General features: G+C 60.6%; 52 protein-coding genes, 1 tRNA gene and 1 pseudogene (2 of these 54 running past the window's edge). 33 read left to right on the forward strand and 21 right to left on the reverse strand.

Annotated features, from left to right (window positions below; genetic code table 11):
* On the forward strand, positions 1-114 hold the final stretch of the coding sequence (locus GGU46_RS01280; protein ID WP_183401785.1) for a DUF4386 domain-containing protein. Its footprint begins 618 nt before the window's first position; only the last 114 of its 732 coding nucleotides appear in the window; the start codon falls outside the window, past its left edge; its stop codon occupies positions 112-114.
* A gap of 120 nt (positions 115-234) precedes the next feature.
* On the opposite strand, the gene GGU46_RS01285 is transcribed toward GGU46_RS01280, so the two are convergent.
* From GGU46_RS01285 to folP, 3 genes are all read right to left on the reverse strand, one after another.
* Positions 235-633 (reverse strand): hypothetical protein, encoded by a 399-nt coding sequence (locus GGU46_RS01285; RefSeq protein WP_183401786.1) that lies wholly within the window; start codon positions 631-633, stop codon positions 235-237.
* A gap of 253 nt (positions 634-886) precedes the next feature.
* Positions 887-1,726 (reverse strand): diadenylate cyclase CdaA, encoded by an 840-nt coding sequence (gene cdaA / locus GGU46_RS01290; protein ID WP_110976369.1) that lies wholly within the window; start codon positions 1,724-1,726, stop codon positions 887-889.
* Complete coding sequence (gene folP, locus GGU46_RS01295) at positions 1,723-2,610, reverse strand: dihydropteroate synthase (protein ID WP_183401787.1); 888 nt, start codon at positions 2,608-2,610, stop codon at positions 1,723-1,725. The genes cdaA and folP overlap by 4 nt, the downstream gene beginning before the upstream one ends.
* 155 nt (positions 2,611-2,765) lie before the next feature.
* Here folP and GGU46_RS01300 point away from each other — a divergent pair, with 155 nt between their 5' ends.
* The 6 genes from GGU46_RS01300 (at position 2,766) to GGU46_RS01325 (ending at position 9,728) form a co-directional block, all read left to right on the forward strand.
* Positions 2,766-3,329, forward strand: coding sequence for a DUF1599 domain-containing protein (locus tag GGU46_RS01300; protein WP_183401788.1), 564 nt, complete (start codon positions 2,766-2,768; stop codon positions 3,327-3,329).
* Between the two features lie 136 nt (positions 3,330-3,465).
* Entirely contained in the window at positions 3,466-4,572 is a 1,107-nt protein-coding gene (locus GGU46_RS01305; RefSeq protein ID WP_183401789.1) for a BT_3928 family protein, read from the forward strand.
* 87 nt (positions 4,573-4,659) lie between these two features.
* On the forward strand, positions 4,660-5,718 hold the full coding sequence (locus GGU46_RS01310) for an ABC transporter permease (protein WP_183401790.1): 1,059 nt from the start codon (positions 4,660-4,662) through the stop codon (positions 5,716-5,718).
* 98 nt (positions 5,719-5,816) lie between these two features.
* Positions 5,817-6,338 carry a shikimate kinase gene (locus tag GGU46_RS01315; protein WP_183401791.1) on the forward strand — a complete coding sequence of 174 codons (522 nt, stop codon included), beginning with the start codon at positions 5,817-5,819 and terminating at the stop codon, positions 6,336-6,338.
* Positions 6,339-6,406: 68 nt separating this feature from the next.
* Positions 6,407-7,081, forward strand: coding sequence for a sterol desaturase family protein (locus GGU46_RS01320; protein ID WP_215906238.1), 675 nt, complete (start codon positions 6,407-6,409; stop codon positions 7,079-7,081).
* Positions 7,082-7,295: 214 nt separating this feature from the next.
* The gene (locus tag GGU46_RS01325) at positions 7,296-9,728 is read left to right on the forward strand and encodes a T9SS type A sorting domain-containing protein (protein WP_183401792.1); all 2,433 of its coding nucleotides are present in this window, start codon (positions 7,296-7,298) and stop codon (positions 9,726-9,728) included.
* A gap of 79 nt (positions 9,729-9,807) precedes the next feature.
* Here GGU46_RS01325 and GGU46_RS01330 read toward each other — a convergent pair whose 3' ends face one another.
* The 4 genes from GGU46_RS01330 to pheS all read right to left on the reverse strand — a co-directional run bounded on the left by GGU46_RS01330 (position 9,808) and on the right by pheS (position 12,166).
* Complete coding sequence (locus GGU46_RS01330; RefSeq protein ID WP_183401793.1) at positions 9,808-9,984, reverse strand: hypothetical protein; 177 nt, start codon at positions 9,982-9,984, stop codon at positions 9,808-9,810.
* Positions 9,985-10,328: 344 nt separating this feature from the next.
* Positions 10,329-10,405 (reverse strand) — tRNA-Asn (locus GGU46_RS01335).
* Between the two features lie 97 nt (positions 10,406-10,502).
* The gene (locus GGU46_RS01340) at positions 10,503-10,916 is read right to left on the reverse strand and encodes a Rieske (2Fe-2S) protein (protein WP_183401794.1); all 414 of its coding nucleotides are present in this window, start codon (positions 10,914-10,916) and stop codon (positions 10,503-10,505) included.
* A gap of 212 nt (positions 10,917-11,128) precedes the next feature.
* Positions 11,129-12,166 carry a phenylalanine--tRNA ligase subunit alpha gene (gene pheS, locus GGU46_RS01345; RefSeq protein ID WP_183402549.1) on the reverse strand — a complete coding sequence of 346 codons (1,038 nt, stop codon included), beginning with the start codon at positions 12,164-12,166 and terminating at the stop codon, positions 11,129-11,131.
* Positions 12,167-12,442: 276 nt separating this feature from the next.
* Here pheS and GGU46_RS01350 point away from each other — a divergent pair, with 276 nt between their 5' ends.
* The 3 genes from GGU46_RS01350 to GGU46_RS01360 all read left to right on the forward strand — a co-directional run bounded on the left by GGU46_RS01350 (position 12,443) and on the right by GGU46_RS01360 (position 14,280).
* Entirely contained in the window at positions 12,443-12,970 is a 528-nt protein-coding gene (locus GGU46_RS01350) for a hypothetical protein (RefSeq protein ID WP_183401795.1), read from the forward strand.
* Positions 12,971-13,088: 118 nt separating this feature from the next.
* Complete coding sequence (locus tag GGU46_RS01355; protein WP_183401796.1) at positions 13,089-13,436, forward strand: hypothetical protein; 348 nt, start codon at positions 13,089-13,091, stop codon at positions 13,434-13,436.
* Positions 13,437-13,626: 190 nt separating this feature from the next.
* Positions 13,627-14,280: a hypothetical protein gene (locus GGU46_RS01360; protein ID WP_183401797.1), complete on the forward strand. Its 654-nt coding sequence runs from the start codon at positions 13,627-13,629 to the stop codon at positions 14,278-14,280.
* Positions 14,281-14,369: 89 nt separating this feature from the next.
* On the opposite strand, the gene GGU46_RS01365 is transcribed toward GGU46_RS01360, so the two are convergent.
* Entirely contained in the window at positions 14,370-15,650 is a 1,281-nt protein-coding gene (locus GGU46_RS01365; protein ID WP_183401798.1) for a M16 family metallopeptidase, read from the reverse strand.
* Between the two features lie 124 nt (positions 15,651-15,774).
* The gene (locus GGU46_RS01370) at positions 15,775-18,279 is read right to left on the reverse strand and encodes a SusC/RagA family TonB-linked outer membrane protein (protein ID WP_183401799.1); all 2,505 of its coding nucleotides are present in this window, start codon (positions 18,277-18,279) and stop codon (positions 15,775-15,777) included.
* A 270-nt stretch (positions 18,280-18,549) separates the two neighbouring features.
* On the opposite strand from GGU46_RS01370, the gene GGU46_RS01375 reads away from it, so the two are divergent.
* The 4 genes from GGU46_RS01375 to ytxJ all read left to right on the forward strand — a co-directional run bounded on the left by GGU46_RS01375 (position 18,550) and on the right by ytxJ (position 21,762).
* The gene (locus GGU46_RS01375) at positions 18,550-20,538 is read left to right on the forward strand and encodes an alpha-ketoacid dehydrogenase subunit alpha/beta (protein WP_183401800.1); all 1,989 of its coding nucleotides are present in this window, start codon (positions 18,550-18,552) and stop codon (positions 20,536-20,538) included.
* A gap of 62 nt (positions 20,539-20,600) precedes the next feature.
* Positions 20,601-20,918, forward strand: coding sequence for a hypothetical protein (locus GGU46_RS01380; RefSeq protein WP_139925365.1), 318 nt, complete (start codon positions 20,601-20,603; stop codon positions 20,916-20,918).
* A gap of 151 nt (positions 20,919-21,069) precedes the next feature.
* Positions 21,070-21,408: a hypothetical protein gene (locus GGU46_RS01385; RefSeq protein WP_183401801.1), complete on the forward strand. Its 339-nt coding sequence runs from the start codon at positions 21,070-21,072 to the stop codon at positions 21,406-21,408.
* Between the two features lie 12 nt (positions 21,409-21,420).
* Complete coding sequence (gene ytxJ, locus GGU46_RS01390; RefSeq protein WP_183401802.1) at positions 21,421-21,762, forward strand: bacillithiol system redox-active protein YtxJ; 342 nt, start codon at positions 21,421-21,423, stop codon at positions 21,760-21,762.
* Between the two features lie 258 nt (positions 21,763-22,020).
* On the opposite strand, the gene GGU46_RS01395 is transcribed toward ytxJ, so the two are convergent.
* Positions 22,021-22,425: an OsmC family protein gene (locus GGU46_RS01395; RefSeq protein WP_183401803.1), complete on the reverse strand. Its 405-nt coding sequence runs from the start codon at positions 22,423-22,425 to the stop codon at positions 22,021-22,023.
* A 132-nt stretch (positions 22,426-22,557) separates the two neighbouring features.
* Here GGU46_RS01395 and GGU46_RS01400 point away from each other — a divergent pair, with 132 nt between their 5' ends.
* Entirely contained in the window at positions 22,558-23,328 is a 771-nt protein-coding gene (locus tag GGU46_RS01400; RefSeq protein ID WP_183401804.1) for a hypothetical protein, read from the forward strand.
* Positions 23,329-23,473: 145 nt separating this feature from the next.
* Positions 23,474-24,376: a lipoyl synthase gene (gene lipA, locus GGU46_RS01405; protein ID WP_183402550.1), complete on the forward strand. Its 903-nt coding sequence runs from the start codon at positions 23,474-23,476 to the stop codon at positions 24,374-24,376.
* A 130-nt stretch (positions 24,377-24,506) separates the two neighbouring features.
* Here the strand turns inward: lipA and GGU46_RS01410 are convergent, their stop codons facing one another.
* Complete coding sequence (locus tag GGU46_RS01410) at positions 24,507-25,112, reverse strand: DUF4136 domain-containing protein (RefSeq protein WP_183401805.1); 606 nt, start codon at positions 25,110-25,112, stop codon at positions 24,507-24,509.
* A gap of 210 nt (positions 25,113-25,322) precedes the next feature.
* Here GGU46_RS01410 and GGU46_RS01415 point away from each other — a divergent pair, with 210 nt between their 5' ends.
* The gene (locus GGU46_RS01415) at positions 25,323-25,619 is read left to right on the forward strand and encodes a putative periplasmic lipoprotein (RefSeq protein WP_183401806.1); all 297 of its coding nucleotides are present in this window, start codon (positions 25,323-25,325) and stop codon (positions 25,617-25,619) included.
* 93 nt (positions 25,620-25,712) lie between these two features.
* On the opposite strand, the gene gcvP is transcribed toward GGU46_RS01415, so the two are convergent.
* Positions 25,713-28,628: an aminomethyl-transferring glycine dehydrogenase gene (gene gcvP, locus GGU46_RS01420; protein WP_183401807.1), complete on the reverse strand. Its 2,916-nt coding sequence runs from the start codon at positions 28,626-28,628 to the stop codon at positions 25,713-25,715.
* 421 nt (positions 28,629-29,049) lie between these two features.
* Between gcvP and GGU46_RS01425 the strand changes: the two genes are divergently transcribed.
* Complete coding sequence (locus GGU46_RS01425) at positions 29,050-30,264, forward strand: NAD(P)-dependent oxidoreductase (protein WP_183401808.1); 1,215 nt, start codon at positions 29,050-29,052, stop codon at positions 30,262-30,264.
* A 161-nt stretch (positions 30,265-30,425) separates the two neighbouring features.
* Here GGU46_RS01425 and GGU46_RS01430 read toward each other — a convergent pair whose 3' ends face one another.
* Together GGU46_RS01430 and GGU46_RS01435 are read right to left on the reverse strand one after the other, a co-directional pair.
* Entirely contained in the window at positions 30,426-31,253 is an 828-nt protein-coding gene (locus GGU46_RS01430; protein ID WP_183401809.1) for a DUF1206 domain-containing protein, read from the reverse strand.
* A gap of 47 nt (positions 31,254-31,300) precedes the next feature.
* Positions 31,301-31,885 carry a DNA-binding protein gene (locus tag GGU46_RS01435; protein ID WP_183401810.1) on the reverse strand — a complete coding sequence of 195 codons (585 nt, stop codon included), beginning with the start codon at positions 31,883-31,885 and terminating at the stop codon, positions 31,301-31,303.
* A 507-nt stretch (positions 31,886-32,392) separates the two neighbouring features.
* Between GGU46_RS01435 and GGU46_RS01440 the strand changes: the two genes are divergently transcribed.
* Both GGU46_RS01440 and GGU46_RS22540 read left to right on the forward strand, forming a co-directional pair.
* Positions 32,393-33,928: a hypothetical protein gene (locus GGU46_RS01440; protein ID WP_183401811.1), complete on the forward strand. Its 1,536-nt coding sequence runs from the start codon at positions 32,393-32,395 to the stop codon at positions 33,926-33,928.
* 186 nt (positions 33,929-34,114) lie between these two features.
* Positions 34,115-34,174 (forward strand): annotated as a pseudogene (locus GGU46_RS22540) (keywimysin-related RiPP); the annotation flags it as partial.
* Here the strand turns inward: GGU46_RS22540 and GGU46_RS01445 are convergent.
* Positions 34,171-34,500, reverse strand: coding sequence for a hypothetical protein (locus GGU46_RS01445; protein ID WP_183401812.1), 330 nt, complete (start codon positions 34,498-34,500; stop codon positions 34,171-34,173). The pseudogene GGU46_RS22540 and the gene GGU46_RS01445 sit on opposite strands and share 4 nt — an antisense overlap.
* Before the next feature lie 188 nt (positions 34,501-34,688).
* On the opposite strand from GGU46_RS01445, the gene GGU46_RS01450 reads away from it, so the two are divergent.
* Positions 34,689-35,132 (forward strand): DUF6799 domain-containing protein, encoded by a 444-nt coding sequence (locus GGU46_RS01450; RefSeq protein WP_183401813.1) that lies wholly within the window; start codon positions 34,689-34,691, stop codon positions 35,130-35,132.
* 15 nt (positions 35,133-35,147) lie between these two features.
* On the opposite strand, the gene GGU46_RS01455 is transcribed toward GGU46_RS01450, so the two are convergent.
* Positions 35,148-37,214: a WG repeat-containing protein gene (locus GGU46_RS01455; protein WP_183401814.1), complete on the reverse strand. Its 2,067-nt coding sequence runs from the start codon at positions 37,212-37,214 to the stop codon at positions 35,148-35,150.
* Positions 37,215-37,360: 146 nt separating this feature from the next.
* On the opposite strand from GGU46_RS01455, the gene GGU46_RS01460 reads away from it, so the two are divergent.
* Both GGU46_RS01460 and GGU46_RS01465 read left to right on the forward strand, forming a co-directional pair.
* Complete coding sequence (locus GGU46_RS01460; RefSeq protein WP_183401815.1) at positions 37,361-37,762, forward strand: hypothetical protein; 402 nt, start codon at positions 37,361-37,363, stop codon at positions 37,760-37,762.
* Positions 37,763-37,909: 147 nt separating this feature from the next.
* The gene (locus tag GGU46_RS01465) at positions 37,910-38,929 is read left to right on the forward strand and encodes a hypothetical protein (protein ID WP_246398699.1); all 1,020 of its coding nucleotides are present in this window, start codon (positions 37,910-37,912) and stop codon (positions 38,927-38,929) included.
* Positions 38,930-38,944: 15 nt separating this feature from the next.
* Here the strand turns inward: GGU46_RS01465 and GGU46_RS01470 are convergent, their stop codons facing one another.
* On the reverse strand, positions 38,945-39,472 hold the full coding sequence (locus GGU46_RS01470) for an RlpA-like double-psi beta-barrel domain-containing protein (protein ID WP_183401816.1): 528 nt from the start codon (positions 39,470-39,472) through the stop codon (positions 38,945-38,947).
* Between the two features lie 447 nt (positions 39,473-39,919).
* On the opposite strand from GGU46_RS01470, the gene GGU46_RS01475 reads away from it, so the two are divergent.
* The 3 genes from GGU46_RS01475 (at position 39,920) to odhB (ending at position 45,964) form a co-directional block, all read left to right on the forward strand.
* Positions 39,920-41,119 carry an SMP-30/gluconolactonase/LRE family protein gene (locus tag GGU46_RS01475; protein ID WP_183401817.1) on the forward strand — a complete coding sequence of 400 codons (1,200 nt, stop codon included), beginning with the start codon at positions 39,920-39,922 and terminating at the stop codon, positions 41,117-41,119.
* Between the two features lie 206 nt (positions 41,120-41,325).
* Entirely contained in the window at positions 41,326-44,172 is a 2,847-nt protein-coding gene (locus GGU46_RS01480) for a 2-oxoglutarate dehydrogenase E1 component (RefSeq protein WP_183401818.1), read from the forward strand.
* A 115-nt stretch (positions 44,173-44,287) separates the two neighbouring features.
* Positions 44,288-45,964: a 2-oxoglutarate dehydrogenase complex dihydrolipoyllysine-residue succinyltransferase gene (gene odhB, locus GGU46_RS01485; RefSeq protein WP_183401819.1), complete on the forward strand. Its 1,677-nt coding sequence runs from the start codon at positions 44,288-44,290 to the stop codon at positions 45,962-45,964.
* Between the two features lie 231 nt (positions 45,965-46,195).
* On the opposite strand, the gene GGU46_RS01490 is transcribed toward odhB, so the two are convergent.
* From GGU46_RS01490 to yedA, 3 genes are all read right to left on the reverse strand, one after another.
* Positions 46,196-46,564, reverse strand: a complete 369-nt coding sequence (locus GGU46_RS01490; RefSeq protein WP_183401820.1) for a group III truncated hemoglobin — start codon at positions 46,562-46,564, stop codon at positions 46,196-46,198.
* Positions 46,565-46,714: 150 nt separating this feature from the next.
* A complete protein-coding gene (locus GGU46_RS01495; protein WP_183401821.1) occupies positions 46,715-47,107 on the reverse strand; it encodes a group III truncated hemoglobin in 393 nt (130 codons plus the stop codon).
* A gap of 98 nt (positions 47,108-47,205) precedes the next feature.
* Positions 47,206-48,129: a drug/metabolite exporter YedA gene (gene yedA / locus GGU46_RS01500; RefSeq protein ID WP_183401822.1), complete on the reverse strand. Its 924-nt coding sequence runs from the start codon at positions 48,127-48,129 to the stop codon at positions 47,206-47,208.
* 196 nt (positions 48,130-48,325) lie between these two features.
* Here yedA and GGU46_RS01505 point away from each other — a divergent pair, with 196 nt between their 5' ends.
* The 6 genes from GGU46_RS01505 (at position 48,326) to GGU46_RS01530 (ending at position 53,788) form a co-directional block, all read left to right on the forward strand.
* Positions 48,326-49,990 carry a M1 family metallopeptidase gene (locus GGU46_RS01505; protein ID WP_317171830.1) on the forward strand — a complete coding sequence of 555 codons (1,665 nt, stop codon included), beginning with the start codon at positions 48,326-48,328 and terminating at the stop codon, positions 49,988-49,990.
* 435 nt (positions 49,991-50,425) lie between these two features.
* A complete protein-coding gene (locus tag GGU46_RS01510) occupies positions 50,426-51,097 on the forward strand; it encodes a Crp/Fnr family transcriptional regulator (RefSeq protein WP_183401823.1) in 672 nt (223 codons plus the stop codon).
* Positions 51,098-51,544: 447 nt separating this feature from the next.
* Positions 51,545-51,922, forward strand: a complete 378-nt coding sequence (locus GGU46_RS01515; RefSeq protein WP_183401824.1) for a hypothetical protein — start codon at positions 51,545-51,547, stop codon at positions 51,920-51,922.
* A gap of 172 nt (positions 51,923-52,094) precedes the next feature.
* The gene (locus GGU46_RS01520) at positions 52,095-52,541 is read left to right on the forward strand and encodes a hypothetical protein (protein WP_183401825.1); all 447 of its coding nucleotides are present in this window, start codon (positions 52,095-52,097) and stop codon (positions 52,539-52,541) included.
* 70 nt (positions 52,542-52,611) lie between these two features.
* On the forward strand, positions 52,612-53,304 hold the full coding sequence (locus tag GGU46_RS01525) for a carboxypeptidase-like regulatory domain-containing protein (RefSeq protein ID WP_183401826.1): 693 nt from the start codon (positions 52,612-52,614) through the stop codon (positions 53,302-53,304).
* 37 nt (positions 53,305-53,341) lie between these two features.
* Positions 53,342-53,788, forward strand: coding sequence for a hypothetical protein (locus GGU46_RS01530; protein WP_317171831.1), 447 nt, complete (start codon positions 53,342-53,344; stop codon positions 53,786-53,788).
* Positions 53,789-53,941: 153 nt separating this feature from the next.
* On the opposite strand, the gene GGU46_RS01535 is transcribed toward GGU46_RS01530, so the two are convergent.
* Positions 53,942-54,487, reverse strand: coding sequence for a hypothetical protein (locus GGU46_RS01535; protein ID WP_183401827.1), 546 nt, complete (start codon positions 54,485-54,487; stop codon positions 53,942-53,944).
* 147 nt (positions 54,488-54,634) lie between these two features.
* On the opposite strand from GGU46_RS01535, the gene lpdA reads away from it, so the two are divergent.
* Positions 54,635-55,530 carry the 5' portion of a dihydrolipoyl dehydrogenase gene (lpdA, locus tag GGU46_RS01540; RefSeq protein WP_183401828.1) on the forward strand. Its footprint extends 511 nt past the window's final position, so only the first 896 of its 1,407 coding nucleotides appear in the window; it begins with the start codon at positions 54,635-54,637; its stop codon lies off the right edge, out of view.

The raw sequence follows: 55,530 nt of genomic DNA on the forward strand, positions 1-55,530 counted from the left end.
TTCATTCTGCTACCCCCGTTCGTCGCCGAAACCGCGCTGGCCGGCTGGCTTGTCGTGAAAGGCGCGACAGATCCAGCGCGGCAACCACACCGCCCGGAGCTGGCATCGGCTTAATCTCGCAGAGGCTGATCCGCTATAACTGAAGTGCAGCTAGGTGTTGCCAAACGCGCTGTAGCCAAGAGCCATATTCTAAACAAAAAGGCCCGACAGGTTTCTGCCGGGCCTTTTTGTGAGCTAATAGATATCAGGTAAGGGCACCTTTGGATAGCGCAGAAAATAGAGTTGCAGTGGCGTGAGTTGGACAGTAAAGACAGGTGACTTTGCCACATGTTGCCCAATTCGGGCAACCAGCATGCATTCCACTGGGATGGTGCCGGCGTAGAGGTTGTCTCCGTCCAGGTTGATAGCAAAAGAGGAGTTGGAAGCCAGCGTGTCCTGCCAGAAACCGTTGCCGCAGCTGAATCCACTGGGGTAGGTAGGAAGCACCCACTGATTATCCAACCGGAGCACTACCTCAATACCGGGCACTGTTGCATCAGCGCGCTCAACTGGTACTGCCTGGGCCGTTGGGTTGAGTAAGTACACACGAATGTGCTGCTTACGACTGGGCTGGGTGCAGCAATCGGGAAGCATAACCAGCGCCAAGCTATCGGGTAACGGACGTGGTGCGGCGGCCCGCAATTCAGCTGTGAGCGGAGCTTTGCCCTCAAACCATGCCCGAGAAGGCTGCAACCCAAAATAAGTATTCAGCCACCTGACTTCTCCTTTTTTTGGCCGTGACCCAGATAGCCCCTGACCGCACGAGGGTTTGCTAAGCGCAAGAGATAATGCTCCTGCTACCCAACAGCAGACTATACGCATGATTAAATAGTCTAAGTGTTAACCTTTACGCTGCTACCTCGGCCTTTGACCCAGCCGAGGGGGTAGGGCGGGGAGCGGCATCAAACAGGAACTCGTTGAGGCGGGCGCGGAGGTCGGCGGGAGCCAGGTTCCGGAATACTTCTCCGCCGCGCACTAAGGAAATTTGGCTGGTTTCCTCGCTAACTACCAATACAATAGCGTCGGTAACTTCAGTGAGGCCGATGGCGGCCCGGTGGCGCAACCCCATGGAAGCCGGTACATCGGGGTTTTCGCTGACGGGCAGGATGCAGCGGGCGGCCTTAATGCGGCCGTTGCTGATGATAACCGCCCCATCGTGCAGGGGGCTGGTTTTGTTGAAGATGCTCATGAGCAGGCGCTTGCTCACGGTGGCGTCGATCAGGTCGCCGGAGTCGGCGAAGAACTTCAGGTCGGAGGCCATGCTGAAGGCAATGAGGGCCCCGGTCTGCTTACCAGCCAGACTTTTGGCCGCCTCAATAAATGGCGTGACGTTCATGCGCTCCTGGGTCTGCTCGCGCCGCCACGGAAACACGCGCAGCCGGTTGCCAAAGGAGGTTGCCTTACCCACATTCAACAGAAACCGCCTGATTTCCTGCTGAAACAGAATAATGCCCGCCAGCACGCCCACGCTCATAAACTGCCCCAAAATACTGGTCAGCAGCTCCATGCCCAAAGCCTTCACTACCAGATAAAACAGGTAGAGCGACATAAAGCCCAGGAACACCTTCAGGGCCACGCTACCCGTCAGCAGCTTGTAGAGTTGGTAAAACAAGGCCGTGACCAGTAGCACGTCCACGACGTCTATCCAGCCAATGCGCAGGAAGCCGATGGTGAAAGCGCCAATCACGAAGCAGGGGGTAGGGAAAAGGTGTTCGAAACGAGTTGAATAGTCTGGACTGCTTCCGCCACATCATGTACGCGCAGCAGCCGGGCCCCGTTGAGCACAGCCAGGGTATTCACGGCAATGGTGCCGGTGAGGGCGGCATCGGGCGTCAGGCCCAGGGGCTTATACACTAGGCTTTTTCGCGAGAGGCCCGCCAGAATGGGCAGGCCCAGCACCTGCAGCTCCGGCAGCCGCCGCAGCAGCTCGTGGCTTTGGGCCGGCGTTTTGGCAAACCCGAAGCCGGGGTCCAGCACCACATCCACTACCCCGTGCTGGCGCAGCAAGGTCAGCTTATCGCGGAAGTAGCGCACCAGCTCCAGCACCATGTCGCCCTCGTAGTGGGTGTGCTGGGTCATGGTCTGGGGCGTGCCGCGCATGTGCATCAGGATGTAGGGCACCCCCAGGCGGCCGGCAGTGGGTAGCATTTCCTCATCCAGAGTGCCCCCGCTGATGTCGTTGAGAATGTCGGCGCCGGCGGCTACGGCCTCAGCAGCTACGTCGGCCCGGAAGGTGTCCACGGAGAGAAAGGCTTCCGGAAACTCCCGGCGCACGGCTTCTAGGGCGGGCAGCAGGCGACGCTTTTCCTCGTCTATAGAAATATGCTCGGCACCGGGGCGGGAAGAGTAGCCGCCCAAATCCAGCACGGCGGCCCCGGCCTGCAGCATCTGCCCGGCCCGGCGCAGTAGCTCGTCCTCGCTACCCATGCGGTTGCCCGCAAAAAACGAATCAGGCGTTAGGTTCAGGATGCCCATCACCTGGGGCTGGCGCAAATCCAGCACCCGCCCACCGGGGCAGCGCAGGGTTAGCCTCGGGGAAAAGCACGTATCTTGCGGGGCCTGGAGAAGCATGGTGGGAGCGGAAAGAGGGCGTCATGCTGACGGTAGTATCTGCGCGGCCGAGGCATTGCGCGGGCTGCCGGGGCAAGGCGCCGAACACCTTCCCGCGAGCGGCTTTCTCTGTCAGCATGACAATGGGCGGATTGCAACAAAATAGGCTGAAAAACTTGGAGAATCAAACCCAGCACGAATACGACCGGGTCATTGCGCGGTGCCGCCAGCTGTTTCTGGCTAAAACTCACGACTATGGCACGGCCTGGCGCATTCTGCGCCTACCCTCCGTTACCGACCAAATCTATATTAAGGCTCAGCGCATTCGCAGCATTCAGGAGAAAGGCACGCAGCTGGTGGCCGATGGGGTAGAAGAGGAGTTCGTGGCCATCATCAACTACTGCATCATTGCCCTAATGCAACTCGGGCTGCCCGCCGAGGCTCCGCTGGAACTGGAGCCCACCGCTGTGGCCTTGGCCTACGACGAGCAGGTAGCAGAAAACCGCCGCTTGCTCTTCGCCAAAAACCACGACTACGGCGAAGCTTGGCGGCAGATGCGCATTGAAAGCATCACCGATATTATTCTGATGAAGCTGCACCGCACCAAGCAGATTGAGGACCTGGGCGGCCTGACGCGCGTGTCGGAAGGGGTAGAAGCCAACTACCGCGACATGCTGAACTACGCCGTGTTTGTGCTGATTAAGATGGGGTTCGAAGAGAGTAACGGAGCAAGTGAGTAGCTGAGTAATTGGTTGACGAACCTACATTTGCGTATCAGCCTCAGCCGCTTGTGGCTAAACCTTGCTTGCAAGGCAACTGCATGAGCGGTAGTGCGGTTACTCAGCTACTCACTTACTCAGTTACTCTCTGGAGTTCATGAAACAACTTACCCGTATTTGCTGGCTGCTGCTGGGCGTCGTGTTTATCTTCTCGGGGCTGGTCAAGCTGAACGACCCCGTGGGCACGGCCCTGAAGCTGGAAGAATATTTTGAGGTTTTCTCGAAGGATTTCGGCTCTTTCTTTGAAGCCTTTATCCCGTATTCCCGCACCCTAAGCATCTTTTTGAGCTCTCTGGAAGTAGTGCTGGGGGTAGCCGTGCTGCTACGCTGGATGCTGCGCCAAACCCTGTGGGTGCTGCTGGCCCTGCTGGTGTTCTTCGGGTTCCTGACTTTCTACTCGGCGGCCTTCAATAAGGTAACTGACTGCGGCTGCTTCGGCGACTTTATCAAGCTTACGCCCTGGACCTCTTTCTTTAAGGACTTGTTCCTGCTGGTGCTCTGGGCCGTGGTGTTCTTCAACCAGCGCTACCTGCGCCGGGTGTTTGCCAAAGGCACGCTGGGCGTGATGTACATTACGCTGGCTTCGGCCGTGGCCATTGGCATTGGCGTGCGCGCTTTGGGGCACTTGCCTTACTTCGACTTCCTACCCTACAAGGAGGGCAACGACATTGCCAAGCTGATGAAGCCCCAGGAGCAGGCTAAGTACCAGTACGTGATGGAGCGCAACGGCGAAACCAAGACCTTCACGGAGTACCCCACCGACTCGACCTGGAAATACAAGAGCATGGAGGTGCTGAACCCCCTGACTTCCAAGCCTGTCATTACGGACTTCTCCATTTTCGATGCGGAAGGCAAGGACCACACCCAGGAGGTGCTGACGGGCAACAAGCTGCTGCTGATTGTACAGGATGTTGCCTCCGCCGACCGGGACCGGTTCAAGGACATCACGCAGCTGATGGAAGACGCGGCTAAGTCGCGCAAACAGATCCGGCCGCTCATCATCACCAGCAGCAGCCCCCAGGATTTCGACGCTTTCCGCCACGATGTAAACCTGCCCGGCACCTACTACTTTGCCGATGCTACCGTGCTGAAGTCGATGATTCGCTCGAACCCCGGCTTTATTGTGCTGCAGAACGGGGTAGTAAAAGGCAAATTCCACTACCACGACATCCCCGACGCCAGCAAGCTCGAAACGCTGCTGTAAATCAGTTGCCGGTTGCCAGTTGTCAGTTTTCAGGAATTTCCTGTTAATAACTGACAACCGGCAACCGGCAACTGGCAACTGAACAAGATGCTAGGTTTTATTCTGAGCCGTTTGTGGCAGGGTGTGCTGGTGCTGGTGGGGGTAGCCCTCACGGTGTTCTTCCTGTTTCAGGTGCTGCCCGGCGACCCGGTGGCCCTGCTAGCCGGCCAACGCTCCGACGCCGCCACCCGCGCCGCCATTGCCGCCGACCTGGGCCTCGACCAGCCCCTGCCAGGCCAGCTGCTGGGCTACCTCAACGATGTGTCGCCGGTGGGCGTGCACCCGCGCGACTCCGCGGGGGTAGCGAAGTACGGCGGGGTGCAGGTCCTACCCCTCGGCGCGGAGCAAGGCCTGGTGCTGAAAACGCCTTACCTGCGCCGCTCCTTCCAGAGCAACAAAGAAGTGCTCAGCATCCTGCTCGACCACTTTACGGGCACGCTGTGGCTGGCCCTGGCTGCTATGCTGCTGGCGGCAGTGTTCGGCATTGGGCTGGGGGTAGTGGCCGCCCTCAAGCCCCACTCCTGGCTTGACCGGGCATTGGTATCTACTTCGGTACTAGGTATTTCGGTGCCTTCCTTCGTGGCCGCCATTCTGATTGCCATGACCTTCGGGTTTTACTGGAGCTCCTGGACGGGCCTCAACCTGACCGGGCAGCTTTATGAAACCGACCCTTTCTCGGGTCGGCACCTGGTGCTAAAGAACCTGCTGCTGCCAGCCTTTGCCCTGGGTATCCGGCCGTTGGCGGTTATTGTGCAGCTGACCCGCTCCTCCATGCTCGAGGTCATGAGCCAGGACTATATCCGCACGGCCCGCGCCAAGGGGCTTTCCGGCTACCGCACGGTGGTAGGGCACGCCCTCAAAAATGCGCTGAACCCGGTTATTACGGCCGTGTCGGGCTGGCTGGCCTCCCTGATGGCCGGGGCGTTTTTCATCGAGTACATTTTCAACTGGAAGGGCCTGGGCACCGTCACGCTGCGGGCCGTTGAAAACCTCGACTTTCCGGTGGTTATGGGTGCTACCATCTTTATAGCCGCCCTGTTCGTGCTCGTGAATATTGTGGTGGATGTGCTTTATGCCGTGTTGGATCCACGCGTGAAGCTGGGGTAGCGAAGGGCCGCGGCCTGCTGCTCTTGCTCATGTGGTACTACCGCAACATGTTGCACCTTTGCCCCGGTGGCATCCACAACATGCCTCTAACTACTCGTATGCGTCTTTACCTCATCGGCATGCCAGGAGCGGGCAAAACTACCCTGGGCCGGGGGCTGGCTACGGCCTATCAGCTGCCCTTCCTGGACCTGGACGAAGAAATTGTGCGCCGGGAGCAGCGGAGCGTATCCGAGATATTCGCCCAGGACGGCGAGGAGTACTTCCGGCAGCGGGAGGCCGATGTGCTGCGCGAGGTAGTAGCCGCCTACCCCTCGCTGGTGCTGGCCACTGGGGGCGGTACGCCCTGCTTTCACCACAACCTGGAGGTGCTGCTCGAAACCGGCCTGACCCTGTACCTGGCCGTGCCCGTGCCGGAGCTGGTGCGGCGCCTGCAGGCCGTAGCGGCGTCTCGGCCCCTACTGGCGGCTCATCAGAGTGCCCATGCCCTCGAAACTCGCCTGCGCGAAACCTTAGCCGCCCGTCAGCGGTTTTACGAGCGCGCGCCGCTGTGCTGCACGGCCCCTACCTGTTCCCTGGAAACCGTGCAGCAGCTGATAGCCCGCTACAACGCGCTGGCGTAAGCGCCGACGCTGGTCCGGCATTTGCGCTGGCATGCGTATTTTTGCGTCTTCATCATTCCTGTATTGGCATGAATACTACCTCCGAACCTCTGGAAACCGACGTTAAGGTAACGGCGGTCAAAACGCCCGATGCCATCAAGCCCAAGCACAAGGGCTCGGCCCGTTTGTTTGAAAATCCGGTGCTGGAGCGCCTCACGCATACGCACATTGCGGCGCCGCTTTCCATTTTCTTTGCCGTAGCCGGTGTTAGTCTCTACTATGGGCTGAGCCGGGGTCTGCTGACGGGACTTTCCGCGTTTGGCTTGTTTCTGGCCGGGTGGCTGCTCTTTACCCTGGCCGAGTACCTGATGCACCGCTTCGTGTATCACATGAACACTGATACGCCCCGGAAGGCCAAGTTTCAGTACACCATGCACGGGGTGCACCACGAGTTTCCGAAGGACGAAACCCGCCTGGCCATGCCCCCCATTCTGACGGTGTTTGTCACGTCGCTGCTGTTTTTCATCTTCCGCTTCACCTTCGGTAACGCGGGCTTCGGCATTCTGGCCGGCTTTGTGTTTGGGTATGCGCTGTATTTGTTTGTGCATTACGCCATTCACGTATATGCTCCCCCGAAGAACTTCCTGAAGTTCTGGTGGCACCACCATGCCCAGCATCATTACCGCCAGGATGAAATTGCGTTTGGGGTAAGTACCACCATCTGGGACCACATCATTGGTACTATGCCGGAGAAAAAACGGTAATGCTTTTCTAAAAAAGCAAACATTACATTTGATAAACACAAAAGACCGGTATATTTATGCCGGTCTTTTGTGTTTATTCTAGATGTTATGTATTTCCTCCTGTATTGTACTAGTGCGCGTGAGAAGGAAGCAAGTGGGGCCGGACTATACCTGTATATGCCCGTTATGAGTGCCTTTTGCTTGCCCATACCTGCCTTCCTCATACGCTCACCTTATGCTGAAAAACTACCTGCGCAAGGGCCTGCTGGTGGCCCTGTTAACCAGCTCCGTAGCTGCCCACGCCCAGTACTTGTTTAAAAGTGCTACCGTAAACGGACTAGGCCCCTACGTCCAGAACTTCGACGATCTGGCCGGAACCAGTGCCCCTTTTGTCAGCAACACCACCCTGGTGGGAGTGTACGCCAAGCAAACCTTCGATAACCCCTTATTCGGGGGCGAGTACGAATCGGGGCAGCGCATGGCCGGCATCGTGCCCCTAACCGGCGACGATGGCTCGAAAGGTGAGTCGCGGGATGTATACAACGAGCCCAACGGGGCCGCGTGGTACCATTTTGGGGCGCCAGGCTCCTCCGACCGGGCGCTGGGCGGCATTGCGGCCACCAATACCTCTTCGGGTATCGGCTACGTGGGCATCCGGCTTAAGAATACATCGGGGGTAACAATTAAGAATCTGGAAGTGCAATACGCCATGGAGCAATGGTATAACTCCAGCCAGACCCTGGCCGCCCAGGTAAACGTAGATTACCGGCGAAGCACGGCGGACATTACCAGCCTCAAGGCCGGCACCTGGACTTCGGTGCCCGATCTGGGGGTAGCGGCACCCTCCACCTCCACGGCCATTGCGGCCCGCGATGGTAACGCCGCCACCAACCGCCGGGTGCTGCGGACCACGCTCGTGGGCCTGGACCTGGCCCAAAACGAGGAAATCATGATCCGGTGGTCGTACGTGTTCAACACCCAAACCAACGGCAACGGCTTGTCGATTGATGACGTGGTCATCACGCCGCAAACCAACGTGTATTACTCAAACCTGACCGGCGACATCGACAAAACCAACAGCTGGGGCACCACCATCACCAGCAGTGGCGGGGTCGGTGGAGCCAAACCCGGTAACTTTTCCGCCCCCGATCAGACCTTTTACGTGCGCGGCACGGATGGCACCACCAACCGGGTGCAGCAGGGCAACGCCTGGACCGTGAGTGGTCAGAACTCCAAGATTATCGTGGGCATTCCGGCCTCGCCGGCCATTGGCTCAACCCCCGCTATGGCGGCCATTCCGGCTACCCTGGTAGTGGCCGAGGGAAGCAGAACTGTGGTGGGCACCATAGATGTGGCCGAGGGCTCAACCCTGCGCATTCTGCGCCCTGATGCCCCCAACATGCGCCTAGGAGCCCTGGCCACTACTAGTACAGTAGAGTACGTAGGCGACGCAGCCGTGGCCCACACCATCCGGCCGGCCAGCTACGGCAACCTGGTGCTTTCGGGGGCCGGCAGCAAAACCCTGGGCGGCGACATACTGGTGAATGGCACCTTGGACCTGGGCAATACGGCCAAGCTGAATCTGGGAGCCTACAACGTAACCCTAACCCGCCCCGACGTTGCCACCGGTTACCAGGGTAGCATTCGTAATGCCGGCAGCACGGCGTACATTGTTACCAATGGGCTGGGCTCTTTGCGCCAAACGGTGCCCAATACGGGGCTGGATGTACTGTATCCGGTTGGTACCGCCACCAGCTACACCCCGGCCAGCCTCAGGCAGTCGGCGGCACAAAGCGAGGATGTGTTTGCCGTGCGCGTAGCCGATAACACGCACACCCAGTACAACGCCAACGGCAGCGGCGCCGGTGCTGTGGTAACCTACCAGAACGTAAAGAAAACCTGGCATGTAGCAGAAGAGGTAGCCGGCAACTCCGACGTAACCTTAACGCTGCAGTGGAATACCTCCGATGCCACCCCGGATTTTGTGCCGGCCGCGGCCCATATCAACCACTACAGCGGGGGAGCCTGGGACCGGTACTTCTCGGCCACAGCGCCCACCACCGTATCTCCGGACGTGTACGCCATCAGCCGCCCGGGCATCACTAGTTTTTCGCCTTTTGGAATATCCTCCCGCAGTCCTGGGGTGTTGCCGGTGCAGCTAGCCAGCTTCACGGCCGCGCCGGTAGGTTCTGGAGTCCGCTGCGTATGGCAAACGGCCGCTGAGCTTAACAACGCGCGGTTTGTGGTGGAGCGCAGCGCAACGGGGCAGTCGTTCCGGGCTGTTGGCACCGTAGCCGGGCGTGGCACTACCACCACCAGCCACCAGTACCAGTTCACGGATGCTACCCCCCTGCCGGGAGTAAACTATTACCGGTTGCGCCAAGTAGATACCGATGGCACCGAAACCCTCTCCGACGTAGCGGTGGTGACTACCACCGGCACCGGGGTTGCCTACGTAACGCCCAACCCCGGTGCCTCCCAGTTTCGGGTGGTGGCGCCGGCCGGGGCTGGTACTGTGCAGGCCGAAGTCCTCAACCTGCTCGGGGCTACGGTAGCGGTAGTGAGGCCTGATGGCAGCTTCGAACTGACAAGCCAGCCGGCGGGCATTTACGTGGTGCGCGTCCGCACCCCCTTGGGCGTTCAGACCACCCGCTTTATCAAGGAGTAAGGGTTGCCTTTCACGCAAAAAAGCCTCACCCACTGCTGGGGTGAGGCTTTTTCGTTTCAGCCGGTTGACAATGCCGCAGTTAGGAGCGGCGGAACCGATTGACGATGAACCAGAGCAGCAGTACAATCAGAAATACCCCAATCAGGCCGGTCCAGGCACCCGCTTTAAAGATGGTGCCGATGGCGTCGCAGCTGCTGAGCGAAAACGTAAGCAGAACCAGAAAGGCGAGAGAGAGGGGAAAACGCAGGGTAGTCATGGCGTAGGGAGGGAAGGTGGAACGTGAGCCACTCAGTACAGCTCTTATGGCATGTACTATTCCTGCTGAAAAAGGTTGATGGCCAGTCAGAAGCCTAACTCAGAATAAGTGCGGCAGCGGCAGCGGCACAGCTAGCAGTACGCTGGGCGCCGCAGGTAGCTGTCAGACTCTACAAGCCGATGTACTGTCGAAGAAGCGGCCTGCCCGGCCGAGTGCAAACAGGCACGGGTTAGGGGTATTATGCTGTGCCCAGAAGCACAGAAGGTAGACAAGAGCACTTCTGCGGAGTTGGGGCTACCTTAAAAACGAAGAAGCCCACCGGGTATCGGTGGGCTTCTTCTACTTGGCGCTCCCTCCTGGGCTCGAACCAGGGACCCTCTGATTAACAGTCAGATGCTCTAACCGGCTGAGCTAAGGAAGCGGTTATGGCGGCGGGTTTTTTGCCGTTGCTGGTGCAATATTAGAGCAAAGTTTTCGAACGTGCAAGCATGTTTTTCGAAAAAAAATTGCGCACCCGGTTAGTTTGTGATTGTCAGGGTATTGCCGGAGAGGGCAGTATTGTATTGGCGCAACGGGCGGGTAGCTGGCCCGGCCTGGGGCTGGCCCTGAAAGCTGAACTGTGATTGGCAGCAGGGGTCGTACAGGCGCAGGAACGGGTCGATTTTCAGCCGGGCGCATGTGTCAAGGGGTTGGTACGGACAGTTGCGGTCAAAGGCGAGGTAGGAACTGGCGCTTTGGCGCACAATAATCAGTCCTCGCACGCCCCCCTTATGGTACACAGCCCCATTATCAAAGCGCAAGTTGCTGTTCTGCTGATCCGTGAGAAACAGCACCTCACTGACGGCCGCCAGCGGAATCTGCGGCTGCGCGTCATCGGACGCCGAGTTGCAGGCCGTCGTCAGGGTAACTGCCAAGCAGAGAAGCGGTGCCAAATATCCGCGTCGTAAGTAACCAGAAGACATCATCATGATTTAAAAAGCAATGAACAGGTATAACGCGCTACCCGCCCGAAGTGCTATAAAGTAAATGCCACTGCCCGGCCTGCCCTGGTCAACCCTCAGTGGAGACAGACGTTCAACGTGCCAGCCATAAAAAAGCTCCCATCTGCCGGGTGGTAGATGGGAGCCTGCAAAGTTGGGCGGCCTTACTGGGCGCTTTCAAACTGCCGCAGAAAGCGGGCGTCGTTTTCCGTGAATAAGCGTAAGTCTTTGATCTGGTATTTCAGCATGGTAATGCGCTCAATGCCCATGCCCCAGGCGTAGCCGGAGTAGCGCTCCGGATCAATGCCGGACTGCTCCAGCACGGCGGGGTCCACCATGCCGCAGCCCCCAATTTCAACCCAGCCGGTCTGCTTGCAGATGTTGCAGCCGGCGCCTTTGCAAATCAGGCAGGTGATGTCAATTTCGGCCGAGGGCTCGGTAAAGGGGAAGAAGGACGGACGGAACCGCACCTGCATATCCTGCCCAAAAAGCTCTTGCACGAAGTAGTACACGGTTTGTTTCAGGTCAGCAAAGCTCACATTCCCATCCACGAACAGGGCCTCTACCTGATGGAACATCATGTGGGCGCGGGCCGAAATAGCCTCGTTGCGGTACACGCGGCCCGGCATAATGCTGCGAATAGGCGGCTTTTGCGTTTGCATCACGCGCACCTGCACCGGGCTGGTGTGCGTGCGCAGAACCCACTCCTGCTCGCCGGGAGTGCGGCGCACAAAAAAAGTGTCCTGCATGTCGCGGGCCGGGTGGTTCTCGGGGAAATTCAGGGCCGTGAAGTTGTGCCAGTCGTCCTCAATTTCGGGGCCTTCCTCTACGTTGAAGCCGATACGGGCCAGAATTCGCACAATTTCCTCGCGCACCAAACTTAACGGGTGGCGTGTGCCCAGGGCATTCGGGAGGGTAGGCAGGGTGTAGTCGAACGTAGGGTCGGCGGGAGCATTGGCCGCGGCTGCTTCCAGCTCCTGCTGGCGCTGCTCGAAGCGGGCTAGGGCCGCCTGTTTCAGCTGGTTTAACTCCTGACCAACGGCCCGGCGGTCTGCCTGGGGTACGGTTTTCAACTGGTCGAAGAGGTCGGCCAGCTGGCCCTTGCGGCCGGTATAAGCAATGCGGAACTGGTCAAGCTGTTCTGCAGTGGTAAGGTCGTAGGCGTCGATTTCGGCGCGCAGCCGCGCGATGTTGTCCTGCATCATACAGCAAAGGTAACTTGATTGAAGCTAGATGCTGAAGAGTTGAAATAGTAGGCTTGCATGTAATTGAAATACAAGTACATAAGATTTATAAAATGCGAAATTTTATTGGCTGACAGCGCCCAGAGCGGGCTCGGCAAAAAGTGGTACGGTTGCTGCAAACACCGTTGGTACAAGCGGCAACTGAGGCTGAACGTGGGGCGCCACCCGTTAGCCGGCGGGCTGCAGGCCCGGCCAGAGCCGGGTGCGATATTCACTCTTTGATCTGCCTTTCCGATGAAACGCTTACTTCTCTCCGCTGCCGTAGCAGTGGCCTTCCTCAGTGCATCCGGGGCTCAGGCTCAAACTAAAGCCAAACCCGGTAAAACGGCCAACACCAGTGTAGCTCCCGCCGCGGAACCCGAGTGGCCCGCCCTGGAAACCTGGAACGAGCCCGCTACCCCTGCGCCCACCAGCAACGGCTGGGAAACCGCCGCTGTTCCCGATGATGACCCGATGATGCGCTCCTCGGGGGTAATGGTAGCGCCCGGCATGAGTTCCTCGCCCTACCGGGGTACCAGTACCGATTACCATGGCCGGCCGGTGACCAAAGCTAAATCGAAGCGGCCGCGCTCCGTGGAAGTAGCCCAGAACGACGACCCCATGATGCGTACTTCGGGCGTGATGCTGGCCCCGGGCATGAACACCGCGCCCTACCGGGGCACCAGCACCGACTATAACGGCCGTCCTCTGCGTAAGCCGGCAGCCACTACGGCATCGGCGCAGACCAATGTAGCCGATGAGCCAATGGCTGCGGGCTGGTAAGTTCACAAGCTTTTTCAGGAGTGTAGCAGTGCAAACAGCCCGGACGGTATGGCCGTTGCCGGGCTGTTGCCGTATGCAGGAGGGCGTGTGGTAAAGCATTGACCTTCTTACTGCTACTATGATGAAAGCGCAACTCCTACCCCTGATTATGATAGGAATGGCCTGCCTACTGGCGGAAGTGCCGGCCCTGGGCCAGACCAAGCCCGTTACCCGTACCAAGGCTGCCTATCATCGGACCTCCAACCCGCGCGCCCGGTCCCGCGCCGGAGCCTATGCCCGCTACGACCGTAGCGGCCGGCGCGACGAGGAAAACCTGAAGCTGGCGCCCGGCCTGCGGCTGAATATGCCCAGCCCACCCACCACCGATTATATGGGACGCCCCCTCAAGAAGAAACCGGCCAAGAAACCAGCCGGACCTTCCACCATTTCGGCTGGTGAAACGAAGCGGGCAGTCAGTCGGCCCTAACAGTGAAACAGCAGGTAACCACTTCGCCACTACGGGAAAGCGACGCGGTGGGGAAAGTGAAATCCGGTAATTCCGGCCCGGCAAGGAACTTCCTGAGCAACCTCACGTTAGGGCAAAAAGTGAGGCGGGGGTTTTGGGCCCGCGCGGGGTGCCGTACCTTTGCGGTAAGAATCTGCTTTTATTCTTTTTTATGACTCGTCAATTCTTCCCACTGTTGCTGCTTGGCGGCGTACTGCTGGCCGCCCCAGCCGTAGCCCAGAAAAAGTCGTCCGACGGCTGGGATACCTCTTCCGATGGCTGGGGAACTCCCGCCAAAAAAGCGGCTCCGGCCAAGAAATCAACGCCGGCGAAAACGCCGGCAGCGGCTCCGGCGGCCGCGCCCGCCGCCGCTCCGGCTCCCACGGCCACGGTCGCCCCGGCTTCGGGCAGCGGCGACTGGGGTGGGGCTTCGGGCAGCGGTGCTGCCATGGCTCCGGCCTCTGAGCCTCAGCCCATTGGGGCTAGCCTGGCGCCCGGCTTTTCCGCCGCTCCTTCGCGGCGCGTCACTACCGACTACCGGGGCCGCCCCCTGAAACCCTACGTGCGCCGGACGGTGCGCGCTTCTGATCCTGTCCCGATGGCGCCGGCCCCGGCCCCGATCATTCCGGCTCCTGAGCCCGAGCCGGCTCCGGTGGCCGCCGCCCCGGCTGCTGCGCCCAAGGCTAGCGCTGCTGGTGCGGCGGCGGGTACCAAAAGCGGTGGTGCGGCCGCTACTACAACCAAAAAAGCAGCCGCTCCGGTTAAAAAAGCTGCCCCCAAGAAGAAAGTCGATGATGGCTGGGGCAGCGGCGGCAGCGGCTGGTAAGCCAGCTTTTATTTCTGCTACCCCCTTCTACACAACACGGCCCGCCTGGTACTCCAGGCGGGCCGTGTTGTGTAGAAGGGGGTAGTGTGCTACTGAGCCATTTCCGCCAATACGGGTTCCGCGGAAACTGCGGCGGCCTGGGCGCGGTAGTAAAGAGTGCTGCAATTATCCGGGCGCAGTACTTCGCGGGCGGCGGCCTGCACCAGCGCCGGCGTAACGGCCTGCACCCGGGCGCTTTCCTGATTCACGAGGTCAGCGTTGCCGAGCAGCTTGCTGAAGGCCAGGTTCATGGCCCGGTTCAACAGCTCTATCTCGCTGAAAACGATGCTGGCTTCGGCCTGGTTTTTTACCTTCTCCAGCTCTTCAGGGCCTGGCTCTGCGGCAAGAAACTCAGCGAGTACGGCCTCCACCGCAGCGTCGGCTTCCTCTAGCGTCACGCCGGCGTTCAGTTTGCCACTGATGACCAGCAGGCCCGGCTCAAAAGAACCCATCACGGAGGCCGAAATGGAGTTGAACAAAGGCGTATCCTTCACCAGCCGCTGGTACAGCCGCGACGATTTACCCCGCCCCAGCACGTCGCTCAGCAAGTCGGCGGCGTAGTAGCCCTCGTCGGCGCGGCCTGGCATGTGGTACACTTTGTAAAGGGCCGATAGGGGCACGTCGGCGGTTACTTCCAGGAAGCGGGCTTCGGTTTGGCGCGGCTCCTGGGGTAGGCGCCGCTCGTAGCGCGTGCCGCCCGGAATGGGCTCAAACCACTTTTCGGCCAGGCGCCGGGCCTCAGCCACGGTCACGTCGCCGGCAACTACCAGAATGGCATTGGCGGGCGAGTAGTGCTTGGCGAAAAAGTCGCGCACCTGCTGCATGGTGGCGTTTTCGATGTGGCTGACTTCCTTGCCGATAGTAGCCCACTGGTAGGGGTGGTGCTGGTAGGCCAGGGGCCGCAGCTTCAGCCACACGTCGCCGTAGGGCTGGTTGAGGTAGTTCTGCTTGAATTCCTCCACTACCACCTTGCGCTGCACCTCCAGGCCCTGCTCCGAGAAAGCCAGGTTCAGCATGCGGTCCGACTCCAGCCAGAAGCCGGTTTCGAGGTTGGCGGCGGGTAGGGTAAGGTAGTAGTTGGTAATGTCGGGGGAGGTGAAGGCGTTGTTTTCGCCGCCCACCAGCTGCAGGGGCTCGTCGTAGCTGGGGATGTTCACGGAGCCCGAAAACATCAGGTGCTCAAACAAGTGGGCAAAACCGGTGTGGGCGGGGTCTTCGTCGCGGGAGCCTACGTTGTAGAGCACGTTGAGCACGGCCATGGGCGTGCTGTGGTCTTCGTGCACGATGCAGCGCAGGCCGTTATCGAGGGTGAATTCTTCGAAATGAATCATAGGAAAAGGCAGGGAAGTAAGCCCCAACGGGGCAGTAAGATAAACAACCAGCCGCCCAAAACAGAAGTTTCGGGCGGCTGGCGGGGGTAGGGAGAAAGATGTACGCAGGCCGCCCCGCCGCGGGTTATAGCGTGGCTCGCAGGCCCACCACCAGGGTGCGGGCCGTGGGGTAGGCCCCGGCATCGAGGCCGGCCTGCTGGTTGTCGGAGCCGGCGGAGCTGACGTTGGGGTCGTAGCCACGGTACTTGGTAAGCACCAGCAGGTTGTGCCCGCCCAGCCAGATCCGCACGCTGCGCGTTTCCCGCTCCCATACCTTGTAGCTGAGCATCAGGGCCGACAGCCGCGCGTGGTTGCCCGACTGCAGCGTGTAGGTGCTGAAAGCCGACACCTCGGAGCCGGCCGCGGGCACCTCGGCCGCGGGGTTGGCGGGCGTCCAGCGGGCGCGCACCCGCCCGGAGGCGTTGTGGTAGCTGGTGGGGGCGTCGAGGTAAAGCAGGGCGGTATTCTGCACCTGGTAGCCCAGCATGGCATCGGCCTGCACCTGGGCCTCCAGGCGGCCCAGGGTAAGCTGCTGGCCGAAGCTGAGCAGCTGCTTGGGCAGGCCGCCGCCCAGCGGCTGCTGGTCCGGAAAATCAAGCTGGCCGTTCCCGTTCACGTCCTCGTAGCGAAGGTTGCCGCTGGCGTCCAGGCCCTGGGTACGGTAGCCGTAGAACGTGCTCAGCGGGTGCCCATCGGCAGTGCGTTGGTAGGTAGAAAAATAGCTGGCACTGTGCGCCTCGTAGCGGTTGCGGTTGGTGGCAGCCGCCAGCCGGCTGCTACCCTGAAGTTTGCCCGCCGTCCATGTTCCTTGTAGCGTTAGCTCCAAGCCCGCGTTGCGCACATAATCCTGCGGAGCGCTGTTGTTCGAGGTCAGCTGGCCGGGGGCGTGGGCGGCGCTGGCCGTGCGGCGCATGTAGGCCTGAGCCGTTACGGTGAGGTGGTTGTTCAGGAGCCCGGCTTCAAGGCCCGCATCTATCTGCTGGCTTTGCTCAGGCAGGAAAAGTGAAATGCGCTGGTTGGTATTACGCGGGCCAGGCACGAAAATCTGCAGGGAGTTGCGGCCCTCGTTGCCGGCTCCGGAGCTGCGCCCCCAGCCGGCCCATACATCCAGCCGGGCGGGCGCCGTGGCCCAGAACTTTTCCTTGGCCGCGTGCCAGCGTACTTCCGCGCCCGGCAGCCAGTGCCACCGGTTATTCGGGGCAAAGGTGCTGGAGCCGTCGCGGCGCAGGGTGCCCCGCACCTGGTACCGGTCGTTAAACGTGTAGCTGCCCGTAAGCTGGTAGAAGCTCAGAGTGGCCTGCGAAAAACTGCTGTTGCTTCCCCGGCTGCCACTGCCACCCCCGGCGGCCGAGCCGGGAATGTAGCTGTGCTGCTCCGCTGTGGAGTTGTGGTTCTGGTGCAGGGTTTCCAGGCTGGCCGTCACGGCGTGCCGCTCGCCGCCAATGGTGCGGGCGTAGCGCAGGGCCGGGTTGGCTATCCATTGGCGGTACGTAAAGGTGAGGTTACCGCTTTCGCCGGCCGGAAAGTTGCTGAAAGCCGGCAGGTAGGAGCGGCTGCGCAGGGTAGCCCGCTCCAAGTTGGCGCGCACATCCAGCGTAAGGCCCGTCACCAGCTCGTAGCGCGCCCCCGCCTGGGCCAGCAGCCGCTGCTGCTCGGGCGACTGAAAGCTTTGCCGGGCCTGGTCCACGGGGTTCACGTAGTAGCCGGAGTTGGGGTTGTCGGTCAGCGCCTGGGTAGGCGGGGCGAGCAGGGCGTTTTGCAGCGCGTAATAGTTTGGAATGCGCTGGGAGGTCTGGCTGAAGCTGCCGGTAGCATCCAGGCGCAGGCGCCGGCCTAGTTGCTGGTTGAGGGCGGCGCGGGCCGCGTAGCGGCGCAGACGCGAGTTGAGCACTACCCCCTCCTGGCCCAGGTAGCCGGCGGCCGCATAGTAGCGCGTGGCCGCCGTGCCGCCCGCAAGACCCAGGTGGTGCTCCTGCACGGCGGCCGTGCGCAGCAGCTCGTTTTGCCAGTCGGTGCCGGCCCCGAGGGCAGCCAGCTGGGCGGGGCTGTACTCGAGGGGCCGCCCAATTCGTTGGGACACCTCGTTGCGCAGGGTGGCGTACTCCTGGGCATCCAGCAAATCGTAGCGGGTGCGGGCACGCTGCACACCGCCGTAGCCGGAGTAGCTCAGGCGGGGCTTGCCCGCCTGGCCCCGACGGGTCGTAATCCGGATAACGCCGTTCAGACCCTGGGAGCCGTAAAGGGCCGTTTCGTAGACGCCCTTCAGAATTTCCACCTGCTCAATATCCTCGCTGGGAATGCTCAGTAGCGGGTTGTTGTCCAGCTCCTGCACTTCGGCCGGCACCACGTCTGTCAGCGAGTTGCCTGCGCCCGGCCGAAATGTATTCTGAAACACGGGCATGCCATCCACCACGTACAGGGGCTGGGCATTTGATGATAAGCTAGCCGCCCCCCGAATGCGCACCGCCACCTGCGCCCCCGGCGCCCCGGAGTAGGGCGTAGCCTGCACGCCGGCCACCTGACGGAGCTGCTCCTGGAGGGGTTGGAAAGGAAGGATGCGGTGGTAATTAGCCGTCAGGATCTGGGCCATTGGGCAGAAGTGCGTGACTCGTATCACAGAGTCAGTTACAAGCACCTGATGTAGCCTCACCGTATCGGGCTGCTGAGCCTGGGCGGCAAGTGAAAACGGAAGCAATAAGCCGAGGAATAGAAGTTTGGCCATAGAAGAGGGGTAGGGAGAAAACCGGCTCCCGAAGATAGATGCCCGGCTGCCGCCAATTCCATAAAGCTCAGCCAATAATTTCCCTTCCCCGCCAAACCCGTACTTTTGGCCCCACCCATCATTTCCTGCTGACTCCCGATGAACTTCGACCGGAAAGACTACTCCAACGACACCCTGCTCCACCTCTACCAGGGCCTGCTGAAACCGCGCATGATTGAGGAGAAAATGCTCATTCTACTGCGCCAGGGCAAAGTAAGCAAGTGGTTTTCGGGCATCGGGCAGGAGGCTATTTCGGTGGGCAGCACCCTGGCCCTGGAGCCCGATGAGTACATCCTGCCCCTGCACCGCAACCTGGGCGTATTCACGGGCCGCAACGTGCCCCTCGACCGGCTGTTTGCCCAGTGGCAGGGCAAAACCACGGGCTTCACCAAGGGCCGCGACCGGTCGTTTCACTTCGGTACCAACGAGCACCACATCGTGGGCATGATTTCGCACCTGGGCCCCCAGCTGGCCGTAGCGGACGGCATTGCCCTGGCCGACAAGCTCGACGACCGGCCGAAAGTGACCATCACGTACTCAGGCGACGGCGGCGCCTCGGAAGGCGACTTCCATGAGGCCCTGAACGTGGCGGCCGTGTGGCAGCTGCCCGTCATCTTCATCATCGAAAACAACGGGTACGGCCTGAGCACGCCCTCCAACGAGCAGTTCCGCTTCAAACAGTTCATCGACAAAGGCCCCGCCTACGGCATGGAGGCCGTGCAGGTAGATGGCAACAACGTGCTGGAAGTGTACGATACCGTGCGCCGCCTGGCCGAGGATCTGCGCCAGAACCCCCGCCCCGTACTGCTGGAGGCCCTCACCTTCCGCATGCGCGGGCACGAGGAAGCCAGCGGCACCAAGTACGTGCCCCAGGAGCTGTTTGAGCAGTGGGCCCAGAAAGACCCCGTGGAGAACTTTGAGAAGTGGCTGCTGCAGGAAGGTGTTCTGGATGAGGAAGCCCGCATGCGCTACCGCGAAACCATTAAGCGCGAAATTGAGGAAGGCCTGCGCGTGGCCGATGCTACCCCCCTACCCACCGCCGATGCCGGGCAGGAGCTGGCCGATATGTATCTGCCCTTCGAGCCCGATGCTACCCTCAACCTGGCAACCGATAATGCCCAACCGACAACTGACAAGCGCTACGTGGATGCCATTTCCGACGGGCTGCGCCAGAGCATGGAGCGCTACCCCGAGCTGGTGCTCATGGGCCAGGATATTGCGGAGTACGGCGGCGTATTCAAGATTACAGAGGGCTTTGTGCAGCAGTTTGGCAAGGGCCGGGTGCGCAACACGCCCCTCTGCGAGTCGGCTATTGTGGGGGCGGGGCTGGGCCTGAGCATCAAGGGCAAGAAGGCCATGGTGGAAATGCAGTTCGCCGATTTCGTGACCTGCGGCTTCAACCAGATTGTAAACAACCTCGCCAAAAGCCACTACCGCTGGGGCCAGAACGCCGACGTGGTAGTACGGATGCCCACCGGCGCGGGCACGGCCGCCGGGCCCTTCCACAGCCAAAGCAACGAGGCCTGGTTTACCCACACCCCCGGCCTGAAAGTGGTATTCCCGAGCAACCCCGTGGATGCCAAAGGCCTGCTCTGCGCCGCCTTCGAGGACCCCAACCCCGTTATGTACTTTGAGCACAAGCTGCTGTACCGCAGTATCACGGCGCCCGTGCCCGATGCCTACTACACCACGCCTATCGGGAAGGCGGCTTTGGTGCGCGAGGGCCACGAGATGAGCATTATCACCTACGGGGCCGGCGTGCACTGGGCGCTGGCGCTGGCCGAGGAGGTAGGGCTTTCGGCCGACATCCTGGACCTGCGGACTCTGCTGCCCTGGGATACCGAGGCCGTGCGCCAGACCGTAGAGAAAACCGGCCGCGTCATCATTCTGCACGAAGACACCCTGATAGGCGGCTTGGGCGGCGAAATTGCGGCCTGGATTGCGGAGCACTGTTTCCGCCACCTCGATGCGCCCGTGCACCGCGTGGCCTCCCTGGATACGGCCGTGCCCTTCGCGCCCCCGCTGGAAAAAGTGTTCCTGCCCCAGCAGCGCCTGCGCGAAACGGTGGCGAAACTGCGGAGCTACTAGCCCCCGAAATCCGTAATTTGCGCCTGCTGCCTTCCTGGGCAGAAAGTTGAATTCTACTCCGCATGAAGGTTTTTACTGCTTCCGGGTTGCGCCTGCCCCTGCTGGTGCTGGCGGTGCTGCTGGCTTCGGCCTGCCACCCCTACCGCATGCCCAGCCCTACGGGGCCACCCCAGCCCAAAGTCAAAAAAGCCAAAAACCCCGACAACCAGTCGGCCGACGGGCGGGCCCTGGACGTGGAAAAAGAGGCCGTAAAAACCCAGAAAAACAGTTACGATAAAAATGGCCTTCTGAAGAAGCCCAAGTACGAGCGCCGCCGCCTGAAGCACAAAGTGGGGCAGCGCAAATTCCTGGGCATCGTCCTTCCTGATTTTCTGCAGTAAGTTGGAGCCATACACCGCCCGGCCTCATTGCCCGCCAGGGGGTAGCCTAGCGTGGCGCTGGCCGAGGCTTGCTGCTTTCCGTACGGGTAGGGGGCAGCTGGCAGCAGCCCTGCTCTACTACCCGGCATCATCACCTCTATTGTTTACTCCTATGCGGCGCTACTTCTTTATCGGAGCTTTTGTACTGGCGGGCCTGGCTACTGCCCCCGAGGCCCGGGCTCAGTTGGAATCTACTAGCCCGGCCCAGCAGCGGGCGGCCAACCGCCGCGCCCTGCGGGAAGCCGCGCGGGTTAAGGCAGAGTACAAAGAGTCGCACCTGACGGTAACCAAGGCCGAGCTCAAGCAGGGCGGCGCCGGCAAGCAGGCCACCATCAAACCCACGGGCACGCAGGCGGCGTATCAGTTCGACCGCACCGGTACGCCGCGCGTCACCGAACCATCGCGCCTTAGTTTGCGTCTGCGGAAGAAGAAAGATTCCAACGCTCAGTAATTTCTTGCATTCATGACCCCCTGGCAACCCCTCACCGAATCCGAGCAGCTCACGGACATCGTCCGCGAATCGTACGAGCACCCGGTTCTTATTTTCAAGCACAGCACCTCCTGCTCCATCAGTGCCGCCGCCAAGGGCAAGGTTGAGCGCCAGTGGGGCGAGGCTGGTTTGGATAGCACCAAGCTTTACTACCTCGATTTGCTGCGCTACCGCCCCATCTCCAACGAAATAGCCACCAAATTCGGTATCCGTCACGAGTCGCCCCAGCTGCTGCTCATCCAGAACGGGGAGTGCCGCTACGATGCCTCCCACATGAGCATCCGCCTTAACGAGGTAGCCCAGCTGGTGAAATAAGGTGCTGAGGTGAGGAAGTAAATAGTGACAGGTGAACAGGCCGGTGGCAGACTTCCGCCGCCTTGTTCGGGCTACCCGGCCCGCCTGGTCCGGCGTCCATCATCCTACCCCTGCCTGAACCACAAGGGAGCCGGCGCAACAACAGTGCGCCGGCTCCCTTGTGGTTTGTGCGGTACCTGCAACCAGGCAAGGCAGGCGCTCGGAACGAGGTGACACCAGCCGTCCGCCAGTCCGCTCCCTCAGCCCTTCATCCTCTCTTTACTCATACAGGAACCGAACCTCCTGGCGGATTTCCGGGTTTAGGCTCAGGGCCACCGGACAGGTGCGGGCGGCGTTTTCCAGTATGGTCTGCTCCTTTTCCGTGAGGGTGGCGGGCAGGCGGAACGTAACGTCAATCTGCCCGATGCGGCGGGGCTCCGCCACCATGTGCTTGGTTACCTCCCAGCGTACGCCGGTCAGGTCCAGGGCGTGGCGCTCGGCCACAATACCCATAATGGTCATCATGCAGGAGCCCAGGGACGCCGCCACCAGGTCGGTGGGGGAGAAGGCCTCGCCCCGCCCGTGGTTGTCCACGGGAGCATCAGTCAGGATGGTATTGCCGGAGGCCACGTGGGTAGCTTCGGTGCGCAAATTGCCGGCGTAGCGGGCGGTGGCAGTGCTCATAGGAAATCAAAATTAGCCAAGTGTATGCGGGTAAATTTACGTACTTTCGGTAGGGTTGACGGTCAGCAGCCCGTGCACCCGCAATTTCTTCACTGCCTCCTGCGTTCCTTTTCCGTGCGTACATCATTTGTTATGAGCTCCGGCCTGCTGTTGGCAGCATTGGGCGTGGTACCGGCCGCGCAGGCCCAGCAAAGCCAGGCCACCTCTTCCAGCAACGATGAGCCTTCCTACCGCAAAGAGTTTACTTACGGTATCAATTTTAACACCCGGGGGGGGCTGATCGGGGGCGCTTCGGTGCGTTCCACCCGGGTTCTGAGCCAGGACTGGGCGCGCTTCTGGAGCGTGGAAGCTGTGGAAATCAAGCACCCCAAAGAGCAGAAGCTGGGCACTGGCTACGGCGGCTCGTTCGTGTACGGCAAAAGCAATTACTTTTTCGCCTTGCGTCCCTCGGTAGGGCTGCAGCGGGTGATATTCCGCAAAGCGCCCGACTCGGGGGTGCAGGTGAACGTGCTGGCCGGAGCCGGCCCGTCCATCGGGCTGCTTATGCCCTACTACATCAGCTACGACTACAGCAACGGCCGGCCTACCACTGCCGATATTATCAACGAGCAGTACGACCCGGAAATTCACCGCGACCCACTGGACCTGGTGGTGGATCGGGCGCCGTTGTTTTCCGGCGCGGGTCAAACCAAACCCATTATAGGCGCGCACCTGCGGGGGGCTCTCAGCTTTGAGTATGGGCGCTACCGGGATGCCGTAGCGGGCGTAGAGGTAGGGTTTCTGCTGGAAGCCTACGCCAAAGACCCGGCCATCATCCGGGTGGCGCAGGTGCCCGATAAAGACCTGAACGACCAGTTTCTGCCCTCCGTGTACCTGACGCTTTACTTAGGCACCAGAAATTAACACGTGAAAACCAGCCTCCGGACCCCTTCTCCGGGGGCTGTTGGCTTTTCCTGGGAGGCCGCGAAACCACAAGCGGGTCGGAATTGTCTTAGGGGCTGAATACCCGCAACCTATTCCCCCTTACCTTTGCAGCATGGATGAACTGTTGCTGACCCTGCCCATCATTCAGCCCGAGGCGGCTGCCCCCGTAGCGCCCGCCAAACCGCGCAAGCCCGACTGGCTGCGCGTGAAGCTGCCGGTGGGCCCGGCCTACGCCAATGTCCGCCGCCTGGTGGATGAACATAAGCTGCATACTATCTGCGAAAGCGGCAACTGCCCCAACATGGGCGAGTGCTGGGGCGCGGGTACGGCTACCTTCATGATTCTGGGCAACGTATGCACGCGCTCCTGCTCGTTCTGCGCCGTGGCTACCGGCCGCCCCACCGAGTACGACCTCGACGAGCCCCGCCGGGTGGCCGAGGCCATTCAGCTCATGGGCGTGAAGCACGCCGTCATTACCTCCGTGAACCGCGACGAGTTGAAGGACCGCGGCGCCAGCGTCTGGTACGAAACCGTGGTGCAAACCAAGCTGCTCAGCCCCACAACCACCATCGAAACCCTGATTCCGGACGTGAAGGCTAATTGGGAAGCCCTCGAAACGATGATTGCCGGCGGCCAGGAAGTGGTGTCGCACAACATGGAAACCGTGGGCAGCCTCTACCGCCTCGTGCGGCCCCAGGCCAAGTACGACCGGAGCCTGGAGCAGATCCGGCGCACCAAGCAGGCCGGCAAGCGCACCAAGTCAGGCATTATGCTGGGCCTGGGCGAAACCAAGGACGAGATGTATCAGGCCATGGACGACCTGGCCGCTAATGGCCTCGACATCCTGACCCTGGGCCAGTACCTGCAGCCTACCAAGCGCCACATTGAAGTAGCCGAGTTTATTCACCCCGACCTCTTCGCGCACTACCGGGAGGAAGGCCTGAAGCGCGGCCTCAAGTACGTGGAAAGCGGCCCGTTGGTACGCTCCAGCTACCACGCCGAGCGCCACGTAAACGTGCCCATCTAAGCTTCGCCAAAACCTAACCCAGCCCAAGGCCTACCTCCTTTTCAGGGGGTAGGCCTTGGGCTTTTGTGTGGTCACAAAAAAAACCTGTCTCGCACTGCGCGAAACAGGTTTCTGAAAGCTTGCTGACCGATTAGCGGCTGGCTTGCTCAGCTCCGGGAGGGTAGTTGCCCAGGATGCTGGTCACGATGCGCTGCACCTCGGGCTCGGAAATAGTCTGGTTATCGACCTGGGCCTGGCCCTGGCCGCGCCAGGCTAGCTCCTTGCGGCGGGCATCCACGAAATCGAGGATAACCGTGCCGGCTTTGTAATCGATGATAACTTGGTTGAAGCCCCGGTTGTAGAAGCCGCCGTAGCCGTACCAGTAAGGGTAGCCGTAGGGGCCGTAGCCGCCGGTGCTGCGCTGCTTATCCTCCACGCGGGCACTGTAGGCAACATACACATCGGGGTTTTTATCAACCTGCGACAGACCTTTGGCGTTGAGCTGCTGCTCCACGGCCGTGCGGATGCGCTTGTCCAGGAACGACTCGTAGCCTTTGGCCGGGCCGCCTTCCGTATCGGTGGGCTGCTGCGGGTACCAGGCCCAGGTTTTGTAGGCGCGGAAGTTTACCGAATGGTCGAAGTCGGAGGTAACGCCCACGCGCGCCGTGGTGGCGCAGCCGCTGGCCCCCAGCAGCAGGGTCAGCCCCAGTACCGACAGCGCCAGGGGACGGGTCAAGAATTTGGGAATGCGGTTCATAGGAAGAAATCAGTAGGGATGGATGCCCGGACGGAGCGGCGGTTCGCTGCTTCCTGCTTCCGGTCTGCTTAGTAAACAGTAGCCGCCTGTTGCTCGTTCCCGTTGAGATAGACTGCATGCAGAATAATTCTGCGAATAATCCGACTTCGAAAATTCCTTTTCAGCTTAAAATATCCCTACCTTTTGGAAGGCCTTTTCCTCTGTTGCTCAATGAAAAAAACGTTACTCTGTCTTGGTACTGCCGGGCTGCTGGCTTCCTGCAGCGCCACCAGTACCGAATCTCGCTCCAATACAGCTTCCACGGGTCCCGTAGTCCATCATACGGTAGTAGAATGCGTCCTGTATGATGGCATGACCAAAACCTCGCAGCAACTAAGCACCGTAAGCTCCGGCAACGAGGTGCAGGTAATGGACACTGTTGATGCCTACTTCGTGAAGGTGCGCGTAACGGCCGGGGGTAAAACCCAGAACGGCTATATGTACCGCACCTGCTTCGCGCAAAAGTAACCGCGCCTACCCGTCGCACGCACCTATCGGACCTCACACGAAAAAGGCCCGGAACCGCTGGTTCCGGGCCTTTTTCGTGTGGCTCTTCGTGGATTAGTACGAGGGGCCTTTATCGGTTTCTACCAGCTTCTCCTCGGCGTCGGCGTACTGTTCCACGGGGGTGCAGGCACAGATGAGGTTCCGGTCGCCGTAGGCGGAGTCGATGCGGGCTACCGTGGGCCAGAACTTGGCGGCGCGCACGTATTCGGTGGGGTACACGGCCTCCTCGCGGGTGTAGGGGCGGTTCCAGTCGGCGGTGAGCACGGCGGCAGCGGTGTGCGGGGCGTGCTTCAGCAGGTTGTCCTTCTGGTCGGCGCGGCCTTCTTCCACGGCGGCAATTTCCTTGCGGATGCCAATCATGGCCTCAATGAAGCGGTCCAGCTCCTCCTTGCTTTCCGACTCCGTAGGCTCCACCATCAGGGTGCCCGCTACCGGGAACGATACGGTGGGCGCGTGGAAACCGTAGTCCATCAGGCGCTTGGCAATATCTTCTACCTCAATGCCGGCCTTCTTGAACTGGCGGCAGTCCAGAATCATTTCGTGGGCGCAACGGCCGTTGGCTCCGGTATAGAGCACGGGGTAGTGCGCTTCCAGCTTGGCCTTGATGTAGTTGGCATTCAGAATGGCCGTGCGGGTAGCCTGGGTCAGCCCCTCGCCACCCATCATCGAAATGTAGGCGTAGCTGATGGGCAGAATGCTGGCTGAACCCCAGGGAGCCGAAGTAACGGCGCCATAGGTGCGGCCGTCGGCATCCACCAGCACGTGGCCGGGCAGGTAGGGAGCCAGGTCGGCTACTACCCCAATGGGGCCCACGCCGGGTCCGCCGCCACCGTGCGGGATGCAGAAGGTTTTGTGCAGGTTCAGGTGGCACACGTCGGCCCCGATGGTAGCGGGCGAGGTGAGGCCTACCTGGGCGTTCATGTTGGCGCCGTCCATGTACACGCGGCCGCCGTGGTTATGAATGGTCTGGCAGATGTCGATGATGGTTTCCTCGTACACGCCGTGCGTGCTGGGGTAGGTCACCATCAGGCAGCTCAGCTTGTCGGCGTACTGGGCGGCTTTGGCCTTCAGGTCCTCCACGTCGATGTTGCCTTCCTCGGTGCTCTTTACTACCACTACCTGCATGCCGGCCATAACGGCCGAAGCGGGGTTGGTGCCGTGGGCCGAAGCCGGAATCAGGGCCACGTTGCGGTGCTGGTCGCCGCGGGCATCGTGGTAGCCTTTAATGGCCAGCAGACCCGCGTACTCGCCCTGCGCCCCGGAGTTAGGCTGCAGCGACACGGCCGCGAAGCCCGTTACCTCGCACAGCCACGCTTCCAGGTCGCGGAAGATTTCGGCGTAGCCCTGGGCTTGCTCACGCGGCGCGAAGGGGTGCAAACCACCGATTTCCGGCCAAGTTACCGGAATCATTTCGGCGGTGGCGTTGAGCTTCATGGTGCACGAGCCCAGCGGAATCATGGAGTGAGCCAGGCTCAGGTCCTTGTTTTCCAGCTGCTTCATGTAGCGCAGCATCTCGTGCTCGGAGTGGTGCGAGTTGAAGATGGGGTGGGTCAGGTACTCGCTCTTGCGAATCAGCGCGTCCGGCCAGTTTACCGACACCTCAGAGGGTAGGGAAACCTGAGTTGCCTCTTTACCCAACACCTTGGCAAACACGGCCACGATGTCCTGCACATCCTCGATTTCGGTGTTCTGGTGCAGGGAAATGCCGACCTGAGTTTCGCCGAAATAGCGGAAGTTGATGCCCGCAGCCTCGGCTTCCTGGCGGATGGCCTGCTGCAGCTCGGCGCTTTCCAGCTGAAGAGCCAGCGTGTCGAAGTAGTGCTCGTTGGTTTGCTCCAGGCCCAGGCCGGTGAGGGCGCCGTTCAGCGTTTGCGCCAAGGCGTGCACGTTGGCGGCAAACTGGCGGAGGCGTTGGGGGCCGTGGTACACGGCGTACATGCCGGCCAGCACCGACAGTAGCACCTGAGCGGTGCAAATGTTAGAGGTGGCCTTTTCGCGGCGGATGTGCTGCTCGCGGGTTTGCAGGGCCATGCGGTAGGCCTTGTTGCCGGCCGCATCGATGCTCTGGCCAATAATACGGCCCGGAATTACCCGCTTGAAGGCGTCTTTGGTAGCCAGGAAGCCGGCGTGCGGTCCGCCGTAGCCCATGGGCACCCCGAAGCGCTGGGAGTTGCCCACTACGGCATCGGCACCCATTTCGCCGGGAGGCGTGAGCAGGGTGAGGGCCAGCAGGTCGGCGGCTACGGTTACGAACAGGCTGTTGTCGTGGGCCTTCGAGATGAAGTCGGTGTAGTCGTACACGGCGCCATCGGCGGCAGGGTACTGCAGCAGGGTGCCGAACAGAGCCTCGTCGGTGAGGTCCACGGTGCGGTGGTCGCCCACCACTACCTCAATACCCAGGGGGGTAGCGCGGGTACGCACTACATCGATGGTTTGGGGCAGCACCTGATCCGAAATGAAGTAGCGGGTAGCATTCTTCTTCTTGGTCAGGGAGTGGAACATGTGCAGGGTCTCAGCGGCGGCGGTGCCTTCGTCGAGCAGGGAAGCATTGGCTATTTCCAGGCCCGTCAGGTCAATTACCATGGTCTGGTAGTTGATGAGGGCTTCGAGGCGGCCCTGGGCAATTTCGGCCTGGTAGGGGGTGTAGGCCGTGTACCAGCCCGGGTTTTCCAGGATGTTGCGCTGGATGACGGGCGGCAGCTGGGTGTCGTGGTAGCCCAGACCAATGTAGTTTTTGAACAGCTTATTCTGGCCGGCAATACGCTTGAACTTCGCCAAAAAAGCCCGCTCCGTGAGGGCAGCGGGCAGGTTCAGCGGCTTCTTCAGGCGGATGGCGGCCGGCACAGTTTCGTCGATGAGCTGGTCAATCGACTCCACGCCAATGGTGCGCAGCATTTCGGCTACCGCAGCTTCGTCGGGGCCATTATGGCGGTCCACGAATACATCGGCGGGCTTGGGTTGAAGCAACATAAAAACAAGGGTGAGGGTGGCAACAGAGCAGGCCCCTAGGCAGAGCCCTTACAAAGGTAGCGCGAAAAGCCTTCACGCTTCCGCCCTAAAACCAGCAAAAGTTGGGGGTTGTTCCGGGGAGTTTTTTCGGACTGGTCTATGGACATCTGGCTAGTGGGTGCCCTGCCAGGGTTTGGGATGACGGGAGGGGGTAGAAAGCTCGCATTCTGAGGCTTCCGGCCCGACGGGCGCAGCCCGTACGACCAGTTGGCTTCGGGCTGACTTGCGGCTGATGGGTTTGGGAAGATAGAGGGGGTAGGCAGATACGGCGCGGGCTGCTCTCACGGCAGCCAGTCGGACGGGCTGCGTCCGTCGGACCGGCAAACGGAGCTCAACTATTTTCCGCAGATTTAGGCCCGATACCCACCCATTCCTACCCCCCATGCGTCATCTTACCATTGGCCTGATCCGCGAAGGCAAAGTGCCACCCGACAAGCGAGTACCGCTTACCCCGAAGAAATGCGCCGAAGCCGAGGCCCGCTTTCCGGGGCTGAAAGTAGTGGTGCAGGAAAGCCCCATCCGTTGCTTCTCGGACCAGGAATACCGCGACCTGGGCCTGGAAGTGCGCCCCGATGTGTCGGACTGCGACATTCTGATGGGCGTGAAGGAAGTGCCCGTGGCCCAGCTCATTCCCAACAAAACCTACTTGTTCTTCTCGCACACCGTGAAAAAGCAGCCCGCCAACCGGGAGCTGCTACGGCAGGTGCTGGCCCGAAACATCACTCTGATCGACTACGAAATGCTCACCAATGAGCAGGGGGAGCGGATTGTAGCCTTCGGGCGCTGGGCCGGCATTGTGGGCGCCTACAATGGCCTGCTCACCTACGGCCGCAAGCACAACCTCTTCCAGCTAAAGCCCGCCTACCAGTGCGTGGACATGGAAGATATGCAGGAGGAGTTCTTCAAGGTGAAGCGCCTGCCGCCCATTAAAATTGCCGTAACCGGCTCGGGCCGGGTAGCCCAGGGCGCCGTGGAGGTGCTGAACATGATGCGCATCCGGCGCGTGAGCGTGTACGACTACCTCTACCTGGAGTTCAACGAGCCGGTGTACACCCAACTGCGCTCCTCCGACTACAACCGCCGCCGCGACGGCCGCGTGTGGGATACGCCCGACTTCCACCGCAACCCGCACGAGTACGAAAGCACGTTCCAGAACTTCCTGCCCGTTACCCATCTGCTGATTGCCTGCGCCTACTGGCACCCGGCCGCACCCCGCCTGTTCACCGAGGACGACATCTGCCAGCCCGGCTTCCGCATCAATACCATTGCCGACGTGACCTGCGACGTGAACGGCTCCATCCCGACGACCAAGCGGGCTAGCAGCATTCAGGAGCCGGCCTTCGACTACAACTGCCAGACCCGAGAACTGGAGCCGGCGTATTCGCAGCCTGGCAACATTACCGTTATGGCGGTGGACAACCTGCCCTGTGAGCTGCCCCGTAACGCTAGCCGTGACTTTGGCCGCCAGCTCATTGACAATGTACTACCCCACCTCGTGCACGAAGGTGGCACGGATGAGGTAGTGGAACGCGCCACCATTGCCCGCCACGGCCAGCTCACGGAACGCTACCAGTACCTGGCCGATTATGTCAAATAGTGAGGTGGTGAAGTGGTGAAGTGGTGGGTTTAAAAACCAGCACGTCATCCTGAGCGCAGCGAAGGACCTTACCACGTCAAAACGAGTCGTTGTTACGATGTCGTTCTTTCGTTTTAAGGTTCTTCGCTGCGCTCAGGATGACGTACCTTCTACTCACCATTTCACACCCGCAGCACCGGGAAGCGGGCCTGCACCAGCATGTATAGGCCGTAGGCCATCAGGCCCAGCGCTACCACAGCCAGCACAACCGGGCCCATGGAGGCCAGCAGGTCGAAAGCTTCGTCGGTGGTGCCCACGGCCTCGGCGCGCGACTGTTGGCCCGCCTGCAGGAAAAAGTAGCCAATAATGCCCATCACAATGCCCCGGGCCGTGTAGCCCACCTGCCCCGTGCGGTACACTACCTGTTGCTGGTTGGCTGGAAGGCCGCTGGCATTTACGTGCTTATGAAACTTGCCGGAGTAAGCCCGATAAATCTGGTAGATGCCGCCCCCGATAATAGCCAAACCGAGCGCCATAATAATCCACTCGCCGCCGGGCCAGCTCAGCACTTTGGCCGTGAAGGTTTGCTGCCCGTTGCCGCCAGAGTTGGCCGTGCCGTTCAGGGCCAGCTGGGCGGCATACCAAGCCAAGCTACCATATAGCAGGCCGCTGCCCGCATAGCCCAGGCGTCGGCCAATGCCCCTCGCGCCGGAGCCCTTGTCTTCCGTATCCAGCAGGGCCTGCGTAAAGCGCCACACGATGTAGCCTACCAGCCCGAAGGCCACCAAGCCCAGCAGCACTTGTCCGCCGGGCAGGTCTTGTAAAGTTTGAACAGCTTCTTTTTTATCGGCAGTCTGGCCGCCTTTCTGGCCCGAAGCGGCCAGCAGTGCCAGCAGGCCCATCAACAGATATACAATGCCTTTGGCCGCGAAGCCAAAGCGGGCCAGCGCCCGAATGCCCGAAGAAGGCGACGTCGGGACGGCCGAGAGAATAGGGTTAGAAGCAGTCATGGAATGGCAGGGTTGGATGAAGTACAGCCAACTCTACGCATGAAAGCTCAGCTAGGGTTAGTTTGCGCCGCGGCGGAGTGGGCCAGCAGCCCCGGCGGCTGATAAATACGGGCGCCCCGCCGAATAAGAGCCGCGTTTTCAGGCAAGTCCAGGGTCACGATGGGCTTGTTGTGGGCTGCCTCGCTCTGCAGCAGACGGTCGAGGTTGCCGCCGGGCCTGACAAACGGGACGAAAAAACGGTCGGCCAGATCGGCCAGGAGTAGGTCGCGGATGTCGGAGGTTTCCTGCGAAACGATGCTGACGCTGGGCTCGAAGGGCGACACGAACAGCAGCCGGCCCAGGTGGATATCCCGCTCGTACTCAAACTGCACCGTGGGCTGAATGCCCCGGCCCAGCACGTACACAATGGGCTGCAGCACATCCTGCCGCAAAAACCGAAACACCGACTGTTCCATGCGGGAGTTGAAGCCCGATACCACGCAATAGCCCAGCTGGCGCTGTTCCATGGCCCACAGGTAAGTAGTGCGCTCAATGCTGACCGGATACTGGCGGGAGCACAACAGTGCCGTTTTTGGCAGCCGCAGCAGCGCCGTATTGCCTACCATCCGAAGTTCTTCCGCCGACGTCTTCATAACCTCTGTCTGGTGTTAAGTTATAAAAATTATTTAATTAGTGATATATATGTATGTAATAGCTATCTAGTTTGAATCGTGAAAAGATCAGAATGCAAGTGCAAGCGGTGTGCTGGTGGCTTGTGAGATGAACGTGAAAACACTGCGGTAACCATCAATACGGTAGTTCTTCGCCGGAAGTGGCTGGGGGCAACTGCAAGTTCAGGAACGATGCAGGGACGCACAGCCGTGTCTCATCGTCTGCGCCACTCAGGTGTTGCCGCTCAGATGCTACCGTTCAACGCGTGAGACGCAAGCACGCGTCTCCACACCGCTGGAATAGGCAGAAGGATAATTTGCTTATTATCAATAGATAGAAAGACTCTCGCTTGCCGCCGATGGTACAGGCTGTGCCAACTGCTCATCAGGTTGCGGGTTGCGCAGGGGGTAGGAAAAACCGCGTCTGGCTCAGCCGGAATATTCCCCGCATTGAGTATCATTGATTATTGCTTGTGGCCCCTTATTCCAATGGATGATTTAAGAACTACCCTGAGTACGTTTTCGGCTGATGAGTGCAAGGAGTTTCGGCAGTTTATTCAGCGGCAGCGGCGCAAGCAGAAGGGCCGGATGGACGTGCGCCTCTGCGACCTGCTGCTGCACCAAAAGGAATATACCACCGAGGAGCTGCTTACTCGCCTCTACCCCGAGGAGCCCAACGCGGTGGCCTACTACGCCCTGCGCAAGCGCCTCATGCGCCACCTCACCGACTACCTGCTGCTGCGCCAGCGCCAGCAGGACCCCACGGCGGCGTCTTCGGTGCGCGGGCTGCTTACCCTGGCCCAGTACCTGTTTGAGGTAGGCGTGCCGCGCCTGGCCTGGAGCACCGTGCGCAAGGCCGAAAAGCTGGCCTGCCAGAACGAGCAGTACGAGCTGCTGAATACGGTGTATAACCTCCAGATTGCCCAGGCCGGCAGCAAGTACGCCGACGACCTGCAGGACATTATTCAGCGCCGCAACCTCAACAAGAAAGCCGCCGACGAGGAGGAACGCGCCAACATTGCCGACAGCCTCATTCGGCAGCGGCTGCGGCAGGCGCGGGTGAAAGGCCGGGCCGGCGAGTCGTTTGATACCATTCTGCAGGACGTGCTGCGCGAGTATGATCTGCAGGAAGCCTTTGCCCGGCGCCCGGCCCTGCTCTACCGGCTCATGTCCATTGCCCGGGCGGCCATGCTGGTGCGCCGCGACTACCTGTCGTTTGCGCCCTTCGTGATGCGCTGTTACCACCTCATGGAAAAGCGCCACGGCTTTCAGCCGGCCCACCGCGAGGCTCAGCTGGGGCTGCTCTACATGATTGCGCACTCCCTGTACCGCACCCGCCGCTTCCGCGAATCGGTGGAGTACCTGGAGCGGTTGCGGGCGGTGCTGGAAAGCGGGCCCAAGCTGGAATCGACGGGGCTGCGGGCGCGCTACACCTTCCTGCTGGCCGCCAACTACGCCTTCCTACGCCGCAACACCGACAGCATCCGGCTGCTGGAAGACATTCTGCGCACGCCGCTGGCCCCCCGCGACCAACTCACGGCCCGGCTGGGCCTGGGCTTTCATTACTTCGCCGAAGGCCAGTTTCAGAAAACCAACCAGGCCCTGCTGGGCATTGGGCGCACCGACCACTGGTGCGAGCAGGAAATGGGGGTAGAGTGGGTGCTCAACCGCAACATGGGCGAGATGCTAACCCAGCTGGAACTTGGCAACCCCGATCTGGCCCTGAACCGCCTGCGCGCCATCGAACGACTCATCAAAGAACGATTCGGGCCCGATGGCGGCGGCTACGCGGCCGTGCTCTACTACCTGCAGCTGGTGCGCGACCTGGTGGACGAGCCGGAACTGGCCCGCACAGCGGCCTTCGCCGAGCGCGCTGCCCAAATTCCGGCTTTCGTACCCCTGGAACAGGAAGACCTGCAGGCCCTGAGCTTCTACAGCTGGCTTAAAGCCCGCATTCAGTCCCGGCCTTATTATGAGGTGCTGCTGGAGTTGGCCGGCGCCACTGAAACAGTGCTGGCGGGATAATAAGAATTCTGAAGAACGTCGTGTCGAGCTTGGCCAGACATCTCGCGTGCTTGTCCAGAGCCTCATGCTAAGCCTGTCGAACCGAAAGTCGCCGTAGGCAAGCATCTCGCGTGTTGACGTTGCAGTCGTGGGCCTCCTCCCCCCCCTTACGGTCTCCAGCACGTCAGCTTCCTACCCCCTTAAGAATACGAAAAGCCCCGGCTGGTACCAGCCGGGGCTTTTCGCGTTCTTAAGGCAGAGAGTTAGTCGTTCTTGGTAGCGGCGTTGATTTCAGCTTTGGCGTCGGCAGAAGCTTCTTTGGCTTCAGCTTTCACTTCGGCAGCGGCGGCTTCGGTTTTGGCTTCGGCTTTTTCGGCGGCGTTTTCGATGGCGTCGCCGGTTTTTTCGGCGGCGGCTTCGGTTTCGTTGGCGGCGTTGGTGGCTTCGGCCGAGGCCGCGTCGCCTACACGTTCGGCGGCAGCTTCGGTGTGCTCACCAGCCGCCTCGGCGTTTTCTTTGCCTTCCTGAGTGCAGGAGGTAGCGGAGAAAGCAACGGCCGCAGCCACAAACAGGGACTTGAAGAGGGTTTTCATGGACGTAGGTAGGTAAGGTAAGGTAAGTGGGTGAAGCACAACAGGAAGTGCTGCGTACTGCTTAATAGCCAGGCGTATGGAAGGTAACCCGAGTCAGAAGGAAAGTTTTCTGCCGTGCTTTGCAGCTCAACTTCCTGCCCAGCAGCCCGTACTGCCGCCTACGCATTTCCCTTTCTGATTCTGCATCTATGCTTTTCCGAATCTGCCTGCTGACGTGTTTGCTGGGTGCTACCCACTTGGCCTCGGCCCAAGGCAATGACGGCTTTCAGCGGCGCGACGGCACTATGTACCTCATCCGTAACGGCGAAACCCGCCCCATGACCCGCGACGCGCGCCTGCCCAACGGCCGCCTCATCACCCGCGACGGATTTGTGGTGGCCCGCGACGGCAAACGAACGGAGCTGAAAGACGGGCAGGGCTGCACGCTGCTCGGCGAGCCGGTAGCCGTCCGCCCGCAGCCCGATGGTCGGTTGCTGTTGGCAACCAGTGCGGCCCCACGGGCTGCCGCCCCGGCGGCCCCCATCAGCTACTCGGAGGCGGTTTGGCGCTGGCTGGAGGGTAGGGGCCGAGGCAAGGGGAAAGGCCGGGAGAAGTCTAAGCACAAAGCCAGAGGCAAGCACGACGACGATTAAGCGTAAACCACCGCGTTAATCCTTCACTTCGTCGCCGTCCCGGTCAATAAAAAACGTGCGCCCTTGCTGCGTCACGCGGGCCCGGCCCTGGGCATCAAAATCGGTGGCGCTGGCGTAGCGCCCAAACGGAGCCGTGCCCACGGTAGTATCGGCCAGGTACTCGGGCCGGATGAACGTGAAGTAGCCGTTGGTTTTTACCCGGGCCAGTTCTTGATTGAAGGAATACGCTTCCTGAAAGATGACCGGGGCCGAGGCCGGCTCATCGGGGCCGCTGATGTAGTGCCAGCCCCGGTAATCGAGCACGGCGGCGTAGCCTTCGGCGAAGTCGCGGGCAGCGTAGTAATAGGCCCCAAATTCTTCGCCGGCTCTGTTGATGAACGTGTAGGTCTTGCCCACCCGGGCCCGCGCAAAATCACCGGAGTACGGGTACAGGGCATCGTAGGCGGGCTTGATAACTTCCGCGCCGTCATCCTGCACAAAGCCAAACACGCCGTTCAGCTCCACCACCGCCCTACCCTGGTGAAAAGTATCAATGCGGGCGTAGCGGGCCGGGAGCAGCGTATCACCGCCGGGCGTCAGCAGGCCGTAGCGGCCCTGCTGTTGGAACGAAACCGGCACCTCCGGCCCTCCGCAACGGGTAACGCCCACGGCTAGCAACACGGCGGCCAGGCTGCCACCTGCTATGTATGCAAGCTGGCGCGGCTGCTGGCGTACCTGGGCTAACCAGGGCGTTATGCCGCTGCTTACCCGGCGCAGAGCGGGCCGCCATCGGTTGAGACCAGCCAGAAACTGCTGGCGCGCTTCGGCGGGCCGCCCAAACTGCGGGCGGCCACCCGGTGCTGCCGGCCCGCTAGGGTTGGCCGGGCTAATGGGGGTAGCACTGGCAACAGGCTCTGCAGCAGCCGGTGGCGGTGCCGAGGTTGCGGCTGGCTCAGGGGGTAGGATAGGAGTAGCGGTAGGCGGAGCTGCGGTGCTACCCGGCGGCAGCACCGTCGGGGCTGAGGCAAGGCGTTCAATCAGGTTTTCGAGCTGCTGAATCTTGCTGCCCAACTCCTGGTTGCGGCGCTCCAGCTCCTGGCGGTACGCCTGAATAGAGGTCTCCAGCGCCGCCTTCTCGCGCTTTTCCGCGGCCAGCTGCTGCTGCAGGTCGGGGGCTTCGGTGGCGGCTACGGGGGTAGCGGCCAACTGCTGCTGCAGCTGGGCGATGCGTTGTTCCCGCTCGGTTTCGCGGGTTTCCATGGCCTGCAGCTGCTGGCTGAGGTCGGCCTGCAGGGTGGTGCGCAGTTGCTCCAGCTCCTGCTTTTCCTGGCTGCGGGCCTCCAGATCTACCTCGTAGCCGGTGGTGCGCCGGTCCAGCTCGTCCACGTCTTCGGCCCCTAGCCACCGCCACAACTGCCCGGCCTTCTGCCGAAACACGGTGGCCGGTCCGGCCGACTCGGTTGGCCCGGTAGCGGGAGGGAGGGAACTGGCGGGGGGGGCTACCTCGCTTTCCGGCGCAAACCCCAGGCTCTGGCAAAGCTGCTCCAGATCAGCGGGCGTGAGGTCGATTTCGGGGGAGGCCAGTTGAGCCAGGCGGCGCGTGAAGCGGGCCGGATCGGGCAGTAGATGGAAGGTAGAAGCGGCCGGCACGGCAGCCATGCGCGCTTCCACCTCCGGCCCAAACCGCACGGGCGCCCCAAACAGTATCAAGCCGGTAGTAAACTGCAGGTTGGCGGCTTCGGGCGGCAGGTGCGGCGCGAGGTAGGCAGCCAAAGCCGCCCGCTGCTGCTCAAAGCGGCGGAACGGGTTTTCGGCCTCGTCAGGGAGTTCCAGCGGGGCCCCATCGAGCAACCAGGTGCCCGTGCGCAAATCCGGTATATGGAGCAACCCCCCCGCTGGTATCAGCTGCAGAATAGTGATGCTGCGCGGCCGCACTACCACGGCATCTAGGGCAAGGTCCGGCCGGGCTGCATCGGGCACCACATTACCCACCACTACCGTGTAGGGCGCCCCCGCCTCGGCGCGCAGGGCGGCCACCACAGCGTCGAACTGCTGCTGTCGGGCGGGAGAGGAGAAAGGAGCCGATTGGTAGGTGTGCAGCATAAGGGAACAGCAGGAGCGCAAGTTTGCGGCCAGATCGGGCCGCGCCGGGTTGTACGGCCGTTTTCCGATTGGGGTATGCCAACTTTTCCGCGCCGGGGCAAGTATAGACGTTTACCTCTCCCTCAACTGTAGTTTTCCTCTTTATTATGGATTCCACCGCCTCAACTCCCCAAACTCCGCCCACGCCTTCCGTACCGCTCGACGTTACCGATCAGCAAAACTCGGCCCTGTTGGAAGATACTCTGAACCTGCTCAACGCCGGCGCCCCCGACAAAGCCGGGGAGAAGGGCTTGGCGGAAATTGACCGGTGGGCCGAAGTGCTGCGCGCCTCCGAGCGCCCCGGCTTGGCCAAAATCATTCAGGAGCTGACTACCCTGCGCGAGCAGCTCAACTCCTCCGACGCCGAGGCCCACGACATTGCCGAAACCCTGGCTACCCTGGGCGCCGAAACCTCTAAAGTAGCCGATGAAACCTCGGATGGCTACAGCGCCCCGCTGGCTCAGCTGGGCAAACTGCTCATCAAGCTCGGCTCCACCCTCTCGCGCTAAGCCGCTTCCGCCGAAGTCTGACAACGTAAAAAGCCCTGACTTGCATAGTCAGGGCTTTTTGGGTTCAGGCCAAACAATAGGGTAGGCGAAAGGTATTCACCTCTTCCGGCGGGTGCGCCGTACTTTTGCAGCCTCATGCCAGTACCTATGTCTGAAATTCAGCCTCTCGACGACCTCACCTTGTACGACCCCTTCGAAGGGATGCGCTTCACGATGCACCGCTGCTTCCTGTGCGGCACGCCCACTGCCCCTCCGCAGGACACCATCCCGGTTTTCGCCGATTGGCTGATGACGCGCTACAACCTGCGGGAGCGGCAGATCAAGCTGCTGGATATGAGCATTGTGCAGTACCAGGATTTGCGGATTGCCTGCTGCCCCAGGTGTCGGACCCAGCACGTAGAGCCGCTGGAAGCCCGCATGGAGGCGGCCGCCGAGAAGGGGGTAGCTGGCTTTCGGGAAGTAGATGAGCAGACGCTGTTTCTGTGGCTGGGCAAAATGTTCTACGGCATTCTGGTTACGGAGCTGCTCACCGAGCTCGATCCGCTGGCCCGGCCCCAGTACCCGCTGGCCGAAAACGCCCTGCTGCTGCGGCGGTTTCAGGCGTTCTTTCAGCCCTTGCAGGCCCTGCGGGTGCCCATGGAGTACGACGATTTCACGCCGGCTTCCATCTTTATTCTGGAGGCCGACCCGCGCGAAGACACCATGCCCTTTGAGTACGATGACGACCTGAGCACCATGGGCTTTAGCATCAAGCTGGGCAATGCCGTGCTGGTGGCCTGCCTGGTTGATAACGGCATTATTCAGCAGGCCATGCGCCGGGTGTACCAAGATGCCTACCGCCCCCTGCACCCCGTGCAGATTGCAGAGTTCAAGGCCCGGGTGTACTACGCCGCCTACATCCTCAACGTCATCCCCGACTACTACCCCCGCGCCGTGCGGCCGGGCGATACGGAAGTGGTGCTGGACACGCTGATAGACGACGTAACGACCTCTATTTTCAACCCCTGGGAAAATAGCGCCTACGGACAGTCGTTGCTGGAAATGTGGAAACGGTGGCAGATTCCGCTGGAGGAAATTCTGCGCAACCCGGCCGAGCCGCTCACCTTCCTGTATGATGCGGACGGGCAGCCCCAGGTGCTGGAGCACTTCCCGCAGAAGGCCGGGTAGGAAAAAAAGCGTCGCCTACCCCGGCTGCCAGGTGGGTTCTTCGGCGTACTTGGTAAGCTTGATATCGGTCCAGCGTCCTTCGAAGCCGGTTTTTTTCTTGCATTCCCGCTCACTTACCAACACATCCACGGCGTGGCGGTGGCGGCGGTTCATGGTGTCGTGAATAACGTACACGCCGTCGAGGTCGGCGGAAATACCGCGCACTCGTACTTTTTCGCCGTAGCGGAAGGGGCCGCCCCACTTGGCCAGCAGGTCGCGGGAAACGGCCAGCCAGCGGGTTTTGCTGGAGTGGCGCTCAGGGATGATGGAGCCATCGGCGGTTTCCATCGGGTTGTCGTCGGTCTGGTCCGGTTCAGGCCAGTAAGTAGTTGCTGTGACGCGGTACGTCAGCGTTTTAGGAGCCTTTTTTACGGGCATCACCGGCAGCGCAAGGGCTACCGGGCGGGGGCTAAGGCTGGCTACCGTCGAGGGTAGGGCCAAAGCAGGAACTGAAATGGTGCGGGGAGGGAATAGGAAGGTCAGTAGGAATAGCGCAATGGACATGACGTTTGGGTTCGTGAACTCTCGCTCTGGTCCGGAGAGGATGGACAGCCGGCCCGACTCGGCTAAGGGAAGAGCGCCATCTGGATTAGCAGAAGAAAAACGCCCTTATGGGTATAGTAAGCGGCTTTAAGCGCCGAAAACAGTCCGAAGTGGAGGGTAAAACGAAGTTAAATATAGATAATTATAATAATTATTTGTACTTACAAAATGTTGTTCTTTTGAAGGGCTCAAAGTTAAGGACTTTTTTGGAAATCGGGTTTTTGCGGTTTGCTAATGCTATTAGTCAATCGAAGGCGCCCAGGCCGGATAAGCTTGGCCGCTTACGGAAGTAGCCGGTTTAGGGTTATAGCCGGAACAGGAACCCACCCGGAACGAAGCCGTATGGAGAAAATCGGAAGCTCAGCGGCTTCCGCTTAGCTCTCCTTTCCCAACCAACCCTCACCATTCATGCTACATCGTTCCCTTCGTAACCCGGCTACCCCAGCTCTGGGCCTGAGCCTGCTGGCTGGCCTGCTGCTGAGCGCCTGCTCCTCCCCTGAGAAGCCCGCCGGAGAAACTACGGCCGCCACCGGCTCCCCGGATTCTGCCGCGTCGGCGGCTCCTGCCGCCCCCGCCAACTCGCCCCTGCAGGTAGTGGCCCAGTTTCGGGAGCCCCAGATTGTAGGCGTGGCCGTGCTGCCTGACGGCCGGGTGTTCGGCGACTTTCCCCGCTGGGACAACAACCCCGTAAACGCGGTGGCCGAAATTAAGCCCGACGGCTCGGTGAAAGGCTACCCCGATGCCAACTGGAACCTCTGGAACGAAACCGTCCGCAACGAGCCTCAGAAGCACTGGATCTGCCCCCAGAGCGTGCACGCCGACAAAACCGGTATGCTGTGGGTGCTCGACCCGGCCTCGCCTGGCATCAAAGGCACCGTGCCCGGCGGCCCTAAGCTGGTCAAGATTGACCCCAAGACCGATAAGGTGGTGCAGAACATCAGCATCCCGGAAAGCGTGGCCTCGCGCAAATCTTACCTCAACGACGTCCGCATTGATACCCAGAACCAATACGCTTACATCACGGAATCGGGGGTAGGGAGCTTGGTGGTGGTGGACCTGAAGTCGGGCAAGGCGCGCAAGCTGCTGGCCCAGCACCCTTCCATGATGGCTGATACTACCCTGAACATCAAGGCCGATGGGCACGAGCTGATTGACCCCAGCGGCAACAAGGCCCGCTTCAATGCCGATGGTATTGCCTTAAGCCAGGACATGCAGTACCTCTACTGGAAACCCCTGACCAGCTACAAGCTGTACCGCATCAAAACCGATGCTTTGCGCAACCCGGCCCTATCGGATGCCCAGCTGGCCCAGCAGATTGAGGACTTAGGCAACGTGCCCGCCTGCGACGGAATGGAAATCGACGCGCAGAACAACCTGTATATGACCACCTTCGAAGATCATTCCATCAAACGCCGTACCCCAGACGGAAAAATCGAAACCCTGGTGCAGGACCCCCGCCTGGAGTGGCCCGATACGTTTGCTTTTTCCGGTGATGGTAAAACGCTGTACGTTACCAACTCAGCTATTCACAAAACGCCCACCTGGAACAAAGGCATTGGCAAGCAGGACCAGCCGTATCACATCTTCAAGATGGCGCTTTCCAAATAGTGCTACCCTATAATTCTGTGAAAAGCCGTTCCGGATAAAGGGGGCGGCTTTTCTTTTTATGCCTAGATTGGACACTTCAACTCAGTAGAAAACCATATTTTACCTCATGTGGTTGGTAGATAGGTTTATTTGAACATGCGCATATCGGTTTTAGCTTTCTAATCAACCTATTTACATTTGCTTCCGACACCACCAGCTCCCACCGCATGGATGCTTACTCTTACATCGCCAACGCACACGGCGAATACATTGACCAGCTGTACCAGTCCTATAAAGCCGATCCGCAATCGGTTGACGTAAGCTGGCAGAAATTCTTTGAAGGCTTCGACTTTGCCCAACAGTACCCCGAAGCTGGGGTAGGGCAGGCCGACGGTGAAGGCGTATTGGGCACTACGGCCAGTACCAACCAGGCCGGAGCCATCCGGGCCGTGGATACGGTAGCCGCCGACAAAGAAACCCAGGTTCGCAACCTGATTCATGCCTACCGCAGCCGCGGCCACTTGGTGGCCCGTACCAACCCGGTGCGTGAGCGCAAAGACCGCAAAGCCCGCCTGAACCTGCAGGACTTCGGCCTGAGCGACGCCGACCTGGACACCAAGTTCAAGAACGGCGAAGTGCTGGGCCTGGGCACCGAAGCCACCCTGCGCGACATCGTATCGGCGCTGCAGAAGATTTACACGCGCACCATCGGGTTCGAGTACATGTACATCCGCGACCCGCAGGTGCTCGACTGGTTCCGCGAGAAAGTGGAGAAGGACTCGCTGAGCTTCAACCCCGGCGTGGAGTATAAAAAGCGCATCCTGAGCAAGCTCAACGAAGCCGTTGTATTCGAAAACTTCCTGCACACCAAATTCCTGGGTCAGAAACGCTTCTCGCTGGAAGGTGGTGAAACTACCATTCCGGCCCTCGACGCCATCATCCGGAAGGGTGCTGAGCTGGGCGTGGAGGAAGTGATGATTGGCATGGCCCACCGCGGCCGTCTGAACGTGCTGGCCAACATCATGGGTAAAACCTACGAGCAGATCTTCTCGGAATTCGAGGGCACTGCCGTACCGGACCTGACCATGGGCGACGGCGACGTGAAGTACCACATGGGCTACAGCAGCCAGGTAGATGCCGGCGGCCGCAGCGTGAACCTGAAACTGGCCCCCAACCCCTCCCACCTGGAGGCGGTGAACCCGGTAGTAGAAGGCTTCGTGCGCGCCAAGCTCGACCACGGCTACCAGAACGACTATAATAAGGTGTTGCCCATCCTGATTCACGGCGACGCCGCCGTGGCGGGCCAGGGCATCGGCTACGAGGTAACGCAGATGTCGCAGCTGGAAGGCTACAAGACCGGCGGCACCGTGCACTTCGTGATTAACAACCAGGTAGGCTTCACCACCGACTTCGAAGACGCCCGCTCCAGCATCTACAGCACCGACCTGGCGAAAATCATCGACGCGCCGGTGCTGCACGTGAATGGCGACGACCCCGAAGCCGTGGTGTTTGCCGTGCAGCTCGCCACCGAGTACCGCCAGCAGTTCCACGCCGATATCTTTATTGATATGGTGTGCTACCGCCGCCACGGCCACAACGAGTCGGACGAGCCTAAGTTCACCCAGCCTACCCTTTACAACCTCATCAGCAAGCACCAGAACCCCCGTGAGGTGTACAACGCCATGCTGGTAGAGCGCGGCGACGTGGACAAGGAGCTGGCCAACCAGATGGACAAGGAGTTCCGCGACACCCTCCAGGCCCGCCTGGATATGGTGAAGCAGAAGCCGCTGCCCTACAACTACCAGGCCCTCGAAAACGAGTGGCGCAGCCTGCGCCGCTCCAAGCCCGAGGACTTCGACCAGTCGCCGGCTACCGGTATCAGCGAGGAGCTGGTGCAGAAAGTAGGTACGGCGCTTACTACCCTGCCCGAGGGCTTCAAACCCCTCAAGCAGATTGACAACCTGATGAAGGAGCGCAAGAAGATGTTCTTCGAAACGCGCACTCTCAACTGGGCGGCCGGCGAGCTGCTGGCCTACGGTTCGTTGCTGGCTGAAAAGCACATTGTGCGCCTGAGCGGCCAGGATGTGCAGCGCGGCACGTTCTCGCACCGCCACGCCGTGCTGCACGATGCCGAAACCTCCGCGCCCTATAACTCGCTGAACTACATTGAGGAAGGCCAGGAGAAGCTGAGCATCTACAACTCTCTGCTGAGCGAGTACGGGGTGCTGGGCTTCGAGTTCGGTTACGCCATGGCCAACCCCACGGCCCTCGTGATTTGGGAAGCGCAGTTCGGCGACTTTGCCAACGGCGCCCAGACCATGATTGACCAGTTCGTGGTGTCGTCGGAAAGCAAGTGGCAGCGCATGAACGGCTTGGTGATGCTGCTGCCCCATGGCTACGAAGGCCAGGGCCCGGAGCACTCCAATGCCCGCCCCGAGCGTTTCCTGCAGTTGGCCGCCGAAAACAACATCATCGTGGCCAACATGACCACGCCGGCCAACTTCTTCCACGCCCTGCGCCGGCAGCTGACCTGGGAGTTCCGCAAGCCGCTGGTGGTGATGTCGCCCAAATCCATGCTGCGCCACCCGCTGTGCGTGTCGCCGGTAGAGGAGTTCACCTCCGGTACCTTCCGCGAAGTGCTCGGCGACACCTACGCCGAGGACAAAAAAGTGAAGCGCGTGCTGCTGTGCTCGGGCAAGGTGTACTTCGATTTGCTGGAGGAGCAGCGCACTTCCAACCGCACCGATGTGGCCATTGTGCGCCTGGAGCAGCTGCACCCCTTCCCGCAGAAGCAACTGCAGGCCGAACTGGCCAAGTACCCCAAAGCCAAGGTGTACTGGGTACAGGAAGAGCCCGAGAACATGGGCTACTGGAACTACCTGCTCCGCTTCATGCGCCGCGAGCTGGAAGACGTGATTTCGCGCAAGCCCTCGGCCTCACCGGCTACCGGCTACAACAAGGTGCACGTAAAGGAGCAGAAGGACCTGGTGGCCCGCGCCTTCGACAAGCCCCGCGAAGAGGTAGCCGATACCGTTATCAAGGAAACCGCCGCCAAAGCCCAGAAAACCGACTAGTGGTAGCGCGAACCGTGTAGTTCGCGTAACACTACGTCTGTTTAACGATAGTTCAGGAGCCGCGAACTGCACAGTTCGCGCTACTACCCACCGAAACTCCTCAAAACTCCCACCTATGGGTCTGGAAATCAAAATCCCTGCCGTCGGCGAATCCATCACCGAGGTTACCATTGCCAAGTGGCTGAAAGCCGACGGCGACACCGTGAAGCGCGACGAGATTATTGCCGAGCTGGAGTCGGACAAGGCAACGTTCGAGCTGCCCGCCGAAGCTGATGGCGTTCTGAAAATCCGCGTGGCGGAAGGTGAAACCATCGGTATTGGCAGCACCATTGCCGAGATTGGCGGCAATGGTGCTGCCAGTGCGCCGGCCGCTCCTGCCGCAGCCCCGGCATCCGCTGCTCCCACCGCCGACCCGATAAGCCAGGGCGAGCAGAACCCCGTTGCCAGCGACCAGGCCGGCTACGGCGGCCAGCCCGCGGGCGGCGCCGCCTCCGGTACTCCTCCCACTGGAGACGCCCCCGCCGCCAGCACTGGCGCAACTACGGTAGAAATGAAGATTCCGGCCGTGGGCGAGTCCATCACGGAAGTAACGGTAGCCAAGTGGCTGAAGGAAGACGGCGCCCAGGTGCAGCGCGACGAAATCATTGCCGAGCTGGAATCGGACAAGGCCACGTTTGAGCTGCCTGCCGAGGGTAGCGGCACCCTGCGCCACGCCGCCAAGGAAGGCGAAACCATCGGCATTGGGGCCACCATTGCCCGCATTGAAGGGGGTAGCGGTGCTGCTCCGGCGGCTTCGGCCCCAGCCGCCGCACCGGCTGCTCCGGCAGCACCAGCTACTGGCAACTCGCAACTCGCAACCGGCAACTCATCTTACGCTACCGGTACGCCTTCGCCGGCGGCTGGCAAAATCCTGGGTGAGAAAGGCATCAACCCCGCCGACGTGCAAGGCTCCGGTCGGGATGGCCGCATCACGAAGGAAGACGCCCAGAATGCTCAGGCCAAGCCGGCCGCCCCGGCTCCGGCTGCTACCCCCGCTGCTCCGGCTAAACCTGCTGCAGCCCCTGCCCAGGCGGCTCCGGCTGCTAGCGGTAACCGCGTGCAGCGCCGGGAGCGGATGAGCAACTTGCGCAAAACCGTGTCGCGCCGCCTGGTGTCGGTGAAAAATGAAACGGCCATGCTCACCACCTTCAACGAGGTGAACATGCAGCCCATCATGGACCTGCGCAACAAGTTCAAGGACAAGTTCAAGGAGAAGCACTCGGTAGGCCTCGGCTTCATGTCGTTCTTCACCAAGGCCGTGTGCGTGGCCCTGAAAGAGTGGCCCGCCGTGAATGCCCAGATTGATGGCACCGACATCGTGTACAACGACTTCTGCGACATCAGCATTGCCGTATCGGCCCCGAAAGGGTTGGTAGTACCGGTGATTCGCAACGCCGAGGAATTATCGTTCGATGGCATTGAGAAGGAAATCGTGCGCCTGGCTACCCTGGCCCGCGACAACAAGCTCACCATTGAGCAGATGACCGGCGGCACGTTCACCATCACCAACGGCGGCGTGTTCGGCTCCATGATGAGCACCCCGATTATCAACGCTCCGCAGTCGGCTATTCTGGGCATGCACAACATCGTGCAACGCCCCGTAGCCGAAAACGGCCAGGTGGTCATCCGCCCGATGATGTACCTAGCCCTGAGCTACGACCACCGCATCATCGACGGCCGCGAGTCGGTGTCGTTCCTCGTGCGCGTGAAAGAGCTGCTCGAAGACCCGACCCGCCTGCTGCTAGGCGTGTAAGTTGATTTAAGAATAGAAAAGCCGTGTTTCCTGCCGGGAGCACGGCTTTTCTATGTGATGCACCTACGGTACACCACACTCGCAAGAACTTTACCGCCCGGCATTAGCAGTTGGCCAGAACGCAAAAAAGCCCTCTGGAATAAACCAGAGGGCTTTTCAGCGGGTGGGGTGGGTGGGAAGTGTGGAAAGGAGCGGGAAACGGGATGGATTAAAAAAATGCGGGTAGTGCAGTTAGGCAGCGCGGGAGTTAGAGGCGAGAGTGGCCACTTTGCTCTTGGCCTCCTCGGCCTTGGAGCCGGCGAATTTCTCGTCAACGGTGCGCTTCAGCAGGGAAACCCAGCGTTGGAAAAGCGGACCCTGAGCCGGCAGCGCCGAGTGCAGCGGTACCATTTCACCCTCCTGGTAGCGGGTGGTGCCCAGCAGCGCCGTGCTCCAGTAGTCATACATAGAGGTGAGGTGACGGGGCCAGTGTACGCGCGCTACGGCGCTGCACAACGGAGCCAGCAGCTCATCTTCGTTGGCCTTGCTGAAAGCGGTATCCACCAACGTTTTGATGTCGCCTTCAGTGCGCAAATCGGGGAGGGTAGGAGTAGTAGCCATACGGTTGCGGTAGGACTGGTGGATACGCAGCGAATTTACGCAAGTTGCGTGATATTCGCCTCGGAGCGAAAAATATTTTTGTGATTCTGCGAAAGAATATTCTTTCGCCCTTATTGGCAGCCTGCTAAGGTACTTTACCGGTAAAAAGTTTCATAGCAGATGCAGCGGATTTTGGGCTTGCCGGATACGATACTCAAAAATGGAGGCAAGGTTACCCGCTTTGTGCAAAGCTTCGTCGGCTTTGGGGCCATCGAAGTGGGTTTCAACGGTTTCCACAAATAAATTCAGCCACCGCCGGAAATGGCGGCTGTCTACGGGCAGGGCCAAGTGCTTGGGGAAGGGGCGGCCCCGGTAGCGGGCAGTGCCTAGCAGCAGGCTGCTCCAGAAGTCGTACATAGTAGCCAGGTGGCGCGGCCAGTGACCCTGCACTACCGCCTCGAAAACGGGTCCTACGAGGTCATCGGTCTGCACGCGGCTGTAAAAGGCATCGACCAGCAGCCGAATGTCGGCCTCGGTTTGAATATCGGGCAGGGTTTCAGACATGGTACTTCTAACGAAAAAGATCCGGCCAGGGGTGGGCGAGGCAGCCGCTACCTATACGTGAGGCTCAGGCGCGGGGAGGGGGCAGGAAAATTGGCTGCTTAGGTGGTTTTGGGGGGGCGCCGGCCGCCCAGCACCACCAGGGCTACGGCCAGCACAATCAGGCCGGCGCCGCCCAGCATGCCCGCGTTCAGGGCTTCGCCGGCAAACGCCCAGCCCAGCAGCACGGCCACCACCGGATTTACGAAGGCATACGTGCCGGCCAGCGCCGGCTCCACCGCCCGCAGCAGCCAGATGTAGGCCGTAAAGGCCACAATGGACCCGAACGTAACCAGGTAAGCGTAGGCCCCCCACGATTTGGCCGTTACCTGAGCTAGTTGGAAGCCCTGCGCTTCGCCGCGCAGCAGCCCCACCACCAGCATCACCAGCCCGCCGCACAGCATCTGCATGCCACCCGAAAGAAATGGCGAAGGGCTGGGCTGATGGCGTTTGGAGTACAGGGAGCCGATGGCCCACACCAGCGCGGCCGTGAGCACCAGCCCCATGCCCAGGGCCTCGTGGCCGGGCAGGGCTACGTGGCTGGCGCCCGGCGTGCGGGCCAGCAGGTACACGCCCCCCATGCCGCATACCAGGCCCAGGGCCACGGCCGGGGTAGGCCGCTGGGCTACCCCACTCCACCAGCCCAGCACCGCCAGAAACATGGGCACCGTGGCGACCAGCAGCGCCGCCAGCCCCGATGGAATGTACTGCTCGCCCAGGGTTACGCCGCCGTTGCCGAACGCCAGCAAACAGACGCCGATAACCAGGGCCACGCCCCAGCCCCGCCCGGTAGGGGCTGGCTCGCCGCGCAGCCGCATAAACCCGTAGAGCGCGGCCCCGGCCAGGGCGTAGCGGCTGCCAGCCATCAGCAAGGGCGGCATCGACTCAATGGCAAACCGGATGCCCAGGTAGGTGGAGCCCCAGATGATATAAACGGCAGCAAACGCCAGCAGCAAGGAGGCGCGGGAAGGGGTAGCGGTACGCATCAGAGTAAACGAAAGAAAGCCCGCTGCAAACCTACGGGAACTATGCAGAAGCTTTGGCTTCCGTGTTGGGGTAGGAAGCAGCGCCGTGCTGCTGATACGAGGCCGCGCGCCACCCGCCGCCCAAGCTACCGCCGGCCGCGCGCAGCGCTTGGTCCGGAATGCCGTTCTTTAGGCTCTCTACCCTCACCGTTTGCCCGTGCGTTTCTTTTCTGCCTTCCTGACGGCCGGCCTGCTTGGTCTGGCCCCCGTTGCCTCGGCGCAGCTCCTGCAGCCGAAGTCGATGTTTACCCGCGCCGATTCCTTGCGGGGGCACCTCTCGCCCCTGCGCGCCTGCTACGACGTGAATTACTACCACCTCGATGTGCAGCTGGATGTAGCCCGGAAAGCCCTCCGGGGCTCCAACCTGTTCCGCTTCACGGCCACCCAGGATTTCAGCCGCCTGCAGTTTGATCTGTTTGCCAATCTAAAGGTGGAGAAGGTGGAGTACCAGGGCCGGCCCCTGCCGTTTACCCGCGAGGCCAATGCCGTGTTTGTCACGTTTCCTACCCCCATCCGGCGGGGCAGCCGGGCCGGGTTTACGGTGCACTACGCCGGCCAGCCCACCGAGGCCAAAAACGCGCCCTGGGACGGGGGGCTCGTGTTCAGCCAGGACAGCAAGGGCAAGCCCTGGGTGGCCACGGCCTGCCAGGGGGTAGGAGCCAGCATCTGGTGGCCTACCAAAGACCACCAGTCCGACGAGCCGGACTCCATGCTCATCAGCGTGACGGTGCCCAAGGGGCTGAAGGACGTTTCGAATGGCCGCCTGCGCAAAACCACCCCGCTCAAGGGCGGAGCCACCCGCTTCGACTGGTTTGTGAGCAACCCCATCAACAACTACGACGTGGCCCTGAACGTGGGCGACTACACCCATTTCGCCGACGAGTACGCCGGCGAGAAAGGCAAGCTTACGCTCGACTACTGGGTGCTGCCCGAAAATCTGGCCAAAGCTAAAACCCAGTTTGCAGCCAACGTGAAGCCCATGCTCAAGTCCATGGAAAGCTGGTTCGGGCCCTACCCCTTCTACGAGGACGGCTTTAAGCTGGTGGAAACGCCCCACCTGGGCATGGAGCACCAGAGCGCCGTGGCCTACGGCAACAAGTACCAGAACGGCTACCTGGGCCAGGACCGCTCCGGAACCGGCTGGGGCCTGAAGTGGGACTTCATCATCATTCACGAAAGCGGCCACGAGTGGTTCGGCAACAACATCACCAGCCAGGACATTGCCGATATGTGGATTCACGAAAGCTTCACGACCTATTCCGAAGCCCTGTTCGTGGAAAGCCAGTTCGGAAAGGACGCGGCCCGGCAGTACATCCACGGGCAGCGCCGCAACATCCGGAACGAGGGGCCCATCATCGGCCCCTACGAGGTAAACAAGGAGGGCTCCTCCGACATGTATGACAAAGGCAGCAACCTGCTCCACCTCATCCGGACGGCCTACGTGCCCGACGATGCCCGGTGGCGGGAGCTGCTGCGCGGCCTTTCGCGCACGTTCTACCACCAAACCGTAACCACCAGGCAGGTAGTGAGCTACCTCAACCAGCAGCTTGGCCAAGACCTCACGCCCATCTTCGATCAGTACCTGCGCCACGCCGGGCTCCCTACCCTGGAGGTGCGCTTCAGTGCCCAGGGGCAGCCCCAGGCCCGCTGGATTGCCAATGTGCCCGGGTTTAACCTGCCGGTGCGCCTGCGCACTACCGGCGGCCAGTACCGCACCGTGCCACTTACTACCTCCTTTCAGCCCCTTAGCCTACCCGGCCTGACCCGTACCAACCTGGAAGTAGATACCGAGAACTACTACGTTGGGGTGCTGATCGAGTAAACCGCTGGCAGCATCCGGCTGGTAAAAGCCTGAGTAGGCAACCCTTCAACGCCCCCTGCTAGGAGTTTGCCAGCTGTTAAGCACCAGGCGGAGCCTAGGTACTAGTCTTCTTCTCAAATTGGATTTAGTTAATCCCATTACGGGACAGGGCGAAGTGATGATGCTTTCTGAATATATTAAAAATAAGTTAATTTTAGGTCGATGTTCGCACTATTTATAGTTGAGCGAGGTTTAGGTGGCATCCTGGCCTCGTCGTACGTGTGAATGTGGGGTGGTTCCGGGTCGGATTTTGAAGTTAGTTTTTGAATTTTATCTGGTTGCTTGTTGCTGTGGTAGCGCTGCTGAGTTGCTGGCTTGGCGTAGGAACCGCCGCCGGGTTACGGGCTTTCAGTACTTAAAAAAGTTCTTAGTGCAGCAATTCTACTCAGCCAGACTATGGTAGCACCATCAGTTCCAAACAACTGTCAGGGATGTCCGCACTACGGCCACTCGTTGCTGGGCGCCTGCCAGCGCAACGAGCTGGAGCTGATTTCCAACGGCAAGCTACACCAGTCGTACCATAAGGGGCAGGTGATTTTTCAGCAGGGCAGCCGCCCCGGCGGAATCTATTGCATTCACCAGGGCAAGGTGAAAATTTCCAAGATAAGCGCCGATGGCAAGGAGCAGATTGTGCGGCTGGCCAGGGAGGGCGACGTGCTGGGCTATCGGTCCTTGATGATGGGGGGCAATTTTTCTACTGCCGCTACCGCCCTCACCGATTGCGTAGTGTGCCTAGTGCCGCGTCCCGATTTTTTCAGCATTATCAACCAGAATCCGCAGTTTGCGCAGTCCCTGCTGCGCCTGCTGCACACCGCCTACAAGCCCGTGCGGGAACGGCTGGCCGAAGCTCTGCTGATGCTCCATAGCCTGTTTGACCCCGGCACCGACGCCCGTTTCAGCATCCCAATCTCCCGCGACGACTTGGCCGCCCTCATGGGAACAGCCAAGGAAACCGCCAGCCGGCTGCTTTCGGAGTTGCGCGAGGAAGGCTTGGTGGCCACGCAGGGTAGCCGTATCACCGTGCTGGATGTGGTTCGGCTGCGTCAGGTAGCCACCATGTACAGCTGACCAAGGCCGGAACGGCAAGAAGACGTTGCTGTGGTAAAACCAGGAATTATGCTATTACGTTTAGCCCCACGCAAATAAAAAAGCGTGGGGCTACTTGTTTCAGCCAGGGATAGAGAGTAAGTTAGATATAATTGTACTATAGTTGTCCTAAAATGGGTTCCCAGCTTGGAAAAAGCGGGAAGAATTTAACAACTATCATTTTTTGATTTGACATCAATCATTTTTTAGAGGGGTAGTTAAGAGGAAATTTGTGAAGTAAGTCAGCCTGTATCCGGCAAGATTCGGCCGGGTCCGAGGCGTCTCACACAAGTTTTATTACTACTTCTTTCACGTCGCCGGAAGCAGGCCAACGCGTGGGCCTGGGCAGGGTGGCAGAAGAGGAACAGGCGGCTTGTGCGGATTGGCTTTTTTACTTCCTCATCTCCATATTTTCTTCAATTTGATAGCATGGCTTACTCAGTCAACAACCCCGCCGGTAAAGTAATTGATGGTATCCTGCAGGACCTGCCGGGCCTGATGGCCGTGGCCGTGGTGGATACGAACTCGGGCATGAGCCTGGCGTCGCACTCCAACACGCCCTCCATCAACCCCGACACGGCCGCGGCTTACAACACCGAAGTAGTAAAGCAGAAGCAGAAGGCCATGGCGGCCCTCAAGCTCCAGGGCGAAACCATTGAGGACATCCTCATTACCCTCTCCAATCAGATTCACCTGTTGAAACTGACGGAAAACAACAAGTTTATTTACCTGGTGGTCAACTCCCGCGACACCAACCTAGCCATTGCCCGCGAGGTGCTGCGCACCCACGCCAGCAGCCTCAACTAAGTCCGCGCCAGCAGCTCACGAAACGGCCCCGGAGTGGCAGGTGCAACCGGCGCCTGCCACTCCAACAACCGAAGTTTATTTCCGGGCGGCTGTCCGGTAACCAGTTGGCGTACCGCGGCGGCCACCCGTGGCTGCGCTGCCGGAGGGCAGCGCATTTCGTGGAGAATTCTTCATGCAACTACCCTTTCTGAACCGGCTACAAGGCCTGACCGGGCCGGTAGTCAACAAGATTGTTTCGCCGGGGGCGGCAGGACCGGAGCAGACAGCCGCCGAACTGATTTTGCAGCACGTGCTGGCCGGGCTGCCGGAACTGGTTGCTGCGGCCGTGGTGCTGGAAGACTCGGGCCAGGCCCTGGCGACTTATACCACAGCTCGTGAGTTCAACGTGGGGAAAGTCATCGGCTATAATGCCGACGTTATCCGGCAGCAGCGCCTGGCGCTGAAAGCGTTGCAGCTACCAGCCGAGGAGCAGCTGGAAGAAGTGCTGATTACGCTCCGAACCCAACTACACTTATTGCGGCTGCTCCCCGATGGGCGCCGGTTTCTTTACGTGGTCGTGGACTGCCGAGACACCAACCTGGGTATTGCCCGGGAGGTGATGCGCACCTGCGAGGGCTAAGGTAAGCCGGAACAGGTAGGGGTGGTAGCGGCTATTTCTTCATCTCTCACCCTTTTATCCACTGTATGTCATGAAACTTACCGCTTCTCCTTTTAATCCGCAGACCGGCGAGTTGCTGCCGGTGTACCAGGATGCCTACCTGCGCGGCGACCTGAGCAAGGCCTCGGCCCGGGCCGTGGAAGAATACCTGCGCCGCGACGACGACCAGGCCCACGGCACGCTCACGCGCTGGCAGCAGCTGCAGGCCGCCGAAGAGGCCGGCTCAGCGCCTACCTGGGTGCAGAAGCAGCTGCAATACATCCGGGCCGAGCCCGTGCGCTTCCGCCGCCGCGCTACCACGCTGGTTGCCTCGGCCGTGCTGGTGGGTACTGTGGTTTTCGCGGGCACCAGCCTGCCCACCGAGCGCACCCCCACCGATAACCTGCCCACCGACGTGGCTACGACTGAGGTGCTGGAAGCTGGTGCCGCTTCGGCCGAAATGACCTCCTCGGCAGCCTCCATGCGCATGATTACCGTGCGCGGCCAGATTAAGGGCGAAAACGGCCAGCCCCTGGTGGGCGCCACCGTGATGCAGCCCGGCAGCCTGCGCGGCGTATCTACCAACGCCGAGGGCGAGTACGTGCTGACCGTTCCGGCTGGCACTACCTCCCTGAAATACGGCTACGGCGGCTACCACGACGAGGAAGTAGCCGTGAAAGGCTCCCGCACCGCCAACGTAACCTTGCTGCCCCGCACCCAGAAAAAGCGGTGGCTGTTTTTCTAGGCCTTCGTTGCGCCTGGGTGCTTAGTAGATAGAGTTAGTGAAGCCGAAATCCTACCGCAAAAAAGCCTCCCGCCGTCCGCTGCGCAAACCTGCCCCGGAGTACCCCACCCCGGACCCGGCAGCCGCCGAGGTAATTGATAAGGTATTGGCCGAGTTGCCCCAGCTGCTGGCCGTAGCGGTGGTGGACGTGAAATCCGGGGGCTGTCTGGCGGCCCATTCCAACTCGCCTGCTATCAACCCCAGTACGGCGGCCACCTACAATGCGGAAGTAGTAAAGCAGAAGGCCATGGCCGCGCTGCAGCTGCAGGACGAGCAGATTGAGGACATCCTCGTGACGCTGTCCAGCCAGTTGCACCTGCTGCAGCTAACTGCCACCGGCGACCGGCTGATTTACCTCGTCGTTGATGCGCAGGACACCAGCCTGGCCCTGGCCCGCGAGGTGCTACGCGGGCAGGTAGGGCAGCTGAAGCTGGTAGCGGGGTAAGTGCCTGCTATAGTACGCCTGAACCCGAACCGGCCCTTCTTCCACTCGGGAGGAGGGCCGGTTCGGGTTTAGGCGTACGTAGCTACCAGCAATCCTTCAGAGCTGCGGCAGGTAAACGGGCTTAACCAACCGATAAAAAGTTAGCCTACCTGCTTACATGTATAGAAACTGCACGCTGGTTACGCCGCAACTCCGGTAGCACTGCAGCGTCTGCCGGAGGGTGTGCAAATCGGCTACCAGGCCACCCTGGCTTAAGTACCCGTAATCAGGAGGGTATAAGTGCAAGGGTTGGGTCATGACTTCCTCAAACCCAGTAATAGCCGCGGCCTCATTCGGGGCGTTGGAGAGGATGTGGTGCAGCCTGTTCAGGTCGTTTTGCCGGTTGGGGTTGTGCACCACCTGCGTAAAGTAGTCAGGGTGCTGCTGTATTTTGGTTATAAAATTCTCTACGACAGCTGTAACTGTGTCGAGGTGGTGCCACACGGTGCTTGGCTCGTCGGCTCCCTCGTCGGCTTCTAAACCGTCGTTTTCCCAGCTTACCTGCTGAAATATGGAAAGGTCGATTTGCAGGATGCGGCTTACCTGGGCTACCTCCGCGTGTTCATTGTAGCCACCTACCTGCTCAAAAAAGAATGACAGACCTTGGGGAAATTCGTTTTCGCAGTCGGTTTCCTGGTCTGGTATGAGGTAGTAGTCCATTCCCATGGGTAGAGAGGTATATCGGTTAGAATCGGCTAAACATATGAAGCGGCGGGCAGTGATACGGCCTTTCACAATTTCCCTACCTCACAACTTCGGCTTGCCTACCTTTGTCCTGTTGATTTCCACCGAACTCACTCGTTGAATATGAACCAATACGACGTTACCGTCATCGGCTCCGGGCCGGGCGGTTATGTGGCGGCCATCCGCTGCTCCCAGCTAGGCCTCAAAACCGCCTTGATTGAGAAGTACGACACCCTGGGCGGTACCTGCCTCAACGTGGGCTGCATCCCCAGCAAAGCCCTGCTCGACTCGACGGAGCACTTCCACAATGCCGGCCACACCTTCAAGGAGCACGGTATTGAGCTGAGCGACCTGCAGATCAACATGAACCAGCTCATCGACCGGAAAAACGGGGTGGTGAAAGCCAATACCGATGGTATCCAGTTCCTGATGAAGAAGAACAAGATCGACGTCATCAAAGGCGTGGGTTCGTTCGTGGATAAGCATCACATCAAGATTACCCCCACCGCGGGCGGCGAGGAGCAGCAGATCGAGACGAAGAACGTCATCATTGCGACTGGCTCCAAGCCTACCGTGCTACCCTTCATTCAACAGGACAAGCAGCGCATCATCACCAGCACCGAGGCCCTGAACATCCGGGAAGTGCCCAAACACATGATTGTGATTGGCGGCGGCGTAATCGGGCTGGAAATGGCTTCCGTGTACGCTCGCCTCGGCGCGAAAGTATCGGTGGTGGAGTTCATGGATTCGCTTATCCCCACCATGGACCGCGCCCTCGGCAAGGAACTGAAGCGCATCCTGGGCAAAATCGGCATTGAGTTCTTCCTGAGCCACAAAGTAACCGGCGCTACCCGCGAGGGCGACGCCGTGACCGTAACCGCTACCAACCCGAAAGGCGAGGAAGTGAAGTTTGAAGGTGACTACTGCCTAGTGGCCGTGGGCCGCGTGCCCTACACCGCGGGCCTGAACCTGGAAGCGGCCGGCGTAGAAATGGAAGAGCGCGGCCGCATTAAGGTGGA

Source organism: Hymenobacter latericoloratus (genome assembly GCF_014199535.1).
GTDB lineage: Bacteria > Bacteroidota > Bacteroidia > Cytophagales > Hymenobacteraceae > Hymenobacter > Hymenobacter latericoloratus.

Excerpts from the sequence above, each read along its gene's own strand:
- GGU46_RS01400 (WP_183401804.1), top strand. The coding sequence starts at position 22,558 with ATGAGCTCCGGCCTGCTGTTGGCAGCATTGGGCGTGGTACCGGCCGCG.
- GGU46_RS01525 (WP_183401826.1), top strand. The coding sequence starts at position 52,612 with ATGAAACTTACCGCTTCTCCTTTTAATCCGCAGACCGGCGAGTTGCTG.
- GGU46_RS01395 (WP_183401803.1), bottom strand. The coding sequence starts at position 22,425 with ATGAGCACTGCCACCGCCCGCTACGCCGGCAATTTGCGCACCGAAGCT.
- GGU46_RS01490 (WP_183401820.1), bottom strand. The coding sequence starts at position 46,564 with ATGGCTACTACTCCTACCCTCCCCGATTTGCGCACTGAAGGCGACATC.
- GGU46_RS01320 (WP_215906238.1), top strand. The coding sequence starts at position 6,407 with ATGAATACTACCTCCGAACCTCTGGAAACCGACGTTAAGGTAACGGCG.
- GGU46_RS01360 (WP_183401797.1), top strand. The coding sequence starts at position 13,627 with ATGACTCGTCAATTCTTCCCACTGTTGCTGCTTGGCGGCGTACTGCTG.
- GGU46_RS01355 (WP_183401796.1), top strand. The coding sequence starts at position 13,089 with ATGATGAAAGCGCAACTCCTACCCCTGATTATGATAGGAATGGCCTGC.
- GGU46_RS01520 (WP_183401825.1), top strand. The coding sequence starts at position 52,095 with ATGCAACTACCCTTTCTGAACCGGCTACAAGGCCTGACCGGGCCGGTA.
- GGU46_RS01370 (WP_183401799.1), bottom strand. The coding sequence starts at position 18,279 with ATGGCCCAGATCCTGACGGCTAATTACCACCGCATCCTTCCTTTCCAA.
- GGU46_RS01450 (WP_183401813.1), top strand. The coding sequence starts at position 34,689 with ATGCTTTTCCGAATCTGCCTGCTGACGTGTTTGCTGGGTGCTACCCAC.
- yedA (WP_183401822.1), bottom strand. The coding sequence starts at position 48,129 with ATGCGTACCGCTACCCCTTCCCGCGCCTCCTTGCTGCTGGCGTTTGCT.
- GGU46_RS01425 (WP_183401808.1), top strand. The coding sequence starts at position 29,050 with ATGCGTCATCTTACCATTGGCCTGATCCGCGAAGGCAAAGTGCCACCC.
- GGU46_RS01330 (WP_183401793.1), bottom strand. The coding sequence starts at position 9,984 with ATGACTACCCTGCGTTTTCCCCTCTCTCTCGCCTTTCTGGTTCTGCTT.
- GGU46_RS01385 (WP_183401801.1), top strand. The coding sequence starts at position 21,070 with ATGCGGCGCTACTTCTTTATCGGAGCTTTTGTACTGGCGGGCCTGGCT.
- GGU46_RS01435 (WP_183401810.1), bottom strand. The coding sequence starts at position 31,885 with ATGAAGACGTCGGCGGAAGAACTTCGGATGGTAGGCAATACGGCGCTG.
- GGU46_RS01475 (WP_183401817.1), top strand. The coding sequence starts at position 39,920 with ATGCTACATCGTTCCCTTCGTAACCCGGCTACCCCAGCTCTGGGCCTG.
- ytxJ (WP_183401802.1), top strand. The coding sequence starts at position 21,421 with ATGACCCCCTGGCAACCCCTCACCGAATCCGAGCAGCTCACGGACATC.
- GGU46_RS01430 (WP_183401809.1), bottom strand. The coding sequence starts at position 31,253 with ATGACTGCTTCTAACCCTATTCTCTCGGCCGTCCCGACGTCGCCTTCT.
- GGU46_RS01315 (WP_183401791.1), top strand. The coding sequence starts at position 5,817 with ATGCGTCTTTACCTCATCGGCATGCCAGGAGCGGGCAAAACTACCCTG.
- GGU46_RS01325 (WP_183401792.1), top strand. The coding sequence starts at position 7,296 with ATGCTGAAAAACTACCTGCGCAAGGGCCTGCTGGTGGCCCTGTTAACC.
- GGU46_RS01510 (WP_183401823.1), top strand. The coding sequence starts at position 50,426 with ATGGTAGCACCATCAGTTCCAAACAACTGTCAGGGATGTCCGCACTAC.
- GGU46_RS01415 (WP_183401806.1), top strand. The coding sequence starts at position 25,323 with ATGAAAAAAACGTTACTCTGTCTTGGTACTGCCGGGCTGCTGGCTTCC.
- GGU46_RS01375 (WP_183401800.1), top strand. The coding sequence starts at position 18,550 with ATGAACTTCGACCGGAAAGACTACTCCAACGACACCCTGCTCCACCTC.
- GGU46_RS01535 (WP_183401827.1), bottom strand. The coding sequence starts at position 54,487 with ATGGACTACTACCTCATACCAGACCAGGAAACCGACTGCGAAAACGAA.
- GGU46_RS01470 (WP_183401816.1), bottom strand. The coding sequence starts at position 39,472 with ATGTCCATTGCGCTATTCCTACTGACCTTCCTATTCCCTCCCCGCACC.
- GGU46_RS01460 (WP_183401815.1), top strand. The coding sequence starts at position 37,361 with ATGGATTCCACCGCCTCAACTCCCCAAACTCCGCCCACGCCTTCCGTA.
- gcvP (WP_183401807.1), bottom strand. The coding sequence starts at position 28,628 with ATGTTGCTTCAACCCAAGCCCGCCGATGTATTCGTGGACCGCCATAAT.
- GGU46_RS01285 (WP_183401786.1), bottom strand. The coding sequence starts at position 633 with ATGCTTCCCGATTGCTGCACCCAGCCCAGTCGTAAGCAGCACATTCGT.
- GGU46_RS01445 (WP_183401812.1), bottom strand. The coding sequence starts at position 34,500 with ATGAAAACCCTCTTCAAGTCCCTGTTTGTGGCTGCGGCCGTTGCTTTC.
- folP (WP_183401787.1), bottom strand. The coding sequence starts at position 2,610 with ATGCTTCTCCAGGCCCCGCAAGATACGTGCTTTTCCCCGAGGCTAACC.
- GGU46_RS01380 (WP_139925365.1), top strand. The coding sequence starts at position 20,601 with ATGAAGGTTTTTACTGCTTCCGGGTTGCGCCTGCCCCTGCTGGTGCTG.
- odhB (WP_183401819.1), top strand. The coding sequence starts at position 44,288 with ATGGGTCTGGAAATCAAAATCCCTGCCGTCGGCGAATCCATCACCGAG.
- GGU46_RS01495 (WP_183401821.1), bottom strand. The coding sequence starts at position 47,107 with ATGTCTGAAACCCTGCCCGATATTCAAACCGAGGCCGACATTCGGCTG.
- GGU46_RS01410 (WP_183401805.1), bottom strand. The coding sequence starts at position 25,112 with ATGAACCGCATTCCCAAATTCTTGACCCGTCCCCTGGCGCTGTCGGTA.
- GGU46_RS01350 (WP_183401795.1), top strand. The coding sequence starts at position 12,443 with ATGAAACGCTTACTTCTCTCCGCTGCCGTAGCAGTGGCCTTCCTCAGT.
- GGU46_RS01310 (WP_183401790.1), top strand. The coding sequence starts at position 4,660 with ATGCTAGGTTTTATTCTGAGCCGTTTGTGGCAGGGTGTGCTGGTGCTG.
- pheS (WP_183402549.1), bottom strand. The coding sequence starts at position 12,166 with ATGCAGGACAACATCGCGCGGCTGCGCGCCGAAATCGACGCCTACGAC.
- GGU46_RS01455 (WP_183401814.1), bottom strand. The coding sequence starts at position 37,214 with ATGCTGCACACCTACCAATCGGCTCCTTTCTCCTCTCCCGCCCGACAG.
- GGU46_RS01305 (WP_183401789.1), top strand. The coding sequence starts at position 3,466 with ATGAAACAACTTACCCGTATTTGCTGGCTGCTGCTGGGCGTCGTGTTT.
- GGU46_RS01480 (WP_183401818.1), top strand. The coding sequence starts at position 41,326 with ATGGATGCTTACTCTTACATCGCCAACGCACACGGCGAATACATTGAC.
- GGU46_RS01465 (WP_246398699.1), top strand. The coding sequence starts at position 37,910 with ATGTCTGAAATTCAGCCTCTCGACGACCTCACCTTGTACGACCCCTTC.
- GGU46_RS01365 (WP_183401798.1), bottom strand. The coding sequence starts at position 15,650 with ATGATTCATTTCGAAGAATTCACCCTCGATAACGGCCTGCGCTGCATC.
- GGU46_RS01515 (WP_183401824.1), top strand. The coding sequence starts at position 51,545 with ATGGCTTACTCAGTCAACAACCCCGCCGGTAAAGTAATTGATGGTATC.
- GGU46_RS01440 (WP_183401811.1), top strand. The coding sequence starts at position 32,393 with ATGGATGATTTAAGAACTACCCTGAGTACGTTTTCGGCTGATGAGTGC.